The organism is Phenylobacterium sp. (assembly GCF_036821595.1).
Taxonomy (GTDB): Bacteria; Pseudomonadota; Alphaproteobacteria; order Caulobacterales; family Caulobacteraceae; genus Phenylobacterium.
Genome location: NZ_DAISJG010000001.1, coordinates 54546 through 110464, shown reverse-complemented (window position 1 = coordinate 110464; position 55919 = coordinate 54546). Strand labels below are relative to the sequence as shown.

The window sequence follows — 55919 nt, the reverse complement described above, 5'->3', positions numbered from 1 at the left end:
CTGGTACCCGGTGGTCGTCGCCGCGGTGACCTTCGTGGTCGGGGTGCTGCTGGTGCGCGAGACCAAGGACGCCGACCTGCACGCCTGAGGAAGCGGGGCGGGCCGGCTCGCGGCCGACCGCCCCGTCTCCATCCTAGCGCGGCGTGGGGTACTGGATGCGCGGCCGGAGGCTGTCGATGACGGCCCGCGCGTCGAAGGCGCGGATGTCGTCGGCCGGCTTCTGCCCGCGGCCCATCACGATCTCGGCGGCGGCCTCGAACCGCTCGACGGTGCGCACGTCCACCCGGTCGGCCCAGAACGGGTCGCCCCAGAACGGATCCCAGGTCCGCCAGCCGTAGCCGCGGCCATAGTAGCGCCAGGACGGACGCCAGAAGCCGTAGGACGGGCCATACCAGGGCCGGTAGAACGGATCCGGCTCCACATAGGTGCGGGCGTTGCGGTCGGTATGCCGGTCCACGATGGAGAACCAGTCATACCCGTTCTGCACGGTCAGCTCGGCCGCGCGGAACAGGAGGTAGCCCTCCACGGTCTCGCGCGAGGTGAGGCTGTTCCCGGCGAAGTTCACCCGGAAGCGGTTCTGCTCCAGGCGCATCTCCGAATAGCCGCCCGAGGTCTGCTGGCCGGGCAGGTTCGGCTGGTACGGCGTCGCGGTGGCGCAGGCCCCCAGTCCGGCCGCCAAGGCCAGGACGGCGGCGAGAGCGGCTGATCTCTTTGACATCTGATGTTCTCGAACGAACGGAAACGTCCCTCGACACGAGGTCTATTCTGCAGAACTCCCAGCGGCAATCGAGGTTTCGCGCCTTCGCCCTGCGAAAACCTAGGCGCCGAGGGTGGCGTACATCCAGATCACCCGCCCCAGCGCCCCGAACAGCAGCACCGCGCAGGCCAGGGCCTGGATCAGGAAGCCGAGCTCGCGCTTCGACGGGTCCTGCATATAGCCCACCGCGTAGATCACCCGCCCGACCATCCAGACCACGCCCGCGGCGGCCGCCACGAGGTCGTTCCAGTAGAGGGCGAAGAGCCAGAGCGAGGGCAGGTAGATGGGCAGCCACTCGAGGGTGTTGGCCTGGACGCGGATGGCCCGTTCGACCAGCGGATGGCCGGTCATCTGCGGCGCGTGGACGCCCGTCTTGTTGCGGGCCCGGGCCACGTTCAGGCCGAGCGCGAAATAGAGCAGGAGCGAGAGCAGGGTGACGATCCCCACCAGGCTGTGAGGCTGCATTGGATTTCCCCCCGATCGGCGAACAGGCTTCGCCGTGGGCCGCAGCCTGCCATGGTTGCGCCCGGCAAGGGAACCGCGGCCGTGGCCAGCCGCGTTTCCGTCCCATGCCGTCGACCGCCATCCGCGCCATCGACTACGACGAGGAGCACCAGAGGCTCCTGGTCCGCTTCGTCAGCGGCCAGCGCTACGCCTACGACGGCGTGCCGGCGGAGGTCTGCCGCTCGTTCCGCGAGTCCGGCTCGAAGGGCCGGTTCTTCCAGGCGAAGATCCGCGACCGCTACCCCTACCGGAAGCTCGACAGCTAGCCCTTCACCCGCCGGTCGCGGTTGGCCGTCACCCGCAGGCGCAGCGCGTTGAGCTTGATGAAGCCCGCCGCGTCGCGGTGGTCGTAGGCGACCGCGCCTTCCTCGAAGGTGACCAGCTCCTGGTCGTACAGCGAATAGGGGCTGGTGCGGCCGATGACGGTGACGTTGCCCTTGTAGAGTTTCACCCGCACCTGGCCGTTCACGGGCTTCTGCGAATGGTCGATGGCGGCCTGCAACATCTCGCGCTCGGCCGAGAACCAGAAGCCGTTGTAGATGAGCGACGCGTACTTCGGCATCAGCTCGTCCTTCAGGTGCATGGCCCCGCGGTCGAGGGTGATCGACTCGATGCCGCGGTGGGCCGCCAGCAGGATGGTCCCGCCGGGGGTCTCGTAGATGCCGCGCGACTTCATCCCGACGAAGCGGTTCTCCACCAGGTCCAGGCGGCCGATCCCGTTGTCGTGGCCGAGCTCGTTCAGCCGCGTCAGCAGGGCGGCCGGGGAGAGCTTCTGGCCGTCGATGGCCACCGGGTCGCCGGCCTCGAAGTCGATGGTGACGACGGTCGGCTTGTCGGGCGCGTCCTCGGGGGCGATCGTGCGCATGTGCACGAACTCGGGCGCCTCCACGGCCGGGTCCTCCAGCACCTTGCCCTCGGAGGAGGAGTGCAGGAGGTTGGCGTCGACGCTGAACGGCGCCTCGCCGCGCTTGTCCTTGCTGATCGGGATCTGGTGCTTTTCGGCGAAGTCGATCAGCGCCTCGCGGCTCTTGAAGTCCCACTCCCGCCAGGGCGCGATCACCCGGATCTCGGGCTCCAGCGCATAGTAGCCCAGCTCGAAGCGGACCTGGTCGTTCCCCTTGCCGGTGGCGCCGTGGCAGACGGCGTCGGCGCCCACCTGGCGGGCGATCTCGATCTGCCGCTTGGCGATCAGCGGCCGCGCGATGGAGGTCCCCAGCAGGTACTGGCCCTCGTAGACCGTGTTGGCGCGGAACATCGGGAACACGAAGTCGCGGACGAACTCCTCGCGCAGGTCGTCGATGAAGATGTTCTCCGGCTTGATGCCGAGCATCAGCGCCTTCTCGCGGGCCGGGCCCAGCTCCTCGCCCTGGCCGAGGTCGGCGGTGAAGGTGACCACCTCCGCGCCGTACTCGGTCTGCAGCCACTTCAGGATGATCGAGGTGTCCAGGCCGCCGGAATAGGCGAGCACGACCTTCTTGACGGACTTGTCGGCCATGTCGGGGCGTAGCTTTCGATAAGGGAGAACGGGTGTCGCGGGCCTTAAAGGGCCTAAGGCCCCCGGGTTCAAGGCCTAACCGCGCCGCTGCACCAGGCTGAGGTGGGCGATGGCGAAGAGCGAGGCCGCCAGCGCCCGTACCGCGGCCATGCCTGTGGCCTGCAGGGCGTCCGCGGGCCAGGTCCGCGCCACGTAGCCCAGCGGGAAGCTGACCATCACCGCCAGCACCGGCAGGCCCCAGGTGCGGAGGCGGTCGGCCTTGGGGTCCGCGCGGTGGATGGCCAGCGACAGGCTGAACATGATGGACAGCGCGAGGACGGAGAGCGCGTCCCCGACGTAGGCGAGGATCCCGACCACCTTAGACCGTCACCTGCGTTCCCATCTCGACCACGCGGCCGGGGGGGATCTTGTAGAAGTCGGTGGGGTTGGCGGCGTTCTTCATCAGGAAGATGAACAGCTTGTCCTGCCACAGCGGCATGCCCGACTGGGCCGACGGCACGACCGAGCGGCGGCCGAGGAAGAAGCTGGTCGCCATGATGTCGAACTTCAGGCCGAGCTTGCGGCAGAGGCCCAGGGCCTTTGGCACGTTCGGGCTCTCCATGAAGCCGTAGGAGATCACCACCTTCTTGAAGTCGTCGTTCACCGGCTCGATGCGGATGCGCTTCTCGTCATCCACCCGCGGCGTCTCGGTGGTCTCGACGTTCAGGATGATGTTCTTCTCGTGCAGGACCTTGTTGTGCTTGAGGTTGTGCATCAGGGCCACGGGTGCGGTGTCGGGGTCCGAGGTCAGGAAGATCGCCGTCCCGGGGGCGCGGTGCGGGGCGCGCGCCTTCAGGATGTCCGTGAGCTCGAGCAGGGGCACGCTGTCGCGGCGGGTCTTCTCGGAGAGGATCTGCGTACCCCGCGACCAGGTCCACATGATCAGCACGAGACCCGCGCCCAGCACGAGCGGCAGCCAGGCGCCCTGCGGGATCTTCAGCAGGTTGGACGAGATGAAGACCAGGTCGAGGAAGCCGAAGGCGGCCGACGCCGCGGCGGCCTGCCAGACGGGCCGCTTCCACATGTAGCGGACGATGTAGAAGAACAGCAGGGTGTCCACGAACATCGCCCCGGTCACCGCGATGCCATAGGCGGCGGCGAGGTTGGACGAGGTGCGGAACATCACCAGCAGCACCAGCACGCCGATCAGCAGGAACATGTTGACCTGCGGCACATAGATCTGGCCGGCCTGGGTCTCGCTGGTCCGGCGGATGTCGATGCGGGGGAACAGGCCGAGCTGCACCGCCTGCTGGGTCATGGAGAAGGCGCCGGTGATCACCGCCTGCGAGGCGATGACGGTGGCGGCGATCGAGAGCAGCCAGACGGGCCAGTAGACGACCTCGGGGATCATCTCGAAGAAGGGGTTGGTGCGGGTCTCTGGATCCGAGAGCACGAGCGCCCCCTGGCCCAGGTAGTTCAGCACCAGCGAGGGCAGCACCAGCGCCACCCAGGCGGCGCGGATCGGCGCCTTCCCGAAGTGGCCCATGTCCGCGTAGAGCGCCTCGGCCCCGGTCACCGCCAGGAAGACGCTGCCCAGGATGACGAAGCCCAGGAAGCCATTGTCGATCAGGAACATGACGCCGTAGTGCGGCAGGAGGCCCTTCAGCACCGAGATGTCGTCGGCGATGTGCAGGAGCCCGAGGGCGGCCAGAACCAGGAACCAGAGCGCGGTGATCGGCCCGAACAGCTTGGCGACGCTGGCGGTGCCGCGCGACTGCACCAGGAAAAGGGCGATCAGGATGACCGCGGCGAGCGGCAGGACGAGCGGCTCGAGCCGCGACCCCATGCCCGGGATCTCCTTCATCCCCTCCATCGAGCCCAGGACCGAGACGGCCGGGGTGATGATGCCGTCGGCGTAGAACAGGGCCGCGCCGAACACGCCCAGCAGGAAGATGATCGTCGAGCGCCGGCCGGGGCTGACCCGCTGCGCCAGCGCCATGAGCGCGAGCGTGCCGCCCTCGCCCTTGTTGTCGGCGTTCATCAGGAAGACGACGTACTTCACCGTCACGATGAGGATCAGCGCCCAGGTGACCAGCGAGACCACGCCCAGCACGGCGAGCTCGGCCGTGCCGCCGCTGCGGCTGTGGGCGAGCGCCTCGCGCATGGCGTAGAGCGGACTGGTGCCGATGTCGCCGAAGACGACGCCGACCGAGCCCAGGGCCAGGGCCCAGAACTTGTCCTTGGGCGCGTGATGCGTCCCCTCCGCCCCCTCGGCGAGGGCGCCGGCCGGATCAGCCATCCATCTTCTCCGGGGACACGGTGAAGTAGGTCCCCTTGGGCGGCCCCATGCCGTCACGCGGCCGGCGCGATACACCCAAACCGGACGGTGTTCAATGACGGGCGCCGGCGCGGACGCTGCGGCGCAGCATCTCGGCGCTTGAACGATCGTGGCGGGGCCGTAGTTTCGCAGGCCTGACCGGGAGGGCTCCATGGATCGCAGACTGGCGCTGGTGACCGGCGCCTCGGCCGGGATCGGGGCCGCCTTCGCCCGCATCCTGGCGAGCCACGGCTACGACCTGGCGCTGACCGCCCGGCGGACCGACCGGCTCGAGAAGCTGGCCGAGGAGATCCGCCTGCGTTCCGGCGTGGAGACCCTGTGTGTGGCCGCCGACCTGGCGGATCCCGAGGGACCGGGCCAGATCCTCGACACCCTCACCGCCCACGGCCGGACCGTGGACTTCCTGGTGAACAACGCCGGCTACGGCCTGCCGGGGGTCTACGCCGAGACCCGCTGGACCGACCAGGCCGCCTTCCTGCAGGTGATGCTGAACGCCCCCTGCGAACTCGCCCACCGGGTGCTGCCCGGCATGGTGGCGAGGCGCTTCGGGCGGATCGTCAACGTGGCCTCCCTGGCCGGACTGATCCCGGGTGCGGCCGGCCACACCCTCTACGGGGCGAGCAAGAGCTTCCTGATCAAGTTCTCCCAGAGCCTGCACCTGGAGACCCGCGACGAGGGGGTGCACGTGAGCGCCCTGTGCCCGGGCTTCACCTATTCCGAGTTCCACGACGTCAACGGCACGCGGGCGATGGTCAGCCAGTCGACGCCGGCCTGGGCCTGGCTGGGCGCCGACGAGGTGGCGGCCGCCGGTTACGAGGCGGTGGAGGCCAATCGCGCCGTCTGCGTGCCGGGCGCGCCGAACAAGGCGGTGGCGGCCTTCGCCAAGCTGGTCCCCGACGACTGGGGGCTGGCGCTGATGGCCAGCCAGGGGAGCCGCTTCCGGAAGACCTAGTGGCCGTTCTCGTATGGGGCGGCGGCCTCGGGCTGGATGATGCCGATGGTCGAGTCCGACAGGCCCGCCAGAAGGAACTGCACGGCCAGCGCGCAGAGGATCAGGCCCAGGACGCGCACGACGATGGTCAGGCCGATGCGGCCGAGGATGCGGGTGATGACGGGCGTCGCAAGGAAGGCGAGCAGGGTGGCGATGGAGACCGCGGTGATCACCGCCACGCCGACCGCGGCGCCGGCCAGGCCGAAGGTCCGCGCTTGGTCGGCGTAGATCACCACGGTGGAGATCGCCCCCGGCCCGATCAGCAGCGGCATGGCGAACGGCACGATCATCCGCTCGAACCGCTTGCGGGCGTAGGTGCGGCCGCCCCTGGCGGCCTCCTCGGGATCGGCGGCGGCGGCGTAGGTGGCGGTGAAGTCGTCGCGGGCCATCTCCAGGCCCAGCATGAACAGAATCACCCCGCCGGCGATGCGGAAGGCCGGCTGAGAGATGCCGAAGAAGGTCAGCAGGCTCAGGCCCGAGAAGTAGAAGAAGGTGAGGAAGCCCACGACGAACAGGCTGATGTAGAGGGCGATCCGCGCCCGGTCGCGGCTCAGCACCCCGGCCGTGGCGGCGGCGAACACCGGCACGTTGCCGATCGGATCCAGCAGCGCGAACAGCGCCACGAAGAAGTTGACCGCGAAGTCCCACTGGCTCATGCAGGCGTCTTAGCCCAAATCACCCAGCGCGGACCACCCGCGGTCCCGCTTGCCCGGAGCCTTTCGCCATGGCCGCCGCCGCGCTCGCACACGCCTCCACGACCGCCGACCCGCGCCTCATCGTGCCGCTCGACCTGCCCACTGCGGACGAGGCCCGGGCCATGGTCGACGCCCTCGGCGAGGCGGTGAGCTTCTACAAGGTCGGCCTCGAGCTGTTCGCGGGCGGCGAGGGCATGGGGCTGGCCCGCGAGCTGAAGGGCCGCGGCAAGCAGGTGTTCCTGGACTGGAAGCTGCACGACATCGGCACCACGGTGCAGCGGGCCGCGGCCGTGCTGGCGCAGTCCGGCTGCGATTTCCTGACCGTGCACGGTGAGCCGCAGGTCATGGCCTCGGCGGTGCGCGGGCGGGGAAGCTCCGACCTCAAGATCCTGGCGGTGACCGTGCTGACCAGCCTGAACGACGCCGACCTCGAGGAGATGGGCTACGCCGAGCGTTCCCGGGCGCTCGTGGAACGCCGCATCCACCAGGCCATCGCCGCCGGCTGCGACGGGGTGATCGCCAGTCCGCACGAGGCGGCGCTGGCCCGCAGCCTCGGCGGGCGCGACTTCCTTGTGGTCACGCCCGGCGTGCGGCCCGACTGGTCGGCGAAGAACGACCAGGCCCGGGCGGCGACGCCACTGGAGGCCCTGACGGCCGGCGCCTCGCACATCGTCTGCGGCCGCCCGATCACCGCGGCCAACGACCCGCAGGGCGCGGCCCAGCGCGTGGCCGCCGAGATGGCCCAGGCCGGTCGGCCTTAGGACGGGGACGCCTCCGCGCCGAACTCGGCGACCTCCTCGATCAGCGCCGCGGCGGCGGCGGCCACCAGTTCGCCGCCCTTCTCGGGGCTGGCCTGGGCCGGATCCGAGCCCATGCGCCCGTCGGCGTAGCGGGCGCGGAAGTCCATGGCTTCGCGGATCGGACCGGTTGGGGCGACTTGCGGGGCGTAGTTGGCCGCCTTGATGCTGTCCGGATAGGCCCACTGGGTGACCGCGATCTCGGAGGGCGTCGCGTGGCTGCCGTGGCCCGTGGGGAACTGGCGGTTGGCGATGGCCATCACGCCCTTCAGCTCCCACCAGTTCTTCAGGCGGCAGGCGAAGCCGCGATTCTTTCCGGCGTAGCTGGCTTCCGCATAGAGCTCGGAGAAGGCCGCCTCGATGGTGGCGACGTTCCCGCCGTGGCCGTTGAGGAAAAAGAGCTTCTCGAAGCCGTGGTGCGCGAGGCTCCGGCACCAGTCGCCGATCGCCAGCATGAAGGTGGACGGCCGAAGCGCGATGGTCCCCGGAAAGTCCAGGTGATGCTGGGCCATACCGATGTTGAAGGTGGGCGCCACGAGGATGTCCGGCGCCTTCTTCTGCGCCTCGTGGGCGATGATCTCCGGACAGAGCCAGTCCGTGCCCAGGAGGCCGGTGGGGCCGTGCTGCTCGTTGGAGCCGATCGGCACGACCACGGTCTTCGAGCGCTTCAGGTGGTCCTCGATCTCGGCCCAGGTCGACAGGTGAAGCAGCATGCGGGGGCTCCTCTTCTGCGCCCTGGATAGCCGGTGGGGGCCCCGATCGATAGGCGCCGCGCGCTCACTCCAAGCGTGTACCGGAGACCTGGCGCAACGTCGCGGTGCGACAACTTGTCCGCCCTGCGGTCTGAGAGCGGTATCTGCGGCCCTCGCTCGCCGACCTGCGCCGTGGCGCTACCGCGGTCAGGCCGGTCGTCGTGGCGCGGCGGGGATCCGGAAACTCGGGATGCGCGCGCGGCGCGGCAAGAAGAACTCAGTCGAAACCCGCCGGACGGCGCGCGGCGCGAAGGGATATTTGGTAGGGCTGAAGGCGTATACTTTGCCAGTGCTCATAGTCTTACCGGCGAACAACCGCGAACATGCGAACGATCACTCTAATATATCTAGCTAACTAGTTATCATTAATCTTCCATTCAACCGTCCTTTGCCTTCCTCACGTGCGAACAGCCCGAGGGGGGCGAGGAAAATATGCGTTTCACTCCGTCGAATACTATTATCAAGGCAAGTAATTGCATTGCGGCGCTGACCGCCAGCGCACTGCTGGCCAGTCCGGGCGCCGCCTTCGCCGACGCGGCCAAGGACCTGCAGGTGGCGGGCCGTGCGCTGACCTTCCTGGAGAACGGTCCCACGGGGAAGGCGACGCTGGGCGTCGTCTTCGATCCGTCCAAGCCCGCGTCGGTCGCCGAGAAGAACGCCGTCATGGCGGCGCTCGGCAGCGGCTACAGCGCCGGCGCGGTGACCCTGGTCGGCAAGCCGGTGGAAGCCGGCGCGGTCGGCGGCGTCTCGGGCGTGAACGCCCTCTACGTCACCGGCGGCGTGAACTACGCCGCCGTGGGCGGCGCGGCCAAGGGCAAGAAGCTGGTCACGATCGGCTCCGACCCGGCGTGCGTGCGCTCCGGCGCCTGCGTCATGGGCGTGACCACCACGCCCAAGGTCGAGATCACCGTCAACCGTGCGGCGGCCGCGGCCGTCGGCGCCGCCTTCAAGGCCGCGTTCCGCATGATGATCAAAGAAATCTGAGCGGCCCGAGAAAGCTGAGCAAAATGAAGAAGATCCTTTTCGCCGCCGGCGCCGCCGGCCTCGCGCTCGCCGCCGCCATGCCGGCCAGCGCCCAGTCCATCGACTACGGCTCGCTCGAGGAGCTGTTCAACGAGCCGGTCACCACCAGCGCCACGGGCTCCCCGCAGCGCGCGCCGGAAGCCCCGGCCGACATGCAGATCATCTCGCAGGACGACATCCGCCGCTCCGGCGCCACCGACCTGCCGACGATCATCAGCCGCGTCGCGGGCGTCGACGTGCTGAACTTCTCCGCCGGCCACACCGACGTGAACGTGCGCGGCTACAACCAGTCGAGCTCGCCGCGCCTGCTGGTGCTGGTGAACGGCCGTCAGGTCTACCTCGACCACTATGGCGTCACCCTGTGGCGGAACATTCCCGTCCAGCTGCAGGAGATCCGCCAGATCGAGGTGGTGAAGGGCCCGAACACGGCGCTCTTCGGCTTCAACGCCGTGTCGGGCGTGGTGAACATCATCACCTTCAACCCGAAGTTCGACGACACCGACGCCTTCGACGTCCGCGTCGGGACGAATGACTACCGGGGCGCCTCGCTGGTCGCCACGGGCAAGCTCGGCGAGAAGCTCTCGGCGCGCATCTCTCTGGGCGCCGAGAAGCAGGACGAGTGGAAGAACACCATCGGCCTGGCCGACACCACCCGCCTCCATCCGCCTGAGAGCGTCAGCGCCGCGATCGACACCGTCGCCCAGGTGACGGACAAGACCGAGCTTCGGGTCGAGGGTTCCTGGTCGAACGTGCAGCAGAGCACGATCGCCGGCAGCGCCTATTCGCCCACCAAGAGCGCGGTCTCGTCCGTGAAGGTGACCCTGGCGTCCGAGACCAGGCTGGGCCTGCTCCAGCTCTCGGCCTACCAGAACGACCTGAGCGCCAAGTACGTGATCCTCGGCAGCACGAACTGGGAGAACCGCATCCGCGTGGTCAGCGCCCAGGACCTGTTCAAGGTCGGCGCGGCCCACACCTTCCGGATCGGGGCGGAGTACCGCAACAACACCCTCGACACCGCGCCGCTTCCGGGCGGGGACATCGGCTACGACGTGTTCGCCCTGTCGGGCATGTGGAACTGGCAGGTCAGCGACAAGTTCTCGACCACCGTCGCCCTGCGCCACGACACGATGGAGATCGAGCGCTCCGGCAGCTTCCCGGCCGGCGCGCCGCTGGCCGACAACGCGCTGTGGGACCGCAAGGTGAAGGAGCTGAGCGTCAACGCCGCGGCGGTCTTCCGCCCGACGTCGGACGACACCATCCGCCTGTCCTACGGCCGCGGCGTCCAGGCGCCGACGCTGGTGGAGATGGGCGGCCTGTCGGGAACCACCCCGCTCGCGCCTGGCGTCAATCTGGCCTTCGTGGGCAACCCCAACCTGCGCCCCAGCATCGTGACGAACTACCAGGTCTCCTACGACCGCAGCCTTCCGGCGATCAACGCCAGGGCCGGGGTCCGGGTGTTCTGGCAGGAATGGGAGGACATCAAGGGGATCCCCAGCAGCGCCGGCCTCGACATCGCGCCCACCCGCACGAGCCTTCCGGCCGTGCAGTTCATCAACACCTCGGACTCCGAGATGAAGGGCGTCGAGCTCTCCGCCTCCGGCTCGGCGAAGACCGGCTTCCGCTGGAGCGCCGACTACACCTACACCGACGTGAAGGATAAGCCCTTCGCCGGCGTCGACCTGACGCTGCGCGGCGCCGCCTTCGACCGCACCAGCCCCAAGCACCGGGGCAACCTGGCCGCCGGCTGGTCCAACGCGGACTGGGAAGCGGACGCCTTCCTGCATTACGTGGGCGAGTACGAATTCCCCGCGGTGGTCGGCACGGGCCTGCAGAAGGTCGACGCCTTCACCACCCTGGGCGGCCGCGTGGCCCGGAAGCTGGACAACGGCCTGACCGTGGCGGTCGCGGGCCAGAACCTCCTGCACGAGCGGCAGCGGCAGACCCCCGGCCTCGAGGCGGAGCGTCGGATCTTCGCTTCGGTCAGCAAGGCCTGGTGACCCCATGCGGGCCCGCAGAAGCGGGGCCGCACCCTTTTCCGGAGTCCGAAACATGAAGATGCTTCGCTTCACCGACCTGTCGCTCGTCGTGAAGATGGCGGTCGCCCCGGCGGTCGCGGTCGTGGTGCTCGCCCTCGTCTCGGGCGGCGCCTTCTACAGCCAGCAGCAGCAGGCGCAGACGCTGGACCAGATCGTCGAGCACGACATGGCCACCAGCCTGCAGGTCGCCGCGCTCTCCACCCGGATCACCGCCGCCCATCTGAAGATCTACCAGGCGATGACTAGCCAGGCCGGCGCCGTCGCCGGCGGCCCGTCGGACGCGCCCGAGAAGCTGCAGGCGATGATGGGCGAGGTGGACACCATCAAGGCCGACGTCGAGAAGCTCAAGAAGGAGCTGCCGAAGGCGGAGCAGGCGCGCTTCGCCCAGGTCGCCAAGGACCTCACCGACTACCGCGGCGGGGTCGAGGTCGTGGGCTCCATGATGGGGGTCGACTTCGCCACCGCCGTAGCCTTCGTACAACCCTTCGAGGAACACTACGCCCGGATGACCGGCACGCTGGAGAAGGCGCGCAACGCCGTCCAGGCCGACGCCGCACGTCGGGCGGAGGAGAGCGCCGCCCAGGCGGCGCTGACCGGCAAGATCGTCATGGGCTGCTCGCTGCTCACCCTGCTGGCGGTAGCGTGGCTGTCGGTGGCGATCATCATGGGCGTCCGCAAGGGCATCAACGGCATCGCCCAGGCGACCGAGACCCTGGCCGGCGGCGATTACGCCGTGGACCTGGAGCCCCTGCAGCGCGGCGACGAGCTGGGCGCCATCGTGCGCGGCCTCGGCGTGTTCAAGGAGAACCTCCAGCGGATGGACGCGCTCCGCGCCGAGCAGGAGGCCAGCCAGGCCCGGGAAGCGGCCATGCGCGAGCAGGTGGAGACCGAGCGGGCCCGGACCCAGGAGGCCCAGGTGGCCGTGGTGCACGCCCTGGCCGACGGCCTGGCGCGCCTGTCCCAGGGCGACCTGAAGCATCGCCTCTCGACCCCGTTCGCGGCCGAGTACGAACAGCTCCGCGCGGACTTCAACGCCGCCATGGAGAAGCTGCAGGACGCCATGCGCGTCATCACCTCCAACGCCGGCCAGATCGGCGCGGGCGCCGACCAGATCGCCGGGGCCTCCGACGACCTGTCGCGCCGCACCGAGCAGCAGGCGGCGAGCCTCGAGCAGACCGCCGCGGCCCTGGAGCAGATCACCACCACGGTGAAGAAATCGGCCGAGGGCGCGCAGACGGCCCGCTCGGCGGTGCACACGGCCAAGGCCGGCGCATCGCGGGGCGAGGAGGTGGTCAGCCGCGCCGTATCGGCCATGGGCGAGATCGAGAAGTCGGCCGGCCAGATCAGCCAGATCATCGGCGTCATCGACGAGATCGCCTTCCAGACCAACCTGCTGGCCCTGAACGCCGGGGTCGAAGCGGCCCGGGCCGGCGACGCCGGCCGCGGCTTCGCGGTCGTGGCCTCGGAAGTCCGGGCCCTGGCCCAGCGTTCCGCCGACGCCGCCAAGGAGATCAAGACCCTGATCTCGGCTTCCACAGCCCAGGTGGAGCAGGGCGTCGCCCTGGTCGGCGAGACCGGCGAGGCGCTGCAGCAGATGGTCAGCCAGGTGGAGGCCATCGACGCCCTGGTCAGCGACATCGCCACCTCCGCCCAGGAGCAGTCGGCGGGGCTCCACGAAGTGAACCTGGCCGTGAACAACATGGACCAGGTGACCCAGCAGAACGCCGCCATGGTGGAGGAGACGACCGCCGCCACCCATGCGCTGCGCAGCGAGGCCGCCGAGCTCCGCCGCCTGATCGGCGAGTTCGACACCGGCGAGACCCAGGCCGCGGCCCGCGGCGTCTCCGCGGCCGCCCCGGCCCGGTCCGCGCCGGCCCGCGCCCCGGCCGCTACGCCGCGTCCGACGGCCCGGACCCCCTACGCGTCCAGCGCGGCCACAGCCGCCCGGATCGATGACTGGGAGGAATTCTGAGGCCCTTGTTCCGGAGCCTCCGGGCCCTCAGCCTTCGGGAGACCGACCCTGCGCCCGGCGAGCCGTCTCGCCGGGCGTGTCCGTTCCCGGCACGCGGATGACGAGGTCGCTGGCCGGCATGGCCACCAGTCGCCACTGTGGCCCCTCGTCGGAGTTCTGCCGCGCGAAGGTCAGCAGGCACCGGTCGGCGGTGTCCTGCACGCAGGCGCGCCCACGGTCCTGCACCTCGATCATACCGGCCAGCTGGTCGGCGGTCGGCGCCTGCGCCAGCCGCTGACCGCGCTCGTCCACCAGCCGGAAGGCTTCGGGGCCGATCATCCGGTCCAGGACGAATTCGGACGGGCCGCCGTCGACTTCCAGACCCTGCTCGCGGGCGACCTCGATGAGCTGGCCGCGCAGGTCCTCGCGCACGGCGCGGCGGTCCACGGCCGCCTCGAAGGCCACGCGGTCGCGGGCGACCACGGCGGCGAACAGCCGCTCCGCGCCCTTGGCGGCGTCCTTGCGCACGCCCGCCTCGCAGCCGCCGAGCGCCGCCACGAGCGCCGCCGCCAGCAGCGTTTTGCCTGTCCGAAGCATCGCGCGAACATGGCGGGGGCCTTGAGTCCCGGCAACCGCCGATGCTGCGGCGTGTTGCGCCACCCCGCCCCGACCGCATAGTGATCCACACCTTGTGAAGGGAGTGGAGCCATGTCGGATAGCGAGGTTTTCCCGGTGCCCGAGGCGTGGGCCAAGCGCGCGCGGATGGACGCCGCGGCCTACGAGGCGGCCTGCGAACGCGCCGACGCCGATCCGGAGGGCTACTGGCGCGACGTGGCCGGCCGGCTCGACTGGATCGAGCCGCCCACCCAGATCCGCGACGTCTCCTTCGACAAAAAGGACTTCCGCATCCGCTGGTACGCCGACGGGATCCTGAACGTCTCGGTGAACTGCCTGGACCGTCACCTGGAGACCCGCGGCGACCAGACCGCGATCATCTGGGAGAGCGACGACCCCGAGGTCTATGACGCGCTCACCTACCGCCAGCTCCACGCGGAGGTCTGCCGCTGGGCCAATGTGCTCAAGGCCAAGGGGGTGAAGAAGGGCGACCGTGTCACCGTCTACCTGCCCATGATCCCGGCCGCGGCCGCGGTGATGCTGGCCTGCGCGCGCATCGGCGCGGTGCATTCGGTGGTGTTCGGCGGCTTCTCGCCCGACAGCCTGGCCGGCCGCATCCAGGACTGCGACTCGAAGATCGTCATCACCGCCGACGAGGGCGTTCGCGGCGGCCGGATCGTGCCCCTGAAGCTCAACGTCGACGAGGCCCTGAAGACCTGCCCGGGCGTGACCGACGTGATCGTCGTGCGCCGCACCCGCGCCGATGTGCCGATGACGCCGGGCCGCGACGCCTTCTTCTCCGAACTTAAGAAGCAGGTCTCCGACCAGTGCGACCCAGAGCCGATGAACGCCGAGGATCCGCTGTTCATCCTCTACACCTCGGGCTCCACGGGTAAGCCCAAGGGCGTGCTGCACACCACCGGCGGCTATCTCACCTGGGCGGCCTACACCCACGAGCTGGTGTTCGACTACCGGCCGGGCGAGGTCTTCTGGTGCACCGCCGACATCGGCTGGGTCACCGGCCACAGCTATGTGGTCTACGGGCCGCTGGCCAATGCGGCCACCACGGTGATGTTCGAGGGCGTGCCGAACTACCCGACCTCGTCGCGGTTCTGGGAGGTCTGCGACAAGCACAACGTCGAGATCTTCTACACGGCGCCGACGGCCATCCGGGCCCTGATGCGCGAGGGCGAGGCGCCGGTGACGCGCACCTCCCGCAAGTCGATCCGACTGCTGGGCACGGTGGGGGAGCCGATCAACCCGGAGGCCTGGCTCTGGTACCACCGCGTCGTGGGCGAGGGCCGCTGCCCGATCGTCGACACCTGGTGGCAGACCGAGACCGGGGCTTGCCTGATGAGCCCTCTGCCGGGGGCCACCCCGCTGAAGCCCGGTTCCTGCGCCAGGCCGCTGCCGGGGATCAAGCCGCAGCTCGTCGACGCCGAGGGCAAGGTCCTGGAAGGCGCGGTCTCCGGCAACCTCTGCATCACCGAGAGCTGGCCCGGCCAGATGCGCACCGTGTACGGCGACCACGAGCGGTTCATCGCCACCTACTTCACCACCTATCCCGGCAAGTACTTCACCGGCGACGGCGCCCGCCGCGACGAGGACGGCTACTACTGGATCACCGGGCGGGTGGACGACGTGATCAACGTCTCCGGGCACCGGCTGGGCACCGCCGAGATCGAGAGCGCGCTGGTGGCCCACGAGGCGGTGGCGGAGGCCGCGGTGGTCGGCTACCCGCACGAGGTGAAGGGCCAGGGCATCTACTGCTACGTGACGCTGAAGGCCGACGTCACGCCCACTGACATCCTGCAGGCGGAGCTGAAGGGCTGGATCCGCCGGGAGATCGGGCCGTTCGCCGCCCCCGACGTGGTGCAGTTCGCGCCCGGCCTGCCGAAGACCCGCTCGGGCAAGATCATGCGCCGGATCCTGCGCAAGATCGCCGAGGACGACCTCGGCAACCTCGGCGACACCTCCACTCTCGCCGATCCCGGCGTGGTCGACGACCTGGTGAAGAACCGGGCCGGCGCCGACGCCTGACCTGAGGAGCGGACGTGGGCCTCGAGCTTCCCGGCGCCCTGCGCGCGGCGCTGGAACGGGAGCTCGAGGGCGTCTCCCGCCGCGGCCTGGCGGAACGGGCCGCGCGCACCTCCGCCGCCTACCGGTCGGGCCAGGGCTCGGCCGGGGTGGTGCGCGGGCTGGAGGACGCGCTGGCCTATGCGCTCGCGCGGCTGCCGGCCACCTACGCCGCCTGCGCCACCGTGCTCGGCGAGGCCGCCCGCATGGCGCCGGGCTTTGCGCCGAAGAGCGTGCTGGACGCCGGCTCCGGGCCCGCCGCGGCGAGCTGGGCGGCGCTCGAGGCCTGGCCGGGGATTTCCGGCGTCACCTGGCTGGACGAGAGCCCACCCTTCCTCGACCTGGCCGGCCGGCTGGCCGACGGCGCGCCGGCCCCGATCCGCGGCTCCGACCGGCGGCGCGCGGACCTCACCGCCCCTGGCGCCGGCTGGCCCCACGCCGACCTGGTGGTGGCGAGCTACGCGCTTGCCGAGATCGCGCCCGCCCGGCAGGCCGACGTGGTCCGCAGCCTGTGGGACGCCTGCGACGGCGTTCTGGCGCTGGTGGAGCCCGGGACGCCCGCCGGCTTCACCCGCCTGCTCGCCGCGCGCCAGGCCCTGATCGCGGCGGGCGCCGACGTCCTGGCGCCCTGTCCGCACGCCCGCGACTGCCCGCTCGCCGCGCCCGACTGGTGCCATTTCTCGGTGCGCCTGCCGCGCAGCCGCGACCACCGGCTGGCCAAGGGCGCCGAGGCGCCGTTCGAGGACGAGAAGTTCGCCTACCTGGTCGCCGCCCGGCCGGGCCTCGCCCCGGCTGCCCGGTCGCCGCGGGTGCTGAGCCATCCGCGGGCCGGCAAGCCGGGCATCGACCTGAAGCTCTGCGGCCCCGAGGGTCTGCAGGCGCGCCATGTCCCGCGGCGCGACAAGCCCGGCCACGCCGCGGCCCGCCGGCTGGGCTGGGGTGACGTGTTCGAGGGCTGAGGCGCCGGCGCCTCCCGTCCAGATGACACAGCCGTAAGCTTCCCCGGCGCCCGGCGGGTGCTACAGGTTCGCCCAACGTCCTTTCGGGAAGCCTCCATGCTCCGCACCGCCCGCGCCGCCGGTCTCGCCGTCTTCCTCGCCACCACCGCGCTTTCCGGCGCCGCGCTCGCCCAGGCCGCGCCGGCCGCGGTGCGGACCGAGACCCCGCCCATCGTCTACAAGGAGCGCACCCTGCCGAACGGGCTGAAGGTGTTCACCTCGCTCGACCGCACCACGCCGAACGTATCGGTGCAGGTCTGGTACGGCGTGGGCTCCAAGGACGACCCGCAGGGCCGCTCGGGCTTCGCCCACCTGTTCGAGCACATGATGTTCAAGGCCACGAAGAACCTGCCGGCCGAGAGCATCGACCGGATGACCGAGGACGTGGGCGGCTTCAACAACGCCTCCACCTACGACGACTTCACCAACTACTACGAGGTGGTGCCGGCCAATCACCTGGAGCGCCTGCTCTGGGTCGAGGCCGAACGGCTGGGCTCGCTCGTGGTCGACGAGGCGGTCTTCAAGTCCGAGCGCGACGTGGTGAAGGAGGAGCTGCGCCAGCGGATCCTCGCCAGTCCCTACGGCCGCCTCTTCGGCCTCTACCTGCCGCAGGCGACCTACACGACCCACCCCTACAAGCGCCCCGGTATCGGCTCGATCGAGGAGCTGGACGCGGCGACCATCGACGACGTGCGGGCCTTCCATCAGGCCTACTACCGGCCGGACAACGCCGCGCTGATCGTGGTCGGCAACTTCGACGAGGCGAAGCTGAACGCGTGGGTCGACAAGTACTTCGGCCCGTTGAAGCGGCCGGCCCAGCCGATCACGCGGGTCACCGCCGTGGAGCCGCCGCGCACCGAGCCCGGCGTCTTCAACGGCTACGGGCCGAACGTTCCGCTGCCGGCCCTGGCCATCACCTGGAAGGGCCCCGCCGCCTCGCATCCGGACGCGCCGGCGCTGACGGTGCTCGACGCCATCCTCTCGGCCGGGAAGTCGTCGCGGCTCTACAACAGCCTGGTCTATGAGCACCAGATCGCCGCCGAGGCCTTCTCCGTCGCCGACCTGCCGGCCCAGCCGGGCATGTTCGGGGTCGGCGCGATCATGGCCAGCGGCAAGACCCTGGAGGCTGGCGAAGCGGCCCTGATGGCCGAGGTGAAGCGCCTGCGCGACGCCCCGCCCACGGCGGCCGAACTGGCGGAGGCCAAGAACGAGCTGATCGCCGGCAAGCTGCGCGAGCGCGAGACCATCGACGGCCGCGGCTTCGCGCTCGGCTACGCCCTGCTGGTGGACGGCGACGCGGCCAAGGCCAACACCGAGGTCGCCGACCTCGCCGCGGTCACAGCCGCCGATGTCCAGCGGGTGGCCAGGAAATACCTCGCCGACAACGGTCGCATGGTGATCCGCTACCGCGCCGAGAGTGAGCGGCCGGCCACCGAGACCGCGCCCGCGCCGGCCACGCTCCCGAAGACGGTGGCCAAGTACGACGGGCCTGTGTTCGCGCTCGCGCCGGAGGGCCAGCGCGTCGCGCCGCCGCCCCTGGCCGAACCGGTCGCGCCGGTGCTGCCGAAGCCGGTGGAGCGCACCCTGCCGAACGGCCTCAGGGTCATCGTCGCCCAGTCCTCGGACCTGCCGCTGGTCACCGCCGACCTGACGGTGAAGGTCGGCGCCTGGGCCGATCCGCACGGGCTGGCCGGCACCGCCGCCATGACCGCCAACATGCTCACCGAGGGCACGAAGACCCGCTCCGCCCAGCAGGTGGCGAGCCAGGCGGAGGCGCTGGGCGCCACGCTCTCCTCGGGCGCGGCTTTGGAGGCCTCGTCCGTGACCCTCAACGTCATGCCCGACAAGCTGGACGCCGCCATGGCGATCATGGCCGACGTGGCGCGGAACCCCGCCTTCGCCGCCGAGGAGCTGGAGCGCCAGCGGCAGCAGGCGCTGGACGGCCTCGCCGTCGCCTACCAGGAGCCGGGCAGCGTCGCGGGCTTCGCGGCCGCGCCCGTGGTGTTCGGCGGCACGCCGTTCGGCCACGTCCCGACCGGCACCCCGGCCTCCATCGCCAGGCTGAAGCCGGAGCACCTCATGGCCATCCACAGCGCCTGGTTCCGCCCCGACAACGCCATCCTCGTGCTCACCGGCGCGATCACTCCCGAGCAGGGCTTCGCGCTCGCGGAGCGGGCGTTTGGCGACTGGGCGAAGCCGTCCGCTCCGCTGGCCGCCGCCCCGGCCGTGCGGCCCGTGGTGCGGCCCCGCGCCGTGGCCATCGACCTGCCCGGCACCGGCCAGGCCGCGGTGACGGTGGTGGGTCCAGCCATCGCCCGCAGCGACCCCGACTACTATCCGGGCGTGGTCGCCGCGACCGTGCTGGGCGGCGGCTACTCGGCGCGGCTGAACCAGGAGATCCGCATCAAGCGGGGCCTGTCCTACGGGGCCCGGGCCCGGCTCTCGACCGGCCGCACCACCGGCTCCTTCTCGGCGAGCGCCCAGACCAAGAACGAGTCCGCGCCGGAGGTGCTGGACCTGATCAAGGCCGAGCTGACCAAGCTCGCCGCGGAGCCCGCGTCCGCCGAAGAGCTGAAGGCCCGGAAATCCGTGCTGGTGGGCGGCTTCGGCCGCGAACTCGCCACCACCGACGGCCTGGCCGACATCCTGGGCAACCTGGCTCTCTACGGCGTGCCCCTGGACGAGATCACCGCCTACACAACCAAGGTCGAGGCGGTGACGGCGCCCCAGGTGCAGGGCTTCGCCGGCACGGTGCTCGATCCGGCCAAGGCCAGCGTCATCGTGGCTGGCGACGCCAAGGCCTTCGCCGCGCCGCTGAAGGCGAAGCTGCCCGGCCTCGAGGTCATCCCCGTGGACCGGCTGGACCTGGACTCGGCCAGCCTGAAGAAGGGCGACTAGAGCCCGGACGCCTGGCGCTCAGGGGTTGCGCTGCGTCCAGCGGCCGAGGTCGCGCTCGCGGCCCATGAGGGCGAGGCCCGAGGCGATGGATTCCAGCTCCGCGCCCGTCTCGATGCGCTCGCGCGGGAACCGGCGGTGGAAGATGTCGCGCACGGCCGGCACCAGGGACGAGCCGCCGGTCAGGAAGATGCGGTCGATCCCGTCCGGCGGCAGACCCGCCGCGTCCAGGGCGCGGTCGACCGCCGCCTCGATCTGGGCGAGCTCGGGCGCGATCCAGCCCTCGAACTCGCGTCGCGCCACCTCCCGCCGGATGGCGATCGAGCCCGCCTCGAACCGGAACTCGGCGGCCTCCCGTGAGGAGAGCGCCACCTTCAGGTCCGAGACCGCGCGGTAGAGCCGGTAGCCGTAGTTCTCGTCGAGCGTCTCCACGAGCCGGGCGATCTTCTCCGGCTCGGTCGCTTCGCGCACCAGCTTGCGGATCTCGCGCATGTCGCGGCTGGCGCGCATCAGGGCGAGCTGGTCCCAGCGGGCGAAGGCCGAGTAGTAGCGGTTGGGGATCGGCAGGACCTTGCCGAAGCTCTCGTAGCTGGAGCCCTTGCCGAGCTCGGGCGAGACCAGCTGGTCGATGATCCGGTAGTCGAAGGCGTCGCCCGCCACGCCGACCCCGGAGCGCCCGAGCGGGGTCGAGCGGATCTCGCCCCCCTCACGCTCGAAGCGGATGATCGAGAAGTCGCTGGTGCCGCCGCCGAAGTCGCCCACCAGCACGGTGGCGTCGTGGTCGAGCTCGCGGGCGAAGAAGAAGGCCGCGCCGACCGGCTCGTAGGCGTAAAGGATCTCGGTGAAACCCATGCGCCGGAAGGCGGTCTCGTAGCGCTCCAGGGCCAGCGCCTCGTTGGGCGAGCCGCCGGCGAAGGTCACCGGCCGCCCGACGATCACCCGCGAAGGCAGGTCGGCCATCTCCGGGCCCGCGTAGTCGCGCAGCTTCAGGAGGAAGGTGGAGAGCAGGTCCTCGAACCGGTAGCGGCGTCCCAGCACCTGGGTCTCGGTGAAGCTCTCCTGGGCGGCGAAGCTCTTGAACGACTGGATGAACCGGGTTTCGGCCGGGTCTTCGACATAGGCCTCGATCGCCCAGGGGCCGGCCGCGATGGTCCGTTCCGAGGGGTGTTCCGGCGGCGCGTGGAACGACAGGCAGGAGCGGAAGGCGAAGAGCTCCCCTTCCGGGGCGGGAAACTTCACCAGGTGCGCGGGGCCCGCGCCGTCGGTCAGCGCCACCACCGTGTTGGTGGTGCCGAAGTCGATGCCGAGCGAAAGGGCGGCCGTCATCGCGCGCTCCGGGGTTCCGGCTGTCCGTTGGGGGGCGCGCCAAGTAGCAGAACGCGCCCCGCGGCGGCTACCCCTCGTCGACGTCGAGCGCGCGGTCGTAGGCGGCCATGGTCGCCATGTGCAGGATCCGCGACACCGAGGCCGAGAGCGGGGTGATCTGCACCGCCTTGTCGAGGCCCAGCAGGATCGGCCCGATCACCGTCGCCCCGCCGAGCGACTTGAGCAGCTGGGTGGAGATCGCCGCCGAGTGGATGGCGGGCATGATCAGCACGTTGGCCGGGCCGGACAGCCGCATGAAGGGATAGTTGCCCCGCCGGGCCGGCTCGAGCGCGATCTCCGGCGGCATCTCGCCCTCGTACTCGAAGTCGACGCCGTCGTATTCGTCCAGCATGGCCACGGCCTCGCGCACCTTCTCGGAGCGCTCGCCCATGGGGTTGCCGAAGGTGGAATAGCTCATGAAGGCCACCCGGGGCGTGTAGCCCAGGGTGCGGACCGCATTGGCCGCCTCGATGGCGATCTCCACCAGGTCTTCGGCCTCGGGCATCTCGGTGACGTTGGTGTCGGCGATGAACAGGGTGCGGCCCTTGGCCAGGACCACGCTCATGCCCATCACCCGGCCGCCTTCGGCCGGATCGATCACCCGCAGCACCTCCTCCAGCGCCTGGTCGAAGTTGCGGGTCACGCCGGTGACCATGCCGTCGGCGTGGCCGAGCGCCACCATGGAGGCGGCGAAGGAGTTGCGGTCCTGGTTGATCAGCCGCTGGACGTCGCGGCGCAGATAGCCCTCGCGCTGCAGGCGCTCGTAGAGGTGGTCGACGAACTCGTCGTTCCAGTGCGAGGAGCGGGCGTTGACGATCGAGAGCCCGGCCTCCGCCGGGTCGAGGCCGGCCAGGCGCATGTTCTCGTGCACCAGTTCCTCGCGGCCCACCAGCACCGCCTCGCCGAGGCCGCCCGACTGGAAGGCGTAGGCGGCGCGGATGACGCTGGGCTCCTCGCCCTCGGCGAACACGATCTTCTTCTTGGGCCCCGCGAGCACAGCGCCCTGCAGCTTCTGCAGGAAGGCCGCGGTCGGATCGAGCCGCTGGGCCAGCGCGGCCCGGTAGGCGTCCATGTCCTCGATCGGCTTGCGGGCGACGCCGGTGTCCATGGCCGCCTGGGCCACGAACGGCGGGATGTACCAGATCAGCCGCGGGTCGAAGGGCGTCGGGATGATGTACTCCGGCCCGAACTTCAGCTGGGCGCCGTGGTAGGCGGCGGCCACCTCGTCGGGCACGTCCTCGCGGGCGAGCTGCGCCAGCGCGTTCGCGCAGGCGATCTTCATCTCCATGTTCACGCGGCGGGCCCGCACGTCGAGCGCGCCGCGGAAGATGTAGGGGAAGCCCAGGACGTTGTTGACCTGGTTGGGATAGTCCGACCGGCCAGTCGCGACGATGGCGTCGGGGCGGACCTTGTAGACCTCCTCCGGCGTGATCTCCGGGTCGGGGTTGGCCATGGCGAAGATGATTGGCTTGGCCGCCATGGTTTTCACCAGCTCGCCGTCCAGCGCGCCCTTGGTGGACAGCCCGATGAACACGTCGGCGCCTTCCAGCGCCTCGGCCAGAGTGCGCCGGTCGGTGTCGACCGCGTGCGCGCTCTTCCACTGGTTCATGCCATCGGTGCGGCCGCGCCAGAGGACGCCCTTGGAGTCCACCGCCAGCACGTTCTCGTGGCGCACGCCCATGGACTTGATCAGCTCGAGCGTGGCGATGCCCGCCGCGCCGGGTCCGTTCAGCACCACCTTCACGTCGGCGATGTCGCGGCCGGTGATGTGGCAGGCGTTGATCAGGCCGGCGGCGGTGATGATCGCCGTGCCGTGCTGGTCGTCGTGGAACACCGGGATGTCGAGCAGCTCCTGCAGCTCGGTCTCGATCCGGAAGCACTCGGGGCTCTTAATGTCCTCGAGGTTGATGCCGCCGAAGGTGACGCCGATGTTCTTGACCACCGTGATGATCTCGTCCGGGTCGGTGGCCGAGACCTCGATGTCGATGGCGTCCACGTCGGCGAAGCGCTTGAAGAGGACGCCCTTGCCCTCCATCACCGGCTTCGAGGCGAGCGCGCCGAGGTTGCCCAGGCCCAGGATGGCGGTGCCGTTGGAGATCACCGCCACCAGGTTGCCCTTGGACGTGTAGTCGTAGGCGCTCTCCGGATCCTCGGCGATCTTCAGCACCGGCACGGCGACGCCGGGCGAATAGGCGAGGCTCAGGTCACGCTGGGTCGCCATCGGCTTAGTGGCCGCGATGGCGATCTTCCCCGGCCGGGGCTCGCGGTGGAAGCTCAGCGCCTCCTCGTCCGTGAAGGTGCGTCTGTCGTCGCTCATGGCCGGCGAGGTGTCCTGAGGCGGGTAAGAGGGCGCGCAACCTACCCACCCGAAATCCCACAAACAACCTTTGCCGTGACGTCACGCCCCGGCGCGCCCCCGGCCCTGCCGGGGCGAGAGGCGTGTCGGGACGAAGCCAGGGCTCAGCCGGCGCGGGCCCAGCGGCTCGTCCGGCCCTCCGGGGTCAGGAGCAGGAGGCCGGTGACCCGGCCCGCCCCGTCGCGTTCAAAGCGCATCCGCAGCGGCGTGGCCGCGCCGTCGACAAAGAACAGGTCTCCCGCCAGCGGGACCAGCAGGAGAGGCGGCCGCCGGCCGGTGCGGACGACGAGGCGGCCGTCCTCCACCGCCACGCGTCGCGAGCCGTAGTCTCCGGCGTAGGCGGCCAGCGCCGCCGGATCGACCGCGGCCGGGCTGAGCGCCTCGGCCGCCCATTGCGCCTCGACCGCGCCGACGCCGGAGGCGGCCTTGCGGATCTCGCCCAACGCCAGGGCCCGGGCCCGGGCCGAGGCGTCGCCAGCCGGGACGACGACGTCGGGCGTGACGCCGGTCCCCTCCCAGTTGGTTCGGGTGATGGGGTTCACCGGCCGTCCGGTGGCCACGAACACCCGGAAACCGTCGCCTGCGGGGGCGAAGTCGCCGGGATTGGCCGCCCCGCCGCTCGCCTCGCCGACCACCACGGCGCGCTTCGCCGCCTGCAGGGTGTAGGCGAAGCTCTCGGCCGCCGAGCCGGTGCGGGCGCTGGTCAGGATGTAGAGCGGCCGATCGAGCACGCGCGGGCCGCGCACCTCGTACGGCGGCGTCTCGTGGGCGTCCGGGCCGCGGCTCTTGAAGGTGTTGTAGATGTCGGCGCCTCGGGGGACGAAGTAGCTGGCCAGGTAGCCCACCATGGCCGGCGAGCCCCCGCCGTTGTCGCGCAGGTCGACGATCACCGCGTCGGCGCCGGCGATCATGGCCATGGCCGCGTCGGCCCGGGCGCGGGCGGGCGCGTCCTCCGCGCGAAAGCCCGCGAAGTAGCGCAGGTCGATCAGGCCGATGTTGCCGGGAAGCACCTCCACGGCGCGGAAGCCGTAGTTGGCGCGGCGATCCCGGTCGGGGTCCTCCAGCACCCGCTGCGGGCCGCCGGGGCTCGCCGATACGCCCTGCGGCGCCTGCCACTGCACCTGGAAATGGCCGTCGAGCGGCCGGAGCCGTGCGGTCAGCGCTTCCGCGAGGTCGAGGGGCGCGGTGTGCCGGTCGTAGGCGCCGCGGGCGGCCTCGGCCTTCAGCTCCGCGGCGATCTGCGCCCCGCGGGCAGGATCGTAGAAGTTGGCCGCGATCTGGTCGGCGACCCGGTCGACCACGGCCCGCGGCTGGGCGGCCTGGCCGGGTGACCCCAGCAGGATGGACACGGTCGCCACGGCGGCCAGCAGAAATGTGCGCATGAAAGCTCCTTACGCCCCCCGACGTGAAGCTAGGCCACCCGGCGCGCCGGCTTCGGTCGAAGACGGGCGCGGATTCGCCGGAAACCGGCGTGTCGGGCTCCGCCATTGACCAAAGGCGGCCGGTCGCGAGACTAGCGGCCTCGCTTGCCCGTCGGAGAGTTTCCCCTGACCAGTCCCATCCGGATCGCCATCGCCGGCGCCAACGGCCGCATGGGCCGCGCCGTGGCCGCCGCCGTGCAGGCCGACCCGGCGCTCGCGCTCGCCGCCCGCTTCGACCGGCCGGGCGCGACGGGAGAGGGGCTCGTCCCGCAGGACGAGGCGCTCGCCGCCTGCGACGTGGTGATCGACTTCACCACGCCCGCGGCCTCCGCCCAGCTCGCCGCGCGCTGCGCCACGCGAGGGGGCCCCGCCCTGGTGGTCGGCTCCACGGGCTTTTCCGACGAGCAACTCCAGCACATCGCCGAGGCCGCGCGTCAGATCGCCATCGTCCGGGCCGGCAACTTCTCCCTCGGCGTGAACATGCTCATGGGCCTGGTGCGGCAGGCGGCCCGCGCCCTGCCCCCTGAGGCCTGGGACATAGAGGTGTTCGAGGCCCACCACCGCCGCAAGGTGGACGCCCCCTCCGGCACCGCGCTGATGCTGGGCGAGGCCGCCGCCGAGGGCCGCGGCGTGGGCCTCTCCCAGGTCGCCCGCCGCGCCCGCGACGGGATCACCGGCGAGCGGCCGGTGGGCGAGATCGGCTTCTCCGTGGCCCGCGGCGGCGGCATCGTCGGCGAGCACAGCGTCACCTTCGCCGCCGAGGACGAAATCCTCACCCTGTCGCACTCCGCCCGGGACCGCAGCCTCTTCGCCCGCGGCGCGGCGGCGGCGGCCCGCTGGGTCGCCGGCCGGCCCGCCGGCCAGTACGACATGCAGGACGTGCTGGGCTTCACCGGCGGCTAAGCCCGCCGGACTAGCTGGCGCCGGTGCTCCCGAAGCCGCCGGCGCCGCGGGCGGTCTCCTCGAGGCTCTCGACCTCCTGCCAGCGGCCCTGGACGACAGGCGCGATCACCAGCTGGGCGATCCGGTCGCCGCGGCGGATGTGGACGTCCTCCTCGCCGAGGTTGATCAGGATGACCTTCACCTCGCCCCGGTAGTCGGCGTCGATGGTGCCCGGCGTGTTCAGGCAGGTGACGCCCTGCTTGGCGGCCAGACCCGAGCGCGGCCGCACCTGGCCTTCGAAGCCCTCGGGCAGGGCGAAGGCGAGGCCGGTGGGCACGGCGAAGCGCGCGCCGGGCTTAAGCGTCAGGGGCTCGTCGTCGGGGACGGCGGCTCGCAGGTCCATGCCGGCGGCCTGGGCGGTCTCGTAGGCCGGCAGCGGCAGGCCCTCGGCGTGCGGCAGGCGGACGATGGGAATGGTCGGGGTCACTGGAACTCCTCGGCGATGCGCTGGGCGAGCCTCCGGGCCACCTCACCCTTGGCCATGCGCGCCCATCGCTCGAGTCCGGCCTGGCTGACGATGGACACCGCGTTCTCGTCCCCGCCCATGACGCCTTCGACGCTGACGTCGTTGGCGACGATCCAGTCGCAGCCCTTCCGGGCGAGCTTGGCGCGGGCGTGGGCCTCCACGTCGTTGGTCTCGGCCGCGAAGCCCACGACCAGCCCCGGCCGCTGCGCCGCCTTCGACAGCGCAGCCAGGATGTCGGGGTTCTCCACCAGCGCGATCGGCGGCGGCCCGCCCTCGCCCTTCTTGATCTTCCGGGCCCCCTGGCTCTCGGGGCGCCAGTCGGCCACGGCCGCCACGCAGACGGCGATGTCGGCCGGCAACGCCGCCTCGCAGGCGGCCAGCATCTCGCGGGCCGTCTCCACGTCGACGCGCCTCACCCCGGCCGGGGCGGGCAGGGCGGTGGGTCCGCTCACCAGGGTGACCTCGGCGCCCAGGCCGGCAAGCGCGGCGGCGATGGCGTAGCCCTGCTTGCCGGACGACCGGTTGGTGATCAGGCGCACGGGGTCGATGGGCTCGACGGTGGGCCCCGCCGTCACGATGGCCCGCCGGCCCGCCAGCGGCCGGCCCGCCGCTCCGAGCGCCGCCATGGCCGCCTCGAGAATCGCGGCGGGCTCGGCCATCCGGCCCGGGCCGTACTCGCCGCAGGCCATGGCCCCCTCGTCCGGGCCCACGAACAGGACGCCGTCAGCCCGCAGGGTCTCCAGGTTCCGCTTCGTCGCCGGATGCTCCCACATGCGGACGTTCATGGCGGGCGCCATCAGGACCGGCTTGTCGGTGGCCAGCAGGGTCGTGGAGGCGAGGTCGTTCGCCAGGCCGTTCGCCGCCCTGGCCATCAGGTCGGCCGTGGCCGGGGCCACCACCACCAGGTCGGCGGATCGGGAGAGTTCGATGTGGCCCATCTCCGCCTCGTCGGTGAGCGAGAACAGGTCGGCGTAGACCTTGTCCTCGGCCAGCGCCGAGAGGGACAGCGGGGTGACGAACTGCGCCCCCGCGGCGGTGAGGATCGGCCGCACACCGACGCCCGCCTTGCGCAGCAGCCGGGTGAGCTCGAGCGCCTTGTAGGCCGCGATGCCGCCGCCGACGATCAGGAGAATCCGCTGCTCGGCCAAGCGCCCGCACCCCGTGGAAGAGGGCTCCGATTTAGGGCAAGCGACGGGACTCGACAAACCCGCAGACCTATGTTCTTTCTTTGTTCCAGCTCGACCTTATCGAGGAGAAGAGAGGATGGCTGGCTTGAAGTGGGCGCTGACGACGGCGCTCGGGACCTCCGCGGCGCTGGCCCTGCTGGCCGGCTGCGACAACGGCCCCTCGGCGGTGGCCGACCGGTCGCAGGCCGCCGGCACGCAGATGGCCACGGCGGCGGCGCCGGCGGCGAGGGCGGAGACGCCGCGGGCGGACCGCCGGGACGAGCCTGTGAAGCTGGTGGACGGCAAGCCGATGTGGTCGGCGAGCCGGCGCTACTCGGCCGAGGAGAACGCTCGGCGCGCCTTCGAGCGCAACGGCGAGGCCTTCGGCGCCCGCGACCTCGACCAGTTCGTGCGCAAGGCCCACGCCTTCGTCGAGCATCCGCCGGCCGGCACCCAGACGCTCACCCGGGCGAACGGCGACGTCCTGCTCTACGACCCGAAGGGCAACGTCTTCGCCGTGGCCAGCAAGGCCGGCGCGCCGCGCACCATGTTCAAGCCGGACGAGGGCATGGCCTACTGGGAAGCGCAGAAGACCCGCGAGGCGCGCCGCCAGACCGCCAGCCGGGAGCGGCGCGAGCGGGACGACGAGGCCTAAGCTAGCGCAGCAGCAGGCCTGCCAGGAAGGCGGCGCCGGAGGCCAGGGCGCCGAGCGCGAACCACAGGAGGGCGCCGCCCCCGCGCCGCTCCTCCACCACCGCCACGGCGGTGGGCGCGGGCGGGTTCTCGGCGAGGCGGGCGAGATTGCGGACGGCGGTCTCGGCCTCCTCCGCGAGGCGCCGGACGCGGGTGGCCGGCGACAGCTCGCGGGCCATCCAGCGGCGCACCACGGGATCGGCGGCGGCCCAGATGTCGTGGTCCGGGTCGATCCGGCGGGCCACGCCCTCCACGGTCATCATGGTCTTCTGCAGGAGCACGAGCTCGGGCCGCAGGCGCATGTCGAACAGGGCGGTGATCTCGAACAGCTGGGTCAGCACCCGGCTCATGGGCACGTCGGCCGCCGCCCGGCCGAAAATCGGCTCCCCCACGGCCCGAAGCGCCTGGGCGAAGGCCGCCACGCTGTGGTGGGACGGCACGTAGCCGGCGTCGAAGTGGACACGGGCCACCTGCTGGTAGTCGCGCTGCAGGAAGCCCCACAGGATCTGGGCCAGGTAGCGCCGCTCCGGCGCGCCGAGCCGGCCGATGATGCCGAAGTCCACCGCGGTCACTTGGGCGGGCGCGGCCACGAACAGGTTCCCCTCGTGCAGGTCGGCGTGGAAGACGCCGTGGTCGAGGGCCTGGGCGAGGAAGGCGCGGATCAGGTTGTCGGCCAGCTGCTTGCGGTCGAGGTTGGGCTGGGTCAGCGCCTCGGCCTCGGACAGCGGCCAGCCCTGCGCCCACTCCATGGTCAGCACCCGCTTGCCGACGCCCTCCCAGACGACGGTGGGGACGCGCATGTAGCCGTCCTTGGCCATCACCTCGCCGAGTTCGTCGGCGCCGGCCGCCTCCAGGCGCAGGTCCAGCTCCAGCTCGGTGGCGCGGATCACGGTAGCGGCGAAGCCCCGGGGCTCCAGGCGGCGCGCCGGCGGGACCCAGCGGTCCACCAGCCGGGCGGCGAGCGCCAGCACCTCGGCGTCGTCCGCCACGCGTCGGGCGATGGCGGGTCTCAGCACCTTCACCGCCACCTTGCGGCCGTCGAGCAGCACGGCCTCGTGGGCCTGGGCCAGGGAGGCCGCGGCCACCGGCTCCCCGAAGGTCGCGAACAGGCTCTCCACCGGCCGGCCGAGGGCATACTCCACCTCGGCGCGGGCCACGGACGTGGGGAAGGGCTCCAGCCTATCCTTCAGCCGCGACAGGTCCTCGGCGAACTGGCCGCCGAAGATGTCGGCGCGGGTGGAGAGCAGCTGGCCGAGCTTGATGGCCACCGGGCCCAGGCGCTCCAGGGACCGCGCCAGCCGCTCGCCCGGCCGGCCCTGGCGCGCGCCGCGGCCGGAAAGCATCCGCAGGGCCCGCGAGAGCGTCCGCACGCCGCCGTCGTAGAGGGGATCGAGCTCCCGCGGCAGGAGCGCGTCGTTGCGCACCAGCATCCAGGCCGCGCCGATCAGCCGCCCGAAGGCTCCGGGTCCGCTCATCGCCGGCTCAGATGGCCCGCGCCGTGTGCAGCGCCGCCACCCCGCCGGTGAAGTTGGTGTAGCCGACCTGGGAGAAGCCGGCCTCGCCGATCATGGCCGCGAACCGGCGCTGGTCGGGGAATCGGCGGATGCTCTCCACCAGGTACTGGTAGGACTCCCGGTCCTTGGCCACCAGCCGGCCGATCTCCGGGATCACCTTGAAGGAATAGGCGTCGTAGGCCTTCTGCAGGGCCTCGGTCACCGGGCGGGAGAACTCCAGGCAGAGGAACCGGCCGCCCGGCTTCAGCACCCGGCGGGCCTCCCGCAGCGCCCTGGAGATGTCGGTCACGTTGCGGATGCCGAAAGCGATGACATAGGCGTCGGCGCAGCGGTCGGGCAGCGGCAGGGCCTGGGCGTCGCCCACGGCCCAGGCGATCTCCGGCTCGAACTCGCGCTCCCGTCCGGCGGCGATCATCTCGGCGTTGTAATCGACGACGAAAATGCGGGCGTCCTCGCCGCCTCGCCGCTCCTGGACGCGGCGGGCCATCCGCGCAAACCGGCGGGCCATGTCGCCGGTGCCGCCGGCGCAGTCGATGATGGTCTCGCCCGGCTGCGGGTTCAGCCGGGCCGCCACGGCGTCCTTCCAGAGCCGGTGCACCCCCGCGCTCATCAGGTCGTTCATCAGGTCGTAGCGGCGCGCCACGCGGTCGAACACGCCGCGCACGAGCCCGGGCTTGGCGGCGGGGTCGACGTCCCTGAAGCCGAAGGTGGCGGATCCGGTCATGGCCTGCCTATTAGACGCCAAGGCCTTGGCGCGCCATCCCGCCCGTGCCAAGCGTGGACCATGCCCGAACTTCCCGAGGTCGAGACGGTGCGCGGGGGCCTGGCGCCCGTGCTGGAGGGCCACCGGCTGGCCCGCGTGGAGGCGAGACGCCCCGACCTGCGCTTCCCGCTGCCCGAGAACTTTGTCCAGACGCTCACCGGGGCGACCGTCGTCTCGTTGAACCGCCGGGCGAAGTACCTGATGGCGCGGCTCGACCGCGAGGACACGCTGGTCATGCACCTGGGCATGAGCGGCCGCTTCGAGATCGCCCGCCCCGAGGGCTCGTCCCGCCCCGGGCAGTTCCACTACGCGCCGGACCCCGATCCCAGGCACGCGCATATCGTCTTCGAGACCGAGGCGGGGACGCGGGTGACCTACTACGACCCGCGCCGCTTCGGTTACATGGGCCTGGTCAACACCGCCCTCATCGACCTGCACCCCTGGTTCGCGGCGCTGGGCCCGGAGCCCCTGTCAGACGCCTTCGACGCCGACCATCTCAAGACCGCCTTCGCCGGACGCAGGCAGGGCCCCAAGACCCTGCTGCTCGACCAGCGGATCGTGGCCGGACTCGGCAACATCTACGTCTGCGAGGCCCTGCACCGGGCCCGGATCTCGCCGTTCAAGCCGGCGGGCCGCATCTCGAGGCCGAGGCTCGCCGGGCTGGTGGACGCCATCAAGGCGGTGCTGGCCGAAGCCATCGCGGCGGGCGGCTCCACGCTCCGCGACTACGCCCAGGCGGACGGGGCCCTTGGGTATTTCCAGCACAGCTTCCGGGTCTACGACCGCGAGGGGCGGCCCTGCCCGAACGAAGGCTGCAGGGGCGCCATCGACCGCCAGGTCCAGGCCGGCCGCTCCACCTTCTACTGCCCGGTCTGCCAGAAGTGAGGGCCTGGCTTCAGGTCGCGGCCCTCGCCCTGTGCGCCGCCCTCGCCGCCGGCTGCGCGCGCGCCGAGCCGCCGGTGTGGGTGGTGTCGGACGGGGATTCCGAGCTCGTCCTGTTCGGCTCGGTCCATGTGCTGCCGCCCGACGTCGACTGGGCCTCGCCCGTGCTGGACCGGACGCTGAAGCGCGCAGACGATGTGTGGTTCGAGCTGCCGGTGGACCCGGCGGTCGCCGAGGAGAGCTCGCGCACGGCGCTCCGTCTCGGCCTGCTCCCGCAGGGCCAGAGCCTGTCGAAGCTCCTGAAGCCGGAGGACGCCCAGCGCATGGCGCGGGTCGCACAGGCGTACGGCGTCGATCCGGCGATGCTGGAGGCCTTCCAGCCCTGGCTGGCGGAGATGGCGCTGGCCGGCGCCGCCTTCCGCCGGGCGGAGGCGACCGACGAGAACGGGGTGGAGGAGGCGGTGTCCGCCGCCGCGCCGCCGTCGGCCGAGCGCCGGGCGTTCGAGACCCCGGCCGAGCAGATCGGCTTTTTCGTGGGCGCGCCCATGGCCGAGCAGATCGCCTCCCTGAACCAGACGGTGCGCGAGATGGAGGACGAGCCGGACGAGTTCACCCTGCTGGTCCAGGCCTGGGCGTCGGGAGACCTCGAGGCGATCGAGCGCCAAGCGCTCGACCCGCTGCGCCGGGTCGCGCCGACGCTCTTCCGCCGGCTGGTGACCGAGCGCAACGCCCGCTGGACGGTCACCCTCGACCAGCGGCTGAAGGGCAGCGGCCGGACGGTGGTGGTCGTGGGCGTGGGCCACCTGATCGGACCCGAGGGCCTGCCCGCGCGGCTCCGGGCGCTTGGCTATTCGGTGAAGGGGCCTTAAGCCGCCGTCCCAAGGAAGCGGAGGCGCGCATGAGTTACGAGACCCTGATCGTCGAGACGAAGGACGGCGTCAGCCTGGTCCGGCTGAACCGCCCGGAGGCGCTCAACGCCCTGAACTCCACCCTGCTGGGGGAACTCGCCCGGGCGCTGGACGCCGCGGAGGCCGACGACGCCGTGCGCTGCGTGGTGCTCACCGGCTCGGACCGGGCCTTCGCCGCCGGGGCCGACATCAAGGAGATGAGCGACAAGTCCTACGCGGAGATGTTCAGCCAGAACTTCTTCGCCGCGGCCGCGCGCCGGATCGAGACCTTCCGCAAGCCCATCGTCGCGGCGGTGGCCGGCTACGCCCTGGGCGGCGGCTGCGAACTGGCCATGCTCTGCGACTTCATCATCGCCGCCGACACCGCCAAGTTCGGCCAGCCGGAGATCAACCTGGGCGTCGTCCCGGGCATCGGCGGCACCCAGAGGCTGACCCGCTTCGTGGGCAAGTCCAAGGCCATGGACATGATCCTGACCGCCCGGATGATGGACGCGGCCGAGGCCGAGCGCGCGGGCCTGGTCTCGCGCGTGGTCCCGGCCGACAAACTGCTCGACGAGGCGATGGCCGCCGCGGCGAAGATCGCCGGCCAGTCGCCGCTGGCGGTCTCCATGGCCAAGGAGCTGGTGGACGCCGCCTACGAAACCACGCTCACCGCCGGCGTCGCCCTGGAGCGGCGCCTGTTCCACTCGCTGTTCGCCTTCGAGGACCAGAAGGAGGGCATGGCCGCCTTCGTGGAGAAGCGGAAGCCGAACTTCACCGGGCGCTGACGGGTGCGGCTCCTCGCCTTCGGCGACAGTTTCGTCCTGGGCCAGGGCGATCCCGAGCACCTGGGCTGGGTCGGCCGGGCGCTGCGCGAGCGGGCCGAGGTCACCCTCTACAACCTCGGCGTCCGCGGCGAGACCAGCGCCGACGTCGCCCGCCGCTGGCGGGCCGAGACGGAGCCCCGGCGGGTGGCGGGGGAGACGGCGATCGTCTTCTCCTTCGGCGCCAACGACTGCCACCAGGAGGCCGGCGCCCCGCGCGTGGCCGCCGCCCAGACCCTGCTGAACGCGCGCGCCGTGCTGACCGAGGCCGCCAGTCTGGGCCCCGTGCTGATGGTCGGCCCGCCCCCGATGCCGGACCCGGGGGTCTGCGTCCGGCTGGAGACCCTGAACGAGCACCTGAAGACGCTCTGCGGCCGGCTGCAGGCGCCCTTCATCGACGTCTTCCGGCCGCTGTTCGCCGACGGCCTGTGGAACCGCGAGGCCGGCATGCTGGACGGCGCGCACCCAGGCGCGGGCGGCTACCAGCGGATGGCCGAGCTGGTCGCCGCCCATCCCGCCTGGCGGAGCTTCGCCCGCTCGGGCTGAGGCCCCGGAGGCGGATTTGCGCCTCCCGGCATTGACCCGCAGCCGCCGACCCCGTATATCCGCGCCTCCAATTTGCCCGCCCGGCTCCCGGCCGGGCGCGATCCGTTTTGAAGAGCTTTACGAATGGCCAACACGCCCGGCGCCAAGAAGGCGGTCCGCAAGATCGCCCGCCGCACCGAAATCAACACGGCGCGTCGCTCGCGCGTGCGCACCTTCCTCCGCAAGTTCGAGGAAGCCGTCACTTCGGGTGACGCCGGCGCCGCCAAGGCCGCCTTCGTCCAGGCCCAGTCCGAGCTGATGCGGGCGGTGTCCAAGGGCGTCGTGCACAAGAACACCGGCTCGCGGAAGGTCTCGCGCCTGGCCGCCCGGCTGAAGAAGCTCTCGGCCTAGGCCGGCGGCTTCCGCGGGGGCCGGAAAGGCCCTCCGGCAAACCCAGTTTTCCGATCGGAATTGCCAAAGCAGCGCCCCCGCGGGCGCTGCTTTTTCGTGCCTGAATCTTAGTCGGATATGCGACTCCTGCGGCAGATTCGCTCAAGGCCGGGCCGCCAATTCCGGGTTTCCCTAGGCCCTTCAGGGGGTCTCCGGGAGTCAACGAAAATATCCGCAGAAGGCGCGAAGAATCGCCGTTGACCCTCCGATGCCCCCGACTAATCTCAAGCGTCTTACAGGCGTCTTTCCACTTGATCTCGGGCTAATCGAGACGCCGGCGGAGCACATGCAACCGCCGGGTAAGAGCTTGTGTCTGTTGAAGAAAAGGGCCGGCCAAGGCGTGGGGCCTGGGCCGAGAGGGCGGGGTTGAAGAGGATGGTGAACGGGGGGGCTGCGGGAGCTATGGCTGAAGCGCCGGTCGGTGCGGTCTGGATGAAGACCTGCCAGGTTCTCAAGCGCGAACTCGGCGAAGCGACCTTCGGCTCGTGGCTGGGTCAGGCTGCTCTGCGGGAGACCGGAGACGAGGTGTGCCTGGTGGCGGCGACGGGGGTCGCGCGCGACTGGATCCGCCGGCACGCCTGGCGGCGCATCGGCGAGCTGTGGGCGCAGAACGATCCGCTGGGTCGCCGGCTTGACCTGAAGTCCCGCATGGAGATGGATTCCGCCGGTGCGGTCGCGCCGCCGCCGGCCGCGGCCCCTCGGGCCGCCAACGCGCCGGTGATCACCCCGGAGGTCTTCGAGGTGGAGGCGGAGGCCGCGCCCGTCGCCGCCCGCCAGGGACGCCTGCTGGGCCTGCAGGAGCGCTTCTCCTTCGACACCTTCGTGGCCGGCCCGGCCAACGAGTTCGCCTTCGCCGTGGCCCGGCGGGTGGCCTCCTGGGCCGACGGCCACTTCAACCCGGTGCTGTTCCACGGCCCCTACGGCTTCGGGAAGACCCACCTGCTGAATGCGCTCGCCTGGGAAGCCATGCGCAACGCGCCGGAGAAGCGGGTCGTCTACCTGACCGCCGAGCGCTTCACGACGACCTTCGTGAAGGCCCTGCAGGATCGTCAGACCCAGGCGTTCAAGGACGAGCTCCGCAACGCCGACCTGCTGCTGATCGACGACGTCCACTTCGTGGCCGGCAAGCCGACCACCCAGGAGGAGCTGTTCCACACCCTGATCGCCCTCGTGGAGGATGGCCGCCGCGTGGTGATGACCGCCGACCGCTCGCCCACCGAGCTGTCGGAGATGGAGCCCCGCCTGCGCTCGCACCTGCAGGCCGGCCTGGTCTGCGGCATCGAGCCGGCCGACCGGGCGCTGCGCCTGGGCATCCTGGAGCGCAAACTGGCCACCCTGGCCCAGCAGGGCCGCTTCCTGCCGTCGGCGCGCCCGGACGTGCTGCAGTTCCTCGCCGACCGCTTCACCGACAGCGTCCGCGAGCTGGAGGGCGCCCTGAACACCCTCGTGGCCCGGGTCGGCGCCGATGTGGCCCGCCTGACGCTCGACGAGGCCCAGTCGATCCTGCGGCCGCACCTCTCGTGCAACGAACGGAAGGTGACGGTGGACATGATCCAGAAGACCGTCGCTGAGCACTACAACCTGAAGCAGGCGGACCTGATCAGCGAGCGGCGCGCCCGCGCCGTGGCCCGTCCGCGCCAGGTCGCCATGTGGCTGGCCAAGCAGATCACCACCCGCTCGCTGCCCGACATCGGCCGCCGCTTCGGCGGGCGCGACCACACGACCGTCCTGCACGCCGTGCGCCGCATCGAGTCCCTGAAGGCCGAGGATGCAGGCATCGCGCGCGACCTGGACGTCCTGCTGCGCAAGCTGCGCGGGTAGGAAGAGCTTCGAGGAGAGACGAAGCCGAGGGCCCGCCGCGAGGCGGGCCTTTTTCGTTCGCCCGGATCGGCGCGGAACCCTGACGGACGAGCCGCTGAACAACGCCCGGGACCTGGTGGCGGGCGGCTCCCGGCCTGACCGCCGGCGCCTGCCCGATGGGCAGCCTGGCCGGAACTGCCGTCCGGCCCGGGGCGCGACTACGCCTCCGCCGCGTCAGCCGCTAGGCTGTCTGAGAATTTGAACGGGCGCGAGGGCGGCGTGCTGGAGATCCGCGAAGACGACCTGTCGGGAGCGCCCGTGCGGGCGCTGCTGGCGCTGCACCTGGCCGGCATGCACGCCAATACGCCGCCTGAGCACGTCTTCGCCCTCGATCTCTCCGGGCTGCAGCGGCCCGGGATCACCGTCTGGACGGCCTGGGAGGGGCCGGCGATCGCCGGTGTCGGCGCGCTGAGGGCGCTTGGCGACGACGCGGGCGAGGTGAAGTCCATGCGCACCCATCCCGACCACCTGCGCAGGGGTGTGGCCGCCGCCCTGCTGGAGCGGATCATCGCGGAAGCCCGCGCCCGTGGCTTCACCCGCCTGAGCCTGGAGACGGGCCGGGGGCCCGCCTTCGAGCCGGCGCTGGCGCTCTACCGCCGCCGTGGCTTCCGCGACGGCGCGGCCTTCGCTGACTATGCCCCCTCCGGCTTCAGCCAGTTCCTACACCTGGACCTGTAGGGCACGAAAAAGGGCGGCCGGATCGCTCCGGCCGCCCCTCGTCGTTCGGGCCCTGAGGCCGCGGCGCGCTTAAGCGTCGGCGGTCTCTTCGGCCTTTTCGGTCTTCGACAGGTCCTCGCCGGTCTCCTGGTCGACGACCTTCATGGAAAGGCGGGTCTTGCCGCGGTCGTCGAAGCCCAGAAGCTTCACCTTCACCTGCTGGCCTTCCTGCAGCACGTCCGAGACCTTGCCGACGCGCTCGTTGGAGATCTGGCTCACGTGGACCAGGCCGTCCTTGGCGCCGAAGAAGTTCACGAAGGCGCCGAAGTCGACGATCTTCACGACCTTGCCGGTGTAGATCTGGCCGACCTCGGGTTCCGAGGCGATCGACTTGATCCAGTCCTTGGCGGCCTCGATCTTGGCGGCCTCGGCGGCCGCGATCTTGATCGTGCCGTCCTCGCCGATGTCGATCTTGGCGCCGGTCTTCTCCACGATCTCGCGGATCACCTTGCCGCCCGAGCCGATCACTTCCCGGATCTTGTCGACCGGAATCTTGATGGTCTCGATCTTCGGCGCGAACTCGCCCAGCTCGGCGCGGGGCGCCTCCATGGCCTTGTTCATCTCACCGAGGATGTGATCACGGCCGCCCTTCGCCTGTTCGAGGGCCTTGCGCATGATCTCCTCGGTGATGCCGGCGATCTTGATGTCCATCTGCAGCGACGTGATGCCGTCCGCGGTGCCGGCCACCTTGAAGTCCATGTCGCCGAGGTGGTCCTCGTCGCCCAGGATGTCCGACAGGACCGCAAAGCCGTCCTTCTCGAGGATCAGGCCCATGGCGATGCCGGAGACCGGCTTCTTCAGGGGCACGCCCGCGTCCATGAGGGCCAGCGAGGAGCCGCAGACCGAGGCCATGGAGGACGAGCCGTTGGACTCGAAGATCTCCGAGACCAGGCGGATCGTGTAGGGGAACTCCTCGGCGCTCGGCAGCATCGGGCGGATGGCCCGCCAGGCGAGCTTGCCGTGACCGACTTCACGCCGCCCCGGAGCGCCCATGCGGCCCGTCTCGCCCACCGAGAACGGCGGGAAGTTGTAGTGCAGCATGAACTTCTCGAAGTACTTGCCTTCGAGGGCGTCGATCAGCTGCTCGTCGTCGCCGGTGCCGAGCGTGGCGACCACCAGGGCCTGGGTCTCGCCGCGGGTGAACAGCGCCGAGCCGTGGGCCCGGGGCAGGACGCCCACTTCGCCGACGATCTGGCGGACCTGGTCGACCTTGCGGCCGTCGATGCGCACGCCGGTGTCGAGGATCGAGCGGCGGACGATGTCGGCCTCCAGCTCCTTGAACACGCCGATCAGCTTGAGCGCGTCGATGCCGGCCGGGTTCTCGTCCGACTTGGCGAAGGTCTTGACGGCCTTCTCCTTGGCCGCGGAGAGCGCGGCGTGGCGCTCGGTCTTGCCCATGATCTTGTAGGCGGCGGCCAGGTCCTTGCCGATCGCCTTCTTCACTTCGGCCTTCAGGGCCTCGGTGTCTTCCGGCTGGAAGTCGAAGGGCTCCTTGGCGGCGTGCTCGGCCAGTTCGATGATCGCGTCGATCACCGGCTGCATGCCGGCGTGGGCGAACATCACGCCCTTCAGGACCTCGTCCTCCGACATCTCCTTGATCTCGGACTCGACCATCATGACGGCGTCATGGGTGCCGGCGACCACCAGGTCCATCCGGCTTTCCTTCATCTCGTCGAGCGTCGGGTTGAGGATGTACTCGCCGTCGACGAAGCCGACGCGGGCGCCGGCGATCGGGCCCATGAACGGGGCGCCGGAGAGCACCAGGGCGGCCGAGGCGGCGACCATGGCGACGACGTCGGGATCGTTCTCGAGGTCGTGGGCCAGCACCGTGGTGACGACCTGGACTTCATTCTTGAAGCCCTTGACGAACAGCGGCCGGATCGGACGGTCGATCAGGCGGCTGGTGAGGGTTTCCTTCTGCGAGGGCGCGCCCTCGCGGCGGGGGAAGCTGCCCGGGATCTTGCCCGCGGCGTAGAACTTCTCCTGGTAGTTCACGGTGAGGGGGAAGAAGTCCTGGCCCGGCTTCGCCTGCTTGGCGAAGACGGCGGTGGCCAGCACCATGGTCTCCCCGTAGGTGGCGAGCACCGCGCCGTCGGCCTGACGGGCCATGCGGCCGGTTTCGAGCGTGAGCGTCTTGCCGCCCCACTCGATGGTCTTTCTCTTGATGTCGAACATTCTGGCTTCTTTCTCATCCCGCGGGCGTATTCCCGGCGGGGGCGGACAGGGGATCGGTCTTCCGAAATCCTCTCCAATGAACAGGCGGGGTGAGGATTTCTCTCGAACCCTCGGCGTATGGATGGGCGCCCCAGGCGAAGGGGCGACCCGGGCGCCGCATGGGTCCCCCGGCCTGTTTTCGGAGGAGCGGCAACTTTCTTAAGACCCGCCGGCCCGGCTTTCGCAACCGGGCCTGCGGGCAACTTGGCGTGAGCCGTCTAGCGGCGCAGGCCGAGCGTCTCGATCAGCGCCTGGTAGCGCGCCGGATCGGACTTCTTCAGGTGATCCAGGAGGGACCGGCGCGCGGACACGAGCTTCAGCAGCCCGCGACGCGAGTGGTTGTCCTTCTTGTGGGTCTTGAAGTGCTCGGTCAGGTTCGCGATCCGCTCGGACATGATCGCCACCTGGACCTCGGCGCTGCCCGTGTCCGCTTCGCCGCGGGCATGGGTCTTGATCACTTCAGCCTTACGTTCGGCCGTAATCGACATCGGGTTCGTCTCCGCTCTTTTCAAGATGGAAGACCCGCGAGGGTTCGAGCCGGCCCGCGCGCATCTCGCAGAGGGCGACGACCGAACCGCCCGACATGGCTGAAACGGTGCGCGAGCCCGGCTTGAGCCTGGCTTTCACCGCTTCGACCTGTCGGGGAACGAGAACGATCGACCGTCCCTGCTTCAATCGGAAGGCGTCTTCATCGGTCACGGCCAGCGCCGGGATGTCGTCCAGCGCGGTCTCGACCGGAAGCAATGCCTCCGAATGGCGGGCCTTATGCCCTAAATCCTCAAGCAATTCCAGCGTCACGGCGGACTGCTCGGTGAACGACCCGACGCGGGTGCGCCGCAACTCGCTCACATGGCCGCAGGCGCCCAGCGCCTCGGCCAGGTCGCGGACGATCGCGCGGACGTAGGTGCCCTTGCCGCAGGCGATCTCCAGGGTGACGTGGTCGGGATCGGCGGCGTCCACCACCCGCGCCTCGTGGATCACCACGATGCGGGATTTCAGCTCCACCGTCTCGCCGGCGCGGGCCAGGTCGTAGGCGCGCTCGCCGTCCACCTTGATGGCGGAATAGGCCGGCGGCACCTGCTCGATCTCGCCCACGAAGCGCGGCAGCACCGCCTCCACCTGCGCCAGCGTCGGGCGCACGTCGGACTCGGCCAGGGTTTCCCCCTCCCGGTCGTAGGTGGCCGTGGTGCGGCCCCAGGCGATGGTGAAGCGATAGGCCTTGTCGGCGTCCATCAGGAAGGGGACGGTCTTGGTGGCCTCGCCCAGGGCGATCGGCAGGACGCCGGTGGCCAGCGGGTCCAGAGTGCCTGCGTGCCCCGCCTTCTGGGCGTTGAAGATCCGCCGGATGCGGCTCACCGCGTGGGTGGAGGTGAGGTCGTAGGGCTTGTCGAGGTTCACCCAGCCGGAGACCGCGTCCCCCTTCCTGCGGCGGCCCATCAGTCCTCGTCCTTCCAGCTCTCGGAAGGCTCGTCGGGGGTCAGGTCGCGGCGCACGCGCGGGTCGTCGAACAATCGGTTCATCCGCGCGGCCTCGTTGAAGCTCTCGTCGTGCAGGAACTTCAGGTCCGGGGTGAACTTCAGCTCGATGTGCCGGCCCAGCCGCCCGCGGATGAACTTGGCGTGGCGGTTCAGGCCGCTCACCACCGCCTCGGCATGGGCGCCGCCCAGCGGCTCCACGAAGATTGTGGCGTGCCGCAAGTCGGGGCTCATGCGCACCTCGGTGACGGTCACCGAGACGCCCTCGAGGGCCGGATCGGTGATGTCCTCCTCGCGCAGGATCTCGACGAGGGCGTGGCGGACGAGCTCGCCCGCGCGCAGCTGGCGCTGGGACGGGCCCTGGGCCGCCCCGCGGTTGGTGTGGGAATGACGTGACATGGCCGTGCTTTCGAGTGCCTGGGGCGCGGATCGGACGCGCCGCCTCAGGGGAAGGGCGCGCTTCTAGTGCCCGCGGGAGCCGGCGTCCACCCCTGTTCGGTTCACGCGCCCGTGCGCGCGCGGAAGAAGGCGATGACGTCCTGCTCGGCGCGCTTGGTCTCGCCGTCCTCGCGCAGGTTGATGGTCAGCACCGAATGCGGGTGCGGCAGGCCCCCCGGCCGGGCCTCGCCCGGGTCGATCGTGCGGCCCTCGAAGCGCGGACCGAGCGCCTCGGCGTAGGCGGCGAAGCGCGCGTCGGGCACATGCGGATCGCCGGAGAAGCGCAGGCCGATGACAGTGAGGTCCTCCGCCTCCAGCCGGCGTCGCGCGCAGGCGACCTCGGCGGGCGAGGCGTCGATCCGGGCCCCCCGGGCACGTCCGCCGGGGCCGAGGGTCATCGGCAGGGAAGGCTGGGACAGCACCGGCGCCACCACGGCCGGCTCGGTCATCATCGCCAGGGCGAAGCCGCCGGTGAAGCACATGCCGACGGCGCCCACGCCCTTGCCGCCGCAGTCATGGTGGGCGCGGCGGGCGAGCGCGCGCAGCCAGTCGACGATCGGACTGGACCGGCCGCCGGCCCAGACGTTGAACTCCCGGCGTATGCAGAGTCCGCCGATCATGGTGGCGACGGCGCCCGGATGGGTCGCCGGGCGCCCGGGCACACCGAACAGGCTCGGGCAGTAGACGGTCATCCCGGCCGCCGCCACGCGGTCGGCGAAGCGGATGACGTCGGGGTGCAGGCCGGGCATCTCGTGGATGACGATGACCGCCGGGCCCGCGCCCCGCCGGTAGACGGGCCGCATCCAGGGGCCGTCGGCGAACTCGAACCGCTGGTACGCCGAAAGCGCCGCCTCGTAGCCCATGCCGGCCTCCCCCTTTAGGCAAGCCTAGACCCTAGATGCGCAGCTCCGAAAGCCCGCCCTCGAAGCCGGTCAGCTTCCAGGTGCCCTCCACCTTGGTGAAGGTGAGGAGGCAGGGGCCGTCCTTCTCGCGGGTGGCGCAGACGCGGCCGTCGGGCAGCGGCTTCAGCGCGCCCGAGATGGCCACCGGGCCGGGGATCTTCGTCTGCGGCGTATAGCCGTAGCGCTCTGCCACCAGACGGAAGACCTGCGGCTGGACGAGGGTCTCGCCGGCCAATTCGGCCAGGCTGGGCGCGAGCGCCGCGGCCAGGCCGCCGAACCGCTGGTCCTTGGCCCCCTCCGCCACCAGCTTGGCCTGGATCTCGCGCTTCAGGGCCGCACGGTCGACGTGAGCGTCGAAGGCGGCCTGGTCGTTGTCTCGGATGGACAGCAGCAGGGCGTGCACGTCGGCCGCCGCGTCGAGCTTCTTGCCCGTGGCGCAGCCGGTCAGCGCCAGGGCCGCCATCCCGAGAACGATCGCACGCATGTCCAACTCCGTGGGTTCAGGCTCCTACATAGGAAACAAACGCGGCTACATCACGGCTCCGATTCCGGCGCATGATCGGCGGACATCGACAGAGGAGGCCGCGCCATGGCGCTCGAAGCGCCTGTGTTGGAGACCGATCGCCTGGTGCTCCGGCCGTTCACGCCGGATGACTACGAGCTGCTGGCCGACCTGCATTCCGACCCCGAGGTGCAGCGGTACATCGGCGGGCCCTGGCCGCGTGAGGCGATCCAGGGCCGGCTCGACGCCTATGTCGCCGATCAGGCGAAGTACGGTTTCTCGAAGTGGAAGGCCCATCTGCGCGACGGGACGTTCGTGGGACGCTGCGGCGTCTCCTATTGGGCCCGCAAGGGGGAGTTCGAGCTGGGTTACAGCTTCCGCCGCATCGCCTGGGGGCGGGGGCTGGCCACCGAGGCGGCCCGGGCGGTCGCGGCGCGGTTCTTCGAACTCAGCACAGAGCCGCGCCTGCACGGCTTCACGGCAGTCGAGAACCTGGGTTCGCGCCGGGTGCTGGAGCGGATAGGCATGCGCCACACGGGCGACGAGGACCTCGGCCTCGGCGGCCTGAGCGCGCTCTACCTGATGGAGCGGCCCTGACAGCAGGAAGCCCCGGAGGGTCGCTCCGGGGCTTCGAACCTTCCGCGGCGAAGCGGCGGCCTAGAGGCTCCGCTTGACCTCCTCGAGGGTGAAGCACTCGATGGTGTCGCCCGCCTTGATGTCCTGGAAGCCGGCGAAGTGCATGCCGCACTCCTGGCCCGACTGGACCTCGTTGACCTCGTCCTTGAAGCGCTTGAGCGTCTGCAGGGTGCCGAGCTCGAGCACCACCACGTCCTGGCGGATGATCCGGACGCGGGCGCCCTTGCGGACCACGCCGTCGGTGACGCGGCAGCCGGCCACGCGGCCCACCTTGGTGATGTCGAAGACCTGCAGGACTTCGGCGTTGCCCAGGAAGGTTTCGCGCTGGATCGGAGCCAGCATGCCCGAGAGCACGCCTTTGATGTCGTCGATCAGGTCGTAGATGATCGCGTAGTAGCGGATCTCCACGCCCTCGCGCTCGGCCAGGTCGCGCGCCTGCTTGGAGGCGCGGACGTTGAAGCCGAGGATCGGCGAGCCGGCGCCCTTGGCCAGCATCACGTCGCTCTCGCTGATCGCGCCCGCGCCCGACAGGATGATCCGCGCGCGGACCTCGTCCGTGCCCAGCTTGTCGAGCGAGGCCACGATGGCCTCCGCCGAGCCCTGCACGTCGGCCTTGATGATGACCGGCAGCTCGGAGACCTTCTTGTCGGCGAGCTTGGCCATCATGTCCGCGAGCGAGGCGCCCTGGACCGGAGCCCCGGCCTTCTCGCGCTTCACGCGGGTGCGGTATTCGGTCAGTTCCCGGGCGCGCGCCTCGTTCTCCACGACCGCGAAGGGCTCGCCGGGATCCGGCGTGCCGTCGAGGCCGAGGATTTCCACCGGCACCGAGGGGCCGGCGGCGTCGAGCTGTTCGCCGCGCTCGTTGAGCAGGGCGCGCACGCGGCCGAAGTTGGAGCCCGCCACGACGATGTCGCCGCGCTTCAGGGTGCCGCGCTTGACGAGCACCGTGGAGACGGCGCCGCGGCCGCGATCCAGCTTCGCCTCGATCACCACGCCGTCGGCGGTGCGGTCGGGGTTGGCCTTCAGGTCAAGGATCTCGGCCTGCACCAGGATGTTCTCGATCAGGTCGTCGAGGCCCATCTTCTGGGTCGCAGAGACTTCCACGGCCTGGGTCTCGCCGCCGAGGCTCTCGACCACGATCTCGTGCTGCAGCAGCTCGTTGATCACGCGCGTGGGGTCGGCGTCCGGCTTGTCGATCTTGTTGATCGCCACGATGATCGGCGCGCCCGCGGCCTTGGCGTGATTGATGGCCTCGATCGTCTGCGGCATGACGCCGTCGTCGGCGGCCACCACCAGGATCACGATGTCGGTCACGTTCGCGCCGCGCATCCGCATGGCGGAGAAGGCGGCGTGGCCCGGGGTGTCGAGGAAGGTGACCTTCTGGCCGTTCTCCAGCCGCACCTGGTAGGCGCCGATGTGCTGGGTGATGCCGCCGTGCTCGCCCGACACCACGTCGGTGGAGCGCAGGGCGTCGAGCAGCGAGGTCTTGCCGTGGTCGACGTGGCCCATGACGGTGACGACCGGGGGCCGCGGCTCCAGGTGATCGTCGAGATCCTCGGCGCCGATGAAGCCCTCTTCGACGTCGGCTTCCGAGACGCGCTTCACGGTGTGGCCGAACTCGGTGGCCACCAGCTCGGCGGTGTCGTTGTCGATGACGTCGTTGATCTTCAGCATCACGCCCTGACGCATCAGGAACTTGATGATCTCGACGCCCCGGATGGCCATCCGGTTGGCCAGCTCGCTGACCGTGATGACGTCGGGAATGACGACTTCGCGGGCCACGCGCGCCACTTCCTGGACGCCGCCCTTGCGCTTCTCCCGCTCGCGTTCACGCGCCCGGCGCACGGAGGCGAGCGAACGCATCCGCTCGGCGCCCTCGGCGTCGCCGGCGACGGTCTGGATGGTCAGGCGACCTTCGCGTCGGGTCGGCGCGCCCTTGGCGCGGCTGATCGCCTTGCCGGGGCCGGCGTCGCGGCGGCGGTCGTCCTCATCGGGACGGCGGTCCATGACCGCGCCGCCGGGCCGCGGGGCCTGGCGGGCGGCGCGCTGCACTTCCGGCGTGGCCGGCGGAGCGGCCGGGCCGACGCGCGGGCCGCGGGGGCCGGCGCCGGGGCCGCGGGGGCCGTCGCGCGGACCGGTCGGACGCGGCGCGAGCGCCGAATAGCGGACGGTGCCGCCGCCTTCCGGACGCGGACCCCGGTCGCCGTCGCGCGGCGGACGGGAGTCGCCGCCCGGACGCGGGCCGCGGTCGTCGCGCGGCGGACGCGCGTCGGGGCGCGGCGCGCGCTGGTTGAAGCTGGCGCCTTCGAACCGGCCGCTGGAGGGCGGGCGGTAGGTGGTGGTGCTCGGCCGGTCGTCACGACGGTCCGGCGAGGGCTGGTAGGTGCGGGTCTGGCCGGCGCCGGTGGGGCCGCGCGGCGCGTCGGCGCGCGGAGCGGCCTGCGGCGGCGGGGCGGCCGGTCGCGGCGTCTGAGGCGGCGGCGGAGCCGCGGCGGCCGGCGGGGCCGGAGCGACGGCGGCCGGCGGGGCCGGAGCGACGGCGGCCGGAGGCGGCGCGACGGGCTCGGCCGGAGCCGGCGTGGGGGCCGGAGGCGGCGGCGCGGCGGCCTGCTGTTCGGCGGCGCGGGCGCGGGCGGCCGCTTCGGCCTCGGCGCGGGCGCGCTCCTCGCGGGCGCGGCGCTCCGCCTCCTGCGCGGCCTGCTGCTGGCGGGCGAGCTCGATCGCCCGGGCGCGCGCGGCGCGCTCCTCGGGCGACAGCCCGTCGCCGGGGGCGCCGGCGGGGCCGCCCTGGCGCGGGGTGGACGGGCCCTGCGGCCCGCGGGTGTCGAAGACGCGCTTCTCGGCGGACGACGGCGCGGCGAGGTTCCCGCCGGCCGGCGCGTGGGTGCGCGGCCGCTTGGTCTCCACGACCACTGTCTTCGAACGGCCGTGGCTGAAGCTCTGCTTCACCGTGCCGGCGCTGACCGATCCGGCCCCGCGGGGCTTGAGGGTCAGGGGCTGGCGTCCGCCCGGGGCGGAGGGTCGGCCGTTGTTGTTCTCGTCGCTCATGCGCTCGCTTTACTCACCGGCCGGCGGATCCGGCCAAACGGATAATCGAATAGAGGCGCCCGGGGCTTGGGGGCCCCGTTCGCCTCAAGGCTCCTCGCGCCAACTCTCAGGAAGGAGCGGACTAAAGCCCGCCAGCCGATGGACGTCCTGGGCCCAACGATCGGCGGCTCGCCCCGCAAGGAAGGCGGTGTGTATCACATTCTCCAGTCCCAAGGCCAAACCCAATTCGGACGCCGTGAAGACGCCGACCAGGCCGGGCGGGCGGGACTGTCTGCGGGCTTGCGCCCAAAGCTTGCGGCGGCCGTCCGCGGCGCCGTCCGACGCCTCGATCAGCCAGGCGGCCTTGCCGGACTGGATGGCGGCGGAAACCTTCTCGAAGCCCGAGGTAAGGTCGCCGCCCTTCCGTGCAAGACCCAGGGCCGACAAAACCCGCCGCCGGAGCAGGGATTCCACCTGGTCGGCGAGGTCCGGCGGGGCCTGGAGCTTCGCCTTGGCGGCGCGGCTGAACAGGCCCTTCCTGGCCGCGGTCTCCACGGAGGCGCGGTCGGCCGCGACCCAGAGGCCGCGGCCAGGCAGCTTGCGCGCCAGGTCGGGGACGACGGCGACGCCGTCCGGTCCGGGCACGAACCGGATCAGGCGCGCCTCCTCCATCACCTCGCCGGAGACGATGTCCCGCCGCTCACGGGCGGCTTCGGCCAGGGTTCGAGCCTCAGATGCGCTTTCCATGAGCGGGCACCTTCCTACCGCTCATTCCCGCGAAGGCGGGAACCCAGGGTTTGTTCGTTGCGGCGCAAGGACCGGAACCTCGTCGAAGGTGAAACTCAGGAACGGAAAACGCTTGGACCCCCGCTTTCGCGGGGGTGAGCGGAGTCTGGGTTACGCGTCGCGCGCCTCACCGGCCATTTCGGCTTCGGCGTAGGCTTCGGAGTCCTCGATGGGCTCCTCCTCGATCTCCGGCTCCGGCGGCGCCTCGACCCAGCCCATGGCCACGCGGGCGCGCATGATCAGGGTCTCGGCGTCCTGCGGATCGAGGCCGAAGCTCTCCAGGATGCCGGCCTCGCGGACGCGCTCCCCGTTCTTGGTCTCGAACCAGCCGCGGAGGTCGTCGGGCACCAGGCCGGCGAAGTCCTCGACGGTCTTCACGCCGCCTTCGCCCAGGGCGACGGCCATGGGCAGGGTGACGCCTTCGATCTCCAGCACGGCGTCCTCGACGCCCAGTTCGCGGCGCTTGGCGTCGTACTCGGCGGCTTCCTTCTCGAGGTAGTCGCGGGCGCGGGCCTGGATCTCCTCGGCGGTGTCCTCGTCGAAGCCCTCGATGGCGGCGACTTCCGAGTTGTCCACGTAGGCCACGTCCTCGACGGTGGCGAAGCCTTCGGTGACCAGCAGCTGGGCGATGACCTCGTCCACGTCCAGGGCTTCCTGGAACAGCGCCGTGCGCTCGGTGAACTCGCGCTGGCGGCGCTCGCTCTCCTGGCTCTCGGTCATGATGTCGATCTGCCAGCCGGTCAGCTGCGAGGCCAGGCGGACGTTCTGGCCGCGGCGGCCGATGGCGAGCGACAGCTGCTCGTCCGGCACCACGACTTCGACGCGCTCGTCCTCCTCGTCCATGACGACCTTGGAGACCTCGGCGGGGGCGAGCGCGTTGACGATGAAGGTCGCCTCGTCCTGGCTCCACTGGATGATGTCGATCTTCTCGCCCTGCAGCTCGGCGACCACCGCCTGCACGCGGGAGCCGCGCATGCCGACGCAGGCGCCGACCGGATCGATGGAGCTGTCGTTGGAGACCACGGCCATCTTGGCGCGGCTGCCCGGGTCGCGGGCCACGGCGCGGATCTCGATGACCCCGTCGTAGACCTCCGGCACTTCCTGGGCGAACAGCTTGGCCATGAAGCCGCCGTGCGCGCGGCTGAGCAGGATCTGCGGGCCCTTGGTCTCGCGGCGGACGTCGTAGATGTAACAGCGGATCCGGTCGCCGATGTTGAAGTTCTCGCGCGGGATCGACTGGTCGCGGCGCATGATGCCTTCGCCGCGGCCGAGGTCGACGACCACGTTGCCGTATTCGACGCGCTTCACCGTGCCGTTCACGATCTCGCCGACGCGGTCCTTGTACTCCTCGTACTGGCGCTCGCGTTCGGCCTCGCGGACCTTGCCCGTCACCACCTGGCGGGCCATCTGGGTCTGCACCCGGCCGAACTCGAAGGGCGGCAGGATCTCCTCGTAGGCCTTGCCCACGAAGGCGTCCTTGTCGGTGCGCTTGGCGTCCGACAGGCGGAGGACGCCGGCGGGCTCTTCCACCGGGATCTCCTCGCCGTCCTCGCCTTCCGTCATGCCAAAGGTGGCGTCGTCGGCGACCACGGTGACCACGCGCTTGACGGTCGTCTCGCCGGTCTTGGGGTCGATCTTGACGCGGATGTCGTGCTCGGCGCCGTAGCGCGAGCGCGCGCCCTTCTGGATCGCCTCCTCGATCGCCTCGATGACGATCTCCTTGTCGATCGACTTCTCGCGGGCGACCGCCTCGGCGATCTGGAGGAGTTCAAGCCGGTTGGCGGAAATGCCGGTCAGGCTCATGGGTGGGTCCTTCTACTCGGAAGTCGTCTGTTGTTGTTCGGCCGCGAGGCGGGCGGCGCGGATGTCGGCGCCCCGCTTCATCAGCTCGTCGGAAAGCACCAGCTTGGCCTCGGTGATCCAGGCGAAGGGGACGAGCGCCGTCTCCGCCTCGCCGTCGAGGTCGATGGCCACCTGGTCGCCCTCGACGCCGGCCAGCACGCCCTTGAAGCGCTTGCGGCCCTCGGCGAGGCGGTCGAGTTCGAGGCGGGCCTCGTAGCCCTCGAAGGTCTCGAAGTCCTTCAGCCGGGTGAGCGGCCGGTCGACGCCCGGCGAGGAGACCTCGAGGACGTACTCGCCGGAGATCGGGTCGGCGGCGTCCATGACCTCGGAGATGGCCCGCGAGAGGCGCGCGCAGTCCTCGACGTTCATGTCGCCGTCGGACGGCCGCTCGGCCATGATCTGCAGGCGCCGCTGCTCGCTGCCGCCCATCAGGCGCAGCCGGACGATCTCGTAGCCCGCGGCCTCGGCGACGGGGTCGAGCAGCTCCAGGAGCTTCAGGTCTTCTGCGGTCTTCCCGCGCATGGCCGAGCTTGGCCTCCGGCAAAGAAAAAAGCGGCCGGGCCGGAGCCCGCCGCTTGAAAGCGCCATCCAGCGCTATCAGCGATGTTGGCGGGGAATATAGCGGGGGATCAGGGGTTTGTCAGCCCTCTGGATTCGACGGCGCGGCGGGCCGCCCGCGAACGCGGGCGCCCGCCCTTCGCCCTACCTCACCACCGACACCCGGACGAAGGCGCTGCGGCCCGTCCCCGGCAGGCGCGAGCCCAGGGGAACGTCGGAGCCGGCGATCTGATTGTGGCCGGCCAGGTGGTCCGAATAGCGGCGGTCCAGGAGGTTCTCCACCCCGGCCGACAGACGCACGCCGTCGGCCACCCGCCAGTCGCCGGACAGGCTGAACAGGGCGTAGCCGCCGGTGCGGTGCTCCGAGTTGGCGCGGGAGACCTTGCCCTGGTCCGCGACCACGCGGGTCTCGGCCGTGACGCTCCAGCGCTCGGCGTCATGACTGAGGGCGGCCGTCAGGCTGGGCGGGGACACCCGGTAGAGGTTGTCCGCGACGTCCGGGCGTTCGCCACGGACATAGGACGCCACGCCGTCGAGCCGCCAGCCCCCGTCGAGCCGGACGCCCGCGGCCATGTCCAGGCCGTAGAGCCGGGCGTCGACGTTGGCGAAGCGCAGCGGCGTGGGATCGCCGCTCATGGCGGCGACGCGCTCCTGCAGGGTGTCGGGCACGCCGGGCGTGGCGTCGAAGGCGACGCCCTGGATGTAGTTGTCCACCTCGCGGAGGAAGACAGTCGGGCGGATGTAGGCGCGAGCGTCCGCATAGTCGAAGCCTGCCTCGGCGATCCAGGCGACCTCCGGCTCCAGGTCGAGGTCGCCGACGTAGATGTTGCCGTCGGCGAGGCCGCCGCTGGTGCTGGTGGGCAGCCAGCCGAACCGCTCCACATAGCCGGCGACCCGGGTCTTGCGCGCCAGGGTGAGGCGCCAGGAGAGGCCTTCGCGGGGCGGCGTCCAGACGCGGGCCACGGCGTCGAGCGTGATGTCCTCGCGTCGGCGGTCGGCGGCGTTGAAGGCCTGGGCCAGCATCACCGGCCCCGCCGCCACGGCCGGGCCGGTGACGGCGCGGCCCGCCTCGGTCTCGTGCCGGTCCGCCCGCAGGCCGAATTCGCCCTCGAAGACGCCCAGTGGCCCGGTCCACTCTGCATAGGCGCCGGCCCGGCGGTTCCCGACGTCGGGCAGGGTCACGACGAGGAAGGCGGGGTTCATCGGGTTGCCGATGAAGACGTTGCGATCCTGGTCCTCCAGGTCGGCGCCGACCCTCAGCCGGCCGCCGGCGACAGGGCCAGACACGGCGGCCTCGGCCGAGCGGGTGACCGCCTCCGCCAGGGCCTCCCGCCGCTCCATGGCGCCGGGCGCCGGGCGCAGGTCGAAGTTGTTCATCGCGTGGTCGACCTCGGCGTAGCTGAGCGCCGCCTCGAGCCGCAGGTCGCCGTGGGATCCGACGTAGCCGAGCCGCGCGAAGTCCGCGTCGAAGTAGCGGATGTCCATCGGGAACGGCGGGTTGCCGGTGGGAGCCGTGTGCTGGCGGCGCAGGTCGAGCGCGAACTCGTGACCGCCGGACCTGCCGCCGGCCGACAGGCCATGGACGCTGCGCTCGTAGCGCGAGGCGCGGATCGTCCCGCCGGGGAATTCGGCGTCCCGGCCCCGTTCGTACGAGCCCAGCAGGTTCGCGCGCCAGTGACCGGTCGCCACGCCCACGATGCCGCCGGCCGCGTGGCTGTCGTCGGCGGTGCGGGTCTCCGCGCTCAGGTCGTAGGCCAGGCGGACATCGGTCCCGTCGCCGAAGCCCACGCGCTTGAACACCGCGTTCATCCCGCCGGCCAGGCCCGGTCCGTTGCGGACCGGGCTGACGCCGCGATCCACCTCCAGGGCGGCCAGCAGGGCGGTCGGTGCATAGTGGAAGGGCGGGTCCATGAGGTTGGGCCCGCCCGAGGCGAACCTCTGGCCGTCCACACGCAGGTTGAGCCGGTGACCGAACAGGCCGCGGTACTGGGCCTGGCCCGACAGCGCCCCGTTGCCGACCCGTGCGCCGCCCGGGATGCGGGCGAGGAGGGCTGTGGGATCGGGGCCCTCGATGGGCCGCGGCGCGGCCGTGTCGAGGAGGGCGGTGGTCGTGGTCGCCCGCGGCGCGGTGACCACGATGATGTCCACCAGCGGCGTATCCTGGGCGAGGGCGGGGGCAGCGACGAGGGCGGCGAGCGCAGCCGTGGCGAGGAGACAAGGTTTCATGATGATGCAGTCCCTGGCGCGCCGTCGGGCGCGTCCATTTCAAGCGTGCTGAGGCCGGACCACGGCGGCCGCGGTCCGGTGCGGAACCGCTCGCGCGAGGGCGCGGCGGGTCAGGTCGGCAGGTTGGGGGGACCGCGGGCAGGGAGCGGCGGCGCGGCGAGGCCGCGGCCGGGCGCGAGATGGACCAGGGGTCGCGGCGCGATGGCCTGGAAGCTCGCGAACTCGACGAGGTCGGGCGCGACGAGACCGGGCGGCGGCGCGAACTGGGCGGCGGCGGCGAACGCGCAGGGCGCGCCGTCCGCGGGCTGTCCCCCTGGCTGGCCGTCGGGATCGGACGCTTCGCCGCTGGGCGCGCCCGCGTCGACCGTGACCATGCCCTGTGCGGTGCAGAGCACCAGCGGGAACGGCGTGTGGTGGACGGGCCCGGCCACCATGAAGCCAGGCGGCACGAGGACCTTCAGCACGACCGCGAGGCAGGCCAGGACGAGCCAGAGGCCGGGGACGTTCCGTTTATGGCGTAAGGCGAAGCTCACGCGGGGTTCCTACCGCAAGGCCGGGTCGCTGTCTTCCGCGCGCTTCAGCGCACTCTCCGGAGGCTACCCGCCTCGAAAGGCGGGCGTCGCCTCAACGGTTTCGACCGGGGACCTTTACTCCCGGCGGGAGTTCGCCCACAGAGCCGGCCTCTTCCTTTTGTGTGTCTTCCCGAAAGGCCAGCTCCCCATGGACCTCTCCAAGATCCCCGTCGGCGAGAACCCGCCGTACGACGTCAACGCCGTCATCGAGATCCCGCAGGGCGGCGAGCCGGTGAAGTACGAGCTGGACAAGGAGTCCGGCGCGATCTTCGTCGACCGCTTCCTGCACACGGCGATGTTCTATCCCGGCAACTACGGCTTCATCCCGCACACCCTGGCCGACGACGGCGACCCGATGGACGTCATCGTGGTGGGGCCGACGCCGGTGGTGCCGGGCGCCATCATCCGCTGCCGTCCGGTGGGCGCGCTGATCATGCGCGACGAGGCGGGCGGCGACGAGAAGATCCTCGCCGTGCCGGTGGACAAGCTCCACCCGTTCTACCTGGGCGTGGATTCCTGGCGGGCCCTGCCCACCATCCTGACCGAGCAGATCGCCCACTTCTTCAAGCACTACAAGGACCTGGAGAAGGGCAAGAGCGTCGAGATCGTCCGCTGGGCCGACGCCGCCGAGGCCGGCGAGCTGATCAAGGCCTCGATCGAGGCCTACAAGGGCTAAGGCCTCAGGTCCGCACGAAGTCCAGGAACACCGGGGCGCAGTCGCCGAGGCGCTTCTCCTCGTAGCGGGTGGTGACGTGGTCGGCGGGCGGAGTCCGCCAGTCGGCCGCGCGGTCCGCCGCCCAGCGGAAGGCGGGATTGGCCGTTAGCCGCTCCAGGCTCCAGTCCACATAGTCCGCCCAGTCGCTGGCGAAGCGCAGCTTCCCCCCCGGCTTCAGCACGCGCGCCAGCTCGGCCACGACGTCCGCCTGCAACAGGCGGCGCTTGTGGTGGCGCGCCTTGGGCCAGGGGTCAGGAAAGAGGATGAACACCCGGTCGAGGCTCGCGTCCGGCAGGTGGGACAGGAGCTCGCGGGCGTCGCCGTCCTTCACCCGCACGTTCGTCAGGCCCTGCTCGTCGATGTGGCGGAGCGCGCTGGCCACCCCGTTCTGGAAGGGCTCGGCGCCCAGGATGAGGACGTCGGGATGCTTCGCCGCCTGGGCGGCCATGTGTTCGCCGCCGCCGAAGCCGATCTCCAGCCACGCCTCCCGGGCCTCGGGCATGAGCGCGCGAGGGTCGAACGGTTCGGCGGGCATGCGGATCTGCGGCAGCAGGGTGTCCATCAGGGCGGCCTGGCGCGGCTTGATGGCGCGCGACTTGATGCGGCCGAAGGACCGGAGCGGCGGGTGGGCGTCGGACATGGGGGTGGGCTCTATCCCAGGGCGCGGCTGGCGGCGAGGGCCGCGATGACGGCGAAGGCGATCCAGACGAAGATCACGGCCGCCGCGGCCCAGCGGCTCACCGGCCGGCCGGCGGCCGCCTCGGCGGCGGCGCGGTGCTCGGCCAGCACCTCGCGGGGGATCAGTCTCAGCGCGAGCCAGAGGCCGAGCGGGACCAGCAACAGGTCGTCGAGATAGCCCAGCACCGGAACGAAGTCCGGGATCAGGTCGATGGGCGAGAAGGCGTAGGCCGCCACGCCGACCGCCACCACCTTGGCGTACCAGGGCGTGCGGGGGTCGCGGGCGGCGAGCCAGACGGCGTGGGCGTCGCGCTTCAGGGCGCGCGCCCAGCGCCGCAGGGCGTGGATCAGGCCAGGCCCTTGAGGGACTCCACCAGGTCGGTCTTCTCCCAGGAGAAGCCCCCCTCGTTGTCAGGCGTGCGGCCGAAGTGGCCGTAGGCCGCCGTGCGGGCGTAGATCGGCCGGTTGAGGCCCAGGTGCTCGCGGATCGCGCGCGGCGTGGCCCCGCCGATCAGCTCGGGCAGCGCCAGCTCCAACTTGGTCGGGTCGATCTCGCCGGTCTCGTGGAGATCGACGTAGAAGCTGAGCGGCTCGGCGACGCCGATGGCGTAGCTGATCTGGATGGTGCAGCGCCGGGCCAGGCCCGCGGCGACCACGTTCTTCGCAAGGTAGCGGCAGGCGTAGGCGGCCGAGCGGTCCACCTTCGTCGGGTCCTTGCCGGAGAAGGCGCCGCCGCCGTGCGGGGCCGCGCCGCCGTAGGTGTCGACGATGATCTTGCGGCCCGTGAGGCCGGCGTCGCCGTCCGGGCCGCCGATCTCGAAGCGGCCGGTGGGGTTCACGTGCCACTTGGTCTTCTTGGTGATCAGGCCGGCCGGGAAGATGCTCTCCACGTAGGGCCGGATCTCCGCCTCGATGCGCTTGGGCGTGGCCATGTGCAGGCCGAGGCGCTTCTTGTGCTGGGTGGAGACGACGATCTGCAGCACCTCGACCGGGCGGCCGTTCTCGTAGCGCAGCGTGACCTGGCTCTTGGCGTCTGGCTCCAGCACGGCGCACTCGCCCGAGTGGCGGACCTCCGCCAGGCGGCGCAGGATGTTGTGCGAGAACTGCAGGGTGGCCGGCATCAGCTCCGGCGTCTCGTCGCAGGCGTAGCCGAACATGATGCCCTGGTCGCCGGCGCCCTCGTCCTTCTTGTCGGAGGCGTCCACGCCCTGGGCGATGTGGGCCGACTGCTCGTGCAGGTGGCAGGCGAACTTCGCCTTCTGCCAGTGGAAGCCCTTCTGCTCGTAGCCGATGTCCTTCACCGCGGCGCGGACCTTGGGTTCGAGGCTGCGGACGATCTCCTTGGTGAGCGCCTTGTTCTCGGCCTTGGAGCCGCCCGGGCGGCCGGCGCGAACTTCGCCCGCCAGCACGATCCGGTTGGTGGTCACCAGCGTCTCACAGGCCACCCGGGCCTCGGGCTCGACGCTCAGGAAGGCGTCGACCACGGTGTCGGAGATCCGGTCGGCGACCTTGTCCGGGTGGCCTTCGGACACGCTCTCGCTGGTGAAGATGTAGTTGGAACGGCTCAAGGACGGGCTCCGGAAAGGAACTGAGGCGCCGCCCCCCGGCGGGCGCCCGGCTACGAGGTCCGAAAGCCTATAAAGAAATCTTTATGTCCCGCCAAGCGCCCCGTCGGCGGCGCGGCGTCGCGCCCCCCACCCGCGGCTGCCGTCGCGGGGGCCTCAGGCGCCGGTGACGGCCGGATCGTCCGCCATGATGCGGACCAGCTCCAGGATCTTGCGGCGCACGCGGGGCTGTCCGATCCGCGGAAACGTCTGCGCCAGCTCCATGCCCTCGGGCGTCAGCAGGAAGTCCTGCACGGTCTCGCTGGACGGGCCGTTGGAGCCGCGGGCGCCGGAGCCCTCGGCCAGCCCCTCGTAGAAATAGGCCACCGAGGTATCGAGGGCGCGCGCCATCTCCCACAGCTTGGACGCGCTCACCCGGTTGGCGGCGCGCTCGTATTTCTGCACCTGCTGGAAGGTCAGGCCGATGGACTCCGCCAGCTTCTCCTGGCTGACGCCCAGTTCCTTGCGGCGCATCCGGATGCGCAGTCCCACGTGACGGTCCACGGGATTGGGGCCGTGGTCGGGATCGGCGAGCTTGTCCATGCCGCTCATTACCCAAGCTTCCTGGGAAGGGGAACAGGTTGACGGCCCTGTCACCTTATTTCGGTCGGCGAACCCGGTACGCGATGGCGGGAAGCGCTGACGCCAGCAGAAGAAGGATAAGGGGCAGGTCTCCAACCCGTCCGTAGACGGTTGGTTTCAAGGCGGCCGGAAGCTGGGCGTCGATGACGCCGAGCTCGCCCAGGCCGAGCCGGGCGCCGGGCTGGATCCGTCCGTAGGCGTCGATCACGGCGGAGACGCCGGTGGGTGTCGACCGGACGATCGGCAGGCCCTCCTCGATCGCCCGGTAGCTGGCCAGGTTCAGGTGCTGCAGCGGACCGCTGGTCTGGCCGAACCAGGCGTCGTTGGAGACATTGAGGATCCAGGCCGGCCGGACGCCGCTCCTCAGGGCGCCCGAGCGGGTGAACCCCGGGAACAGCGCCTCGTAGCAGATCAGCGGCTGGACCGCGG

Annotated in this window: 52 protein-coding genes and 1 pseudogene (2 of these 53 cut by a window edge); 21 read left to right on the top strand and 32 right to left on the bottom strand. The window is 71.1% G+C overall.

The window, feature by feature from the left end; genetic code table 11:
- On the top strand, nt 1-88 hold the 3' portion of the coding sequence (locus tag V7Z97_RS00535) for an MFS transporter (protein ID WP_334160674.1). Its footprint begins 1586 nt before the window's first position; only the last 88 of its 1674 coding nucleotides appear in the window; its start codon lies beyond the left edge, outside the window; the stop codon is at nt 86-88.
- A gap of 45 nt (nt 89-133) precedes the next feature.
- On the opposite strand, the gene V7Z97_RS00530 is transcribed toward V7Z97_RS00535, so the two are convergent.
- Together V7Z97_RS00530 and V7Z97_RS00525 are read right to left on the bottom strand one after the other, a co-directional pair.
- A complete protein-coding gene (locus V7Z97_RS00530) occupies nt 134-718 on the bottom strand; it encodes a CC0125/CC1285 family lipoprotein (protein ID WP_334160673.1) in 585 nt (194 codons plus the stop codon).
- Between the two features lie 99 nt (nt 719-817).
- Entirely contained in the window at nt 818-1222 is a 405-nt protein-coding gene (locus V7Z97_RS00525) for an MAPEG family protein (protein WP_334160672.1), read from the bottom strand.
- Nucleotides 1223-1326: 104 nt separating this feature from the next.
- On the opposite strand from V7Z97_RS00525, the gene V7Z97_RS00520 reads away from it, so the two are divergent.
- Nucleotides 1327-1527 carry a KTSC domain-containing protein gene (locus tag V7Z97_RS00520; protein WP_325459307.1) on the top strand — a complete coding sequence of 67 codons (201 nt, stop codon included), beginning with the start codon at nt 1327-1329 and terminating at the stop codon, nt 1525-1527.
- On the opposite strand, the gene V7Z97_RS00515 is transcribed toward V7Z97_RS00520, so the two are convergent.
- The 3 genes from V7Z97_RS00515 to V7Z97_RS00505 all read right to left on the bottom strand — a co-directional run bounded on the left by V7Z97_RS00515 (nt 1524) and on the right by V7Z97_RS00505 (nt 5034).
- Complete coding sequence (locus V7Z97_RS00515) at nt 1524-2756, bottom strand: argininosuccinate synthase (RefSeq protein WP_334160670.1); 1233 nt, start codon at nt 2754-2756, stop codon at nt 1524-1526. The genes V7Z97_RS00520 and V7Z97_RS00515 overlap by 4 nt on opposite strands.
- Before the next feature lie 75 nt (nt 2757-2831).
- The gene (locus V7Z97_RS00510) at nt 2832-3113 is read right to left on the bottom strand and encodes a hypothetical protein (RefSeq protein ID WP_334160668.1); all 282 of its coding nucleotides are present in this window, start codon (nt 3111-3113) and stop codon (nt 2832-2834) included.
- Nucleotide 3114: 1 nt separating this feature from the next.
- Nucleotides 3115-5034, bottom strand: a complete 1920-nt coding sequence (locus tag V7Z97_RS00505; RefSeq protein WP_334160667.1) for a potassium transporter Kup — start codon at nt 5032-5034, stop codon at nt 3115-3117.
- Nucleotides 5035-5224: 190 nt separating this feature from the next.
- Here V7Z97_RS00505 and V7Z97_RS00500 point away from each other — a divergent pair, with 190 nt between their 5' ends.
- A complete protein-coding gene (locus tag V7Z97_RS00500; RefSeq protein ID WP_334160666.1) occupies nt 5225-6025 on the top strand; it encodes an SDR family NAD(P)-dependent oxidoreductase in 801 nt (266 codons plus the stop codon).
- Here the strand turns inward: V7Z97_RS00500 and V7Z97_RS00495 are convergent.
- On the bottom strand, nt 6022-6720 hold the full coding sequence (locus V7Z97_RS00495) for a MarC family protein (protein ID WP_334160665.1): 699 nt from the start codon (nt 6718-6720) through the stop codon (nt 6022-6024). The genes V7Z97_RS00500 and V7Z97_RS00495 overlap by 4 nt on opposite strands.
- 68 nt (nt 6721-6788) lie before the next feature.
- Between V7Z97_RS00495 and pyrF the strand changes: the two genes are divergently transcribed.
- On the top strand, nt 6789-7520 hold the full coding sequence (gene pyrF / locus V7Z97_RS00490) for an orotidine-5'-phosphate decarboxylase (RefSeq protein ID WP_334160664.1): 732 nt from the start codon (nt 6789-6791) through the stop codon (nt 7518-7520).
- Here the strand turns inward: pyrF and V7Z97_RS00485 are convergent.
- The gene (locus V7Z97_RS00485; RefSeq protein WP_334160663.1) at nt 7517-8269 is read right to left on the bottom strand and encodes a creatininase family protein; all 753 of its coding nucleotides are present in this window, start codon (nt 8267-8269) and stop codon (nt 7517-7519) included. The genes pyrF and V7Z97_RS00485 overlap by 4 nt on opposite strands.
- Before the next feature lie 471 nt (nt 8270-8740).
- Between V7Z97_RS00485 and V7Z97_RS00480 the strand changes: the two genes are divergently transcribed.
- Genes V7Z97_RS00480 through V7Z97_RS00470 form a run of 3 tightly spaced genes read left to right on the top strand, consistent with a single transcriptional unit; the run spans nt 8741 to nt 13339 of the window.
- Entirely contained in the window at nt 8741-9292 is a 552-nt protein-coding gene (locus V7Z97_RS00480) for a hypothetical protein (protein ID WP_334160662.1), read from the top strand.
- 23 nt (nt 9293-9315) lie between these two features.
- Nucleotides 9316-11328 carry a TonB-dependent receptor plug domain-containing protein gene (locus tag V7Z97_RS00475; protein ID WP_334160660.1) on the top strand — a complete coding sequence of 671 codons (2013 nt, stop codon included), beginning with the start codon at nt 9316-9318 and terminating at the stop codon, nt 11326-11328.
- Nucleotides 11329-11380: 52 nt separating this feature from the next.
- On the top strand, nt 11381-13339 hold the full coding sequence (locus V7Z97_RS00470) for a methyl-accepting chemotaxis protein (protein WP_334160659.1): 1959 nt from the start codon (nt 11381-11383) through the stop codon (nt 13337-13339).
- A 27-nt stretch (nt 13340-13366) separates the two neighbouring features.
- Here the strand turns inward: V7Z97_RS00470 and V7Z97_RS00465 are convergent, their stop codons facing one another.
- A complete protein-coding gene (locus V7Z97_RS00465; RefSeq protein WP_334160658.1) occupies nt 13367-13915 on the bottom strand; it encodes a hypothetical protein in 549 nt (182 codons plus the stop codon).
- 111 nt (nt 13916-14026) lie between these two features.
- On the opposite strand from V7Z97_RS00465, the gene acs reads away from it, so the two are divergent.
- From acs to V7Z97_RS00450, 3 genes are all read left to right on the top strand, one after another.
- A complete protein-coding gene (acs, locus tag V7Z97_RS00460) occupies nt 14027-15973 on the top strand; it encodes an acetate--CoA ligase (RefSeq protein ID WP_334160657.1) in 1947 nt (648 codons plus the stop codon).
- Between the two features lie 14 nt (nt 15974-15987).
- Complete coding sequence (locus V7Z97_RS00455) at nt 15988-16968, top strand: small ribosomal subunit Rsm22 family protein (RefSeq protein WP_334160656.1); 981 nt, start codon at nt 15988-15990, stop codon at nt 16966-16968.
- Nucleotides 16969-17064: 96 nt separating this feature from the next.
- Complete coding sequence (locus V7Z97_RS00450; protein WP_334160655.1) at nt 17065-19905, top strand: M16 family metallopeptidase; 2841 nt, start codon at nt 17065-17067, stop codon at nt 19903-19905.
- Nucleotides 19906-19923: 18 nt separating this feature from the next.
- Here the strand turns inward: V7Z97_RS00450 and V7Z97_RS00445 are convergent, their stop codons facing one another.
- The 3 genes from V7Z97_RS00445 to V7Z97_RS00435 all read right to left on the bottom strand — a co-directional run bounded on the left by V7Z97_RS00445 (nt 19924) and on the right by V7Z97_RS00435 (nt 25005).
- Entirely contained in the window at nt 19924-21228 is a 1305-nt protein-coding gene (locus V7Z97_RS00445; RefSeq protein WP_334160654.1) for an Hsp70 family protein, read from the bottom strand.
- Nucleotides 21229-21295: 67 nt separating this feature from the next.
- Nucleotides 21296-23584, bottom strand: coding sequence for an NADP-dependent malic enzyme (locus tag V7Z97_RS00440; protein WP_334160651.1), 2289 nt, complete (start codon nt 23582-23584; stop codon nt 21296-21298).
- Between the two features lie 143 nt (nt 23585-23727).
- Nucleotides 23728-25005, bottom strand: coding sequence for a S41 family peptidase (locus tag V7Z97_RS00435; RefSeq protein ID WP_334160650.1), 1278 nt, complete (start codon nt 25003-25005; stop codon nt 23728-23730).
- A 165-nt stretch (nt 25006-25170) separates the two neighbouring features.
- Between V7Z97_RS00435 and dapB the strand changes: the two genes are divergently transcribed.
- Nucleotides 25171-25947 (top strand): 4-hydroxy-tetrahydrodipicolinate reductase, encoded by a 777-nt coding sequence (gene dapB / locus V7Z97_RS00430; protein WP_334160935.1) that lies wholly within the window; start codon nt 25171-25173, stop codon nt 25945-25947.
- Nucleotides 25948-25957: 10 nt separating this feature from the next.
- Here dapB and dut read toward each other — a convergent pair whose 3' ends face one another.
- Nucleotides 25958-26413 (bottom strand): dUTP diphosphatase, encoded by a 456-nt coding sequence (gene dut / locus V7Z97_RS00425; RefSeq protein ID WP_334160649.1) that lies wholly within the window; start codon nt 26411-26413, stop codon nt 25958-25960.
- Entirely contained in the window at nt 26410-27600 is a 1191-nt protein-coding gene (gene coaBC, locus V7Z97_RS00420) for a bifunctional phosphopantothenoylcysteine decarboxylase/phosphopantothenate--cysteine ligase CoaBC (protein ID WP_334160648.1), read from the bottom strand. The genes dut and coaBC overlap by 4 nt, the downstream gene beginning before the upstream one ends.
- A gap of 115 nt (nt 27601-27715) precedes the next feature.
- On the opposite strand from coaBC, the gene V7Z97_RS00415 reads away from it, so the two are divergent.
- Nucleotides 27716-28273 (top strand): hypothetical protein, encoded by a 558-nt coding sequence (locus tag V7Z97_RS00415; protein ID WP_334160646.1) that lies wholly within the window; start codon nt 27716-27718, stop codon nt 28271-28273.
- A gap of 1 nt (nt 28274) precedes the next feature.
- Here the strand turns inward: V7Z97_RS00415 and ubiB are convergent, their stop codons facing one another.
- Both ubiB and V7Z97_RS00405 read right to left on the bottom strand, forming a co-directional pair.
- Nucleotides 28275-29786 carry a 2-polyprenylphenol 6-hydroxylase gene (gene ubiB, locus V7Z97_RS00410; protein ID WP_334160644.1) on the bottom strand — a complete coding sequence of 504 codons (1512 nt, stop codon included), beginning with the start codon at nt 29784-29786 and terminating at the stop codon, nt 28275-28277.
- Nucleotides 29787-29793: 7 nt separating this feature from the next.
- Nucleotides 29794-30549: a class I SAM-dependent methyltransferase gene (locus V7Z97_RS00405; protein WP_334160643.1), complete on the bottom strand. Its 756-nt coding sequence runs from the start codon at nt 30547-30549 to the stop codon at nt 29794-29796.
- A 60-nt stretch (nt 30550-30609) separates the two neighbouring features.
- Between V7Z97_RS00405 and mutM the strand changes: the two genes are divergently transcribed.
- The 7 genes from mutM to V7Z97_RS00370 all read left to right on the top strand — a co-directional run bounded on the left by mutM (nt 30610) and on the right by V7Z97_RS00370 (nt 36694).
- Nucleotides 30610-31473 (top strand): bifunctional DNA-formamidopyrimidine glycosylase/DNA-(apurinic or apyrimidinic site) lyase, encoded by an 864-nt coding sequence (mutM, locus tag V7Z97_RS00400; RefSeq protein WP_334160641.1) that lies wholly within the window; start codon nt 30610-30612, stop codon nt 31471-31473.
- Nucleotides 31470-32339 carry a TraB/GumN family protein gene (locus V7Z97_RS00395; RefSeq protein ID WP_334160640.1) on the top strand — a complete coding sequence of 290 codons (870 nt, stop codon included), beginning with the start codon at nt 31470-31472 and terminating at the stop codon, nt 32337-32339. Before mutM ends, V7Z97_RS00395 begins: the two co-directional genes overlap by 4 nt.
- A gap of 29 nt (nt 32340-32368) precedes the next feature.
- Entirely contained in the window at nt 32369-33145 is a 777-nt protein-coding gene (locus tag V7Z97_RS00390; RefSeq protein WP_334160639.1) for an enoyl-CoA hydratase, read from the top strand.
- Nucleotides 33146-33148: 3 nt separating this feature from the next.
- Nucleotides 33149-33727 (top strand): GDSL-type esterase/lipase family protein, encoded by a 579-nt coding sequence (locus tag V7Z97_RS00385; protein WP_334160637.1) that lies wholly within the window; start codon nt 33149-33151, stop codon nt 33725-33727.
- 123 nt (nt 33728-33850) lie between these two features.
- Nucleotides 33851-34117, top strand: coding sequence for a 30S ribosomal protein S20 (gene rpsT, locus V7Z97_RS00380; protein ID WP_334160635.1), 267 nt, complete (start codon nt 33851-33853; stop codon nt 34115-34117).
- A gap of 414 nt (nt 34118-34531) precedes the next feature.
- Nucleotides 34532-35977: a chromosomal replication initiator protein DnaA gene (gene dnaA, locus V7Z97_RS00375; protein WP_334160933.1), complete on the top strand. Its 1446-nt coding sequence runs from the start codon at nt 34532-34534 to the stop codon at nt 35975-35977.
- A gap of 237 nt (nt 35978-36214) precedes the next feature.
- Entirely contained in the window at nt 36215-36694 is a 480-nt protein-coding gene (locus V7Z97_RS00370; RefSeq protein ID WP_334160634.1) for a GNAT family N-acetyltransferase, read from the top strand.
- Nucleotides 36695-36763: 69 nt separating this feature from the next.
- On the opposite strand, the gene pnp is transcribed toward V7Z97_RS00370, so the two are convergent.
- The 6 genes from pnp to V7Z97_RS00340 all read right to left on the bottom strand — a co-directional run bounded on the left by pnp (nt 36764) and on the right by V7Z97_RS00340 (nt 42246).
- Nucleotides 36764-38908 carry a polyribonucleotide nucleotidyltransferase gene (pnp, locus tag V7Z97_RS00365; RefSeq protein ID WP_334160633.1) on the bottom strand — a complete coding sequence of 715 codons (2145 nt, stop codon included), beginning with the start codon at nt 38906-38908 and terminating at the stop codon, nt 36764-36766.
- 257 nt (nt 38909-39165) lie between these two features.
- Nucleotides 39166-39435: a 30S ribosomal protein S15 gene (rpsO, locus tag V7Z97_RS00360; RefSeq protein ID WP_325459271.1), complete on the bottom strand. Its 270-nt coding sequence runs from the start codon at nt 39433-39435 to the stop codon at nt 39166-39168.
- Complete coding sequence (truB, locus tag V7Z97_RS00355; RefSeq protein WP_334160631.1) at nt 39413-40384, bottom strand: tRNA pseudouridine(55) synthase TruB; 972 nt, start codon at nt 40382-40384, stop codon at nt 39413-39415. The genes rpsO and truB overlap by 23 nt, the downstream gene beginning before the upstream one ends.
- Nucleotides 40384-40821 carry a 30S ribosome-binding factor RbfA gene (rbfA, locus tag V7Z97_RS00350; RefSeq protein ID WP_334160629.1) on the bottom strand — a complete coding sequence of 146 codons (438 nt, stop codon included), beginning with the start codon at nt 40819-40821 and terminating at the stop codon, nt 40384-40386. The genes truB and rbfA overlap by 1 nt, the downstream gene beginning before the upstream one ends.
- A 101-nt stretch (nt 40822-40922) precedes the next feature.
- Nucleotides 40923-41723 (bottom strand): dienelactone hydrolase family protein, encoded by an 801-nt coding sequence (locus V7Z97_RS00345; RefSeq protein ID WP_334160628.1) that lies wholly within the window; start codon nt 41721-41723, stop codon nt 40923-40925.
- Nucleotides 41724-41754: 31 nt separating this feature from the next.
- Nucleotides 41755-42246 carry a DUF2939 domain-containing protein gene (locus V7Z97_RS00340; RefSeq protein ID WP_334160627.1) on the bottom strand — a complete coding sequence of 164 codons (492 nt, stop codon included), beginning with the start codon at nt 42244-42246 and terminating at the stop codon, nt 41755-41757.
- A 105-nt stretch (nt 42247-42351) separates the two neighbouring features.
- On the opposite strand from V7Z97_RS00340, the gene V7Z97_RS00335 reads away from it, so the two are divergent.
- Nucleotides 42352-42861 (top strand): GNAT family N-acetyltransferase, encoded by a 510-nt coding sequence (locus V7Z97_RS00335; protein WP_334160625.1) that lies wholly within the window; start codon nt 42352-42354, stop codon nt 42859-42861.
- 60 nt (nt 42862-42921) lie between these two features.
- Here V7Z97_RS00335 and infB read toward each other — a convergent pair whose 3' ends face one another.
- From infB to V7Z97_RS00305, 6 genes are all read right to left on the bottom strand, one after another.
- Complete coding sequence (gene infB, locus V7Z97_RS00330) at nt 42922-45948, bottom strand: translation initiation factor IF-2 (protein WP_334160624.1); 3027 nt, start codon at nt 45946-45948, stop codon at nt 42922-42924.
- Nucleotides 45949-46032: 84 nt separating this feature from the next.
- Nucleotides 46033-46674 carry an RNA-binding protein gene (locus tag V7Z97_RS00325; protein WP_334160623.1) on the bottom strand — a complete coding sequence of 214 codons (642 nt, stop codon included), beginning with the start codon at nt 46672-46674 and terminating at the stop codon, nt 46033-46035.
- A 150-nt stretch (nt 46675-46824) separates the two neighbouring features.
- Complete coding sequence (gene nusA, locus V7Z97_RS00320; protein ID WP_334160622.1) at nt 46825-48516, bottom strand: transcription termination factor NusA; 1692 nt, start codon at nt 48514-48516, stop codon at nt 46825-46827.
- 12 nt (nt 48517-48528) lie between these two features.
- Nucleotides 48529-49077: a ribosome maturation factor RimP gene (gene rimP / locus V7Z97_RS00315; protein WP_334160621.1), complete on the bottom strand. Its 549-nt coding sequence runs from the start codon at nt 49075-49077 to the stop codon at nt 48529-48531.
- Nucleotides 49078-49257: 180 nt separating this feature from the next.
- Nucleotides 49258-51339, bottom strand: coding sequence for a TonB-dependent receptor (locus V7Z97_RS00310; RefSeq protein ID WP_334160620.1), 2082 nt, complete (start codon nt 51337-51339; stop codon nt 49258-49260).
- Nucleotides 51340-51449: 110 nt separating this feature from the next.
- Complete coding sequence (locus tag V7Z97_RS00305) at nt 51450-51872, bottom strand: DUF2946 family protein (protein ID WP_334160619.1); 423 nt, start codon at nt 51870-51872, stop codon at nt 51450-51452.
- A gap of 187 nt (nt 51873-52059) precedes the next feature.
- Here V7Z97_RS00305 and ppa point away from each other — a divergent pair, with 187 nt between their 5' ends.
- Nucleotides 52060-52587 (top strand): inorganic diphosphatase, encoded by a 528-nt coding sequence (gene ppa, locus V7Z97_RS00300; protein ID WP_334160618.1) that lies wholly within the window; start codon nt 52060-52062, stop codon nt 52585-52587.
- Nucleotides 52588-52591: 4 nt separating this feature from the next.
- Here the strand turns inward: ppa and trmB are convergent, their stop codons facing one another.
- From trmB to lnt, 5 genes and pseudogenes are all read right to left on the bottom strand, one after another.
- Complete coding sequence (gene trmB, locus V7Z97_RS00295) at nt 52592-53266, bottom strand: tRNA (guanosine(46)-N7)-methyltransferase TrmB (protein WP_334160617.1); 675 nt, start codon at nt 53264-53266, stop codon at nt 52592-52594.
- A gap of 11 nt (nt 53267-53277) precedes the next feature.
- Nucleotides 53278-53640 (bottom strand): annotated as a pseudogene (locus V7Z97_RS00290) (YkvA family protein); the annotation flags it as partial.
- Nucleotides 53641-53651: 11 nt separating this feature from the next.
- Nucleotides 53652-54872, bottom strand: a complete 1221-nt coding sequence (gene metK / locus V7Z97_RS00285; protein WP_334160615.1) for a methionine adenosyltransferase — start codon at nt 54870-54872, stop codon at nt 53652-53654.
- A gap of 153 nt (nt 54873-55025) precedes the next feature.
- Entirely contained in the window at nt 55026-55451 is a 426-nt protein-coding gene (locus V7Z97_RS00280; protein ID WP_334160932.1) for a helix-turn-helix domain-containing protein, read from the bottom strand.
- 55 nt (nt 55452-55506) lie between these two features.
- Nucleotides 55507-55919, bottom strand: partial view of an apolipoprotein N-acyltransferase gene (gene lnt / locus V7Z97_RS00275; protein ID WP_334160614.1) — the 3' portion only. It continues 1177 nt past the right edge of the window; the window shows 413 of its 1590 coding nt (coding positions 1178-1590); its start codon lies off the right edge, out of view; it ends in the stop codon at nt 55507-55509.

Bases quoted from the DNA above. Each gene is read 5' to 3' on its own strand.
- rpsT (WP_334160635.1), top strand. From the start codon at position 33,851: ATGGCCAACACGCCCGGCGCCAAGAAGGCGGTCCGCAAGATCGCCCGC.
- V7Z97_RS00445 (WP_334160654.1), bottom strand. From the start codon at position 21,228: ATGACGGCCGCCCTTTCGCTCGGCATCGACTTCGGCACCACCAACACG.
- dnaA (WP_334160933.1), top strand. From the start codon at position 34,532: ATGGTGAACGGGGGGGCTGCGGGAGCTATGGCTGAAGCGCCGGTCGGT.
- V7Z97_RS00435 (WP_334160650.1), bottom strand. From the start codon at position 25,005: ATGCGCACATTTCTGCTGGCCGCCGTGGCGACCGTGTCCATCCTGCTG.
- V7Z97_RS00340 (WP_334160627.1), bottom strand. From the start codon at position 42,246: ATGCGTGCGATCGTTCTCGGGATGGCGGCCCTGGCGCTGACCGGCTGC.
- V7Z97_RS00525 (WP_334160672.1), bottom strand. From the start codon at position 1,222: ATGCAGCCTCACAGCCTGGTGGGGATCGTCACCCTGCTCTCGCTCCTG.
- V7Z97_RS00505 (WP_334160667.1), bottom strand. From the start codon at position 5,034: ATGGCTGATCCGGCCGGCGCCCTCGCCGAGGGGGCGGAGGGGACGCAT.
- V7Z97_RS00390 (WP_334160639.1), top strand. From the start codon at position 32,369: ATGAGTTACGAGACCCTGATCGTCGAGACGAAGGACGGCGTCAGCCTG.
- V7Z97_RS00520 (WP_325459307.1), top strand. From the start codon at position 1,327: ATGCCGTCGACCGCCATCCGCGCCATCGACTACGACGAGGAGCACCAG.
- V7Z97_RS00465 (WP_334160658.1), bottom strand. From the start codon at position 13,915: ATGCTTCGGACAGGCAAAACGCTGCTGGCGGCGGCGCTCGTGGCGGCG.
- ppa (WP_334160618.1), top strand. From the start codon at position 52,060: ATGGACCTCTCCAAGATCCCCGTCGGCGAGAACCCGCCGTACGACGTC.
- V7Z97_RS00530 (WP_334160673.1), bottom strand. From the start codon at position 718: ATGTCAAAGAGATCAGCCGCTCTCGCCGCCGTCCTGGCCTTGGCGGCC.
- V7Z97_RS00495 (WP_334160665.1), bottom strand. From the start codon at position 6,720: ATGAGCCAGTGGGACTTCGCGGTCAACTTCTTCGTGGCGCTGTTCGCG.
- V7Z97_RS00450 (WP_334160655.1), top strand. From the start codon at position 17,065: ATGCTCCGCACCGCCCGCGCCGCCGGTCTCGCCGTCTTCCTCGCCACC.
- infB (WP_334160624.1), bottom strand. From the start codon at position 45,948: ATGAGCGACGAGAACAACAACGGCCGACCCTCCGCCCCGGGCGGACGC.
- V7Z97_RS00310 (WP_334160620.1), bottom strand. From the start codon at position 51,339: ATGAAACCTTGTCTCCTCGCCACGGCTGCGCTCGCCGCCCTCGTCGCT.
- V7Z97_RS00480 (WP_334160662.1), top strand. From the start codon at position 8,741: ATGCGTTTCACTCCGTCGAATACTATTATCAAGGCAAGTAATTGCATT.
- V7Z97_RS00485 (WP_334160663.1), bottom strand. From the start codon at position 8,269: ATGCTGCTTCACCTGTCGACCTGGGCCGAGATCGAGGACCACCTGAAG.
- ubiB (WP_334160644.1), bottom strand. From the start codon at position 29,786: ATGAGCGGACCCGGAGCCTTCGGGCGGCTGATCGGCGCGGCCTGGATG.
- rbfA (WP_334160629.1), bottom strand. From the start codon at position 40,821: ATGTCACGTCATTCCCACACCAACCGCGGGGCGGCCCAGGGCCCGTCC.
- rimP (WP_334160621.1), bottom strand. From the start codon at position 49,077: ATGCGCGGGAAGACCGCAGAAGACCTGAAGCTCCTGGAGCTGCTCGAC.
- V7Z97_RS00335 (WP_334160625.1), top strand. From the start codon at position 42,352: ATGGCGCTCGAAGCGCCTGTGTTGGAGACCGATCGCCTGGTGCTCCGG.
- V7Z97_RS00515 (WP_334160670.1), bottom strand. From the start codon at position 2,756: ATGGCCGACAAGTCCGTCAAGAAGGTCGTGCTCGCCTATTCCGGCGGC.
- pnp (WP_334160633.1), bottom strand. From the start codon at position 38,908: ATGTTCGACATCAAGAGAAAGACCATCGAGTGGGGCGGCAAGACGCTC.
- pyrF (WP_334160664.1), top strand. From the start codon at position 6,789: ATGGCCGCCGCCGCGCTCGCACACGCCTCCACGACCGCCGACCCGCGC.
- acs (WP_334160657.1), top strand. From the start codon at position 14,027: ATGTCGGATAGCGAGGTTTTCCCGGTGCCCGAGGCGTGGGCCAAGCGC.
- V7Z97_RS00440 (WP_334160651.1), bottom strand. From the start codon at position 23,584: ATGAGCGACGACAGACGCACCTTCACGGACGAGGAGGCGCTGAGCTTC.
- trmB (WP_334160617.1), bottom strand. From the start codon at position 53,266: ATGTCCGACGCCCACCCGCCGCTCCGGTCCTTCGGCCGCATCAAGTCG.
- mutM (WP_334160641.1), top strand. From the start codon at position 30,610: ATGCCCGAACTTCCCGAGGTCGAGACGGTGCGCGGGGGCCTGGCGCCC.
- V7Z97_RS00345 (WP_334160628.1), bottom strand. From the start codon at position 41,723: ATGGGCTACGAGGCGGCGCTTTCGGCGTACCAGCGGTTCGAGTTCGCC.
- V7Z97_RS00325 (WP_334160623.1), bottom strand. From the start codon at position 46,674: ATGGAAAGCGCATCTGAGGCTCGAACCCTGGCCGAAGCCGCCCGTGAG.
- nusA (WP_334160622.1), bottom strand. From the start codon at position 48,516: ATGAGCCTGACCGGCATTTCCGCCAACCGGCTTGAACTCCTCCAGATC.
- V7Z97_RS00475 (WP_334160660.1), top strand. From the start codon at position 9,316: ATGAAGAAGATCCTTTTCGCCGCCGGCGCCGCCGGCCTCGCGCTCGCC.
- V7Z97_RS00470 (WP_334160659.1), top strand. From the start codon at position 11,381: ATGAAGATGCTTCGCTTCACCGACCTGTCGCTCGTCGTGAAGATGGCG.
- truB (WP_334160631.1), bottom strand. From the start codon at position 40,384: ATGGGCCGCCGCAGGAAGGGGGACGCGGTCTCCGGCTGGGTGAACCTC.
- V7Z97_RS00415 (WP_334160646.1), top strand. From the start codon at position 27,716: ATGGCTGGCTTGAAGTGGGCGCTGACGACGGCGCTCGGGACCTCCGCG.
- rpsO (WP_325459271.1), bottom strand. From the start codon at position 39,435: ATGTCGATTACGGCCGAACGTAAGGCTGAAGTGATCAAGACCCATGCC.
- V7Z97_RS00405 (WP_334160643.1), bottom strand. From the start codon at position 30,549: ATGACCGGATCCGCCACCTTCGGCTTCAGGGACGTCGACCCCGCCGCC.
- V7Z97_RS00500 (WP_334160666.1), top strand. From the start codon at position 5,225: ATGGATCGCAGACTGGCGCTGGTGACCGGCGCCTCGGCCGGGATCGGG.
- V7Z97_RS00280 (WP_334160932.1), bottom strand. From the start codon at position 55,451: ATGGACAAGCTCGCCGATCCCGACCACGGCCCCAATCCCGTGGACCGT.